Below are 55,999 nucleotides of genomic sequence, written 5' to 3'. Positions count from 1 at the left end.
TGGGCAGCGCGTCCTCGACGATCGTGGCGTCCGGGGCAGGGGCATCGGCCAAGGGCTGGTCCATCGAAATAGGTCAGTACTGTTGACGTATCTACCGCCCATTGTTACACCCGCGCAAGCGCTCGCAAACAGCGATCGCCTGTCGAATGGCCTTTCGAATGCCCCGGATCGGGGCCGGCGCGAGGCCTGCCGCAATTTCATCCCATGAGCGCCGCACCCTTCCGGGGACCGACGGTCATGCCACCGCGCCCGGGCGGTCGGGAGGGTCGACGCATCGCCGGGTCGATGCACGAACGAGACAGGAAAGGGCGCCTTCGGCGCGATCCCCAAGATGAGCAGCGTTCCCTTCGACCAACTCGACGGCCAGATCTGGTACAACGGCGAATTCGTGCCCTGGAAGGATGCCAAGGTCCACGTGCTGACGCACGGCCTGCACTATGCCAGCGCCGTCTTCGAGGGCGAGCGCGCCTATGGCGGCGAGATCTTCAAGCTGCGCGAGCACACCGAACGCCTGATCGAGTCGGGACGCATCCTCGGCTTCGAAATCCCCTACAGCGCCCAGGCGATCGACGATGCCTGCAGCGAGCTCCTGCGCCGCCAGGGTTTCCGTGACGCCTATGTCCGGCCGATCGCTTGGCGCGGCTCGGAATCGATGGGCGTCTCGGCCCAGAAGAACACGATCAACCTCGCCATCGCGATCTGGCAGTGGCCGAGCTATTTCGACCCCGAGCAGCGGATGAAGGGCATCCGGCTCGATCTCGCCGAGTACCGCCGGCCCGATCCGAAGACCGCCCCGTCGCGCGCCAAGGCCGCCGGCCTCTACATGATCTGCACGATCTCCAAGCACGCGGCCGAGGCCAAGGGCTATGCCGACGCGCTGATGCTCGACTGGCGCGGACGCGTCGCGGAGGCGACCGGCGCCAACGTCTTCTTCGTCCAGGACGGCGTGATCCATACGCCCGATCCGGACTGCTTCCTCGACGGCATCACGCGCCGCACGGTGATCGATCTCGCCAAGCGTCGCGGTTACGAGGTGCAGGTTCGCGCCATCATGCCGGAGGAACTGGAAGGCTTCACCGAGTGCTTCCTGTGCGGCACGGCTGCCGAGGTGACGCCGGTGGCCGAGATCGGCCCGTATCGCTTCACGCCGGGCGACGTCACCCGTCGTCTGGTGGAAGACTACGCCGCCGAGGTTCAGCCGAAGCGTCTGGCGGCCGAATAGCCGGTCCGATCCTTTGACCACCGCAAGGGCTCGCCGCAGGGCGGGCCCTTTTCTTTTCGAGGTCGCGGCTCATCATCCCCCGACCCGCCGCCACAGGATTCGCCTCATGAGCCTTGCCGCCGAGATCGTTCCCGTCACCCCGTTCCAGCAGAACTGTTGCATCCTCTACGACGCCGGGGAGAAGGCGGCTGTGGTGGTGGACCCCGGCGGCGACGTCGAGCGGATCGAGACGGCGGTGAAACGGCTCGGCGTGACCGTGGAGGCCATCTGGATCACCCATGGCCATATCGACCACGCCGGCGGCGCCATGGACTTGAAGGGCGCGCTCGGCGTCGAGATCGTCGGGCCGCATCGCGCGGACGAGATGCTGCTCGGGCGGCTGGAGGATCAGGCGCGGATGTTCGGCCTGCCGGGGACGTTCCGCAACTGCACGCCGGACCGCTGGCTGGAGGACGGCGATGTGCTGACGCTCGGGCCCCACCGTTTCGAGGTCATCCATGCGCCGGGCCACGCGCCCGGCCATGTCGTCTTCTTCCAGCGCGAGGCCCGGTTCCTCCACGCGGGCGACGTTCTCTTCGCCGGCTCGATCGGTCGGACCGACCTTCCGGGCGGCGACCACGCGCAGCTCCTCGCCACCATCCGCGACAAGATCCTGCCGCTCGGCGACGAGGTCGGCTTCATCTGCGGCCACGGGCCCGGCAGCCGGATCGGCGTCGAGCGCCGCACCAATCCCTTCCTGCGCTGACCGCTCAGGGCTCGCCGGTGCAGAAGCGCCGCTGGCCCGCCTCGTTGGTATAGGTTCCGAGCGAGGAATCGAAGTTCGGATGGCGCGCCACGCAGTCGCGCAGCCATTCGGCCGTCCAGGGCTCGAACGTCGCGCCCGCCGCCGGTGCGTCTTCCGGCTCGGACGTCGTCGCGGCCGTGCGGGCGTCGGCGCGGCGCGTGGCCGGCGGATCGACGGGTCGCTCGACGACGTCGGGATCGGGGAACACGGTGACGGCGCGCTCCTCCGGCGAGAGCTCCGCGAAGGGCGTCGGCGTGGTGTCGTCGCGCTCCGCCGCCATGTTCCGCTCGCGTCCCGCGCGAAAATCCGGCCCGATGCGGATGATCTTGGCGGTTCCGACATGCGACACCGCAAGGCCGTCCTTGCCGTAGGGTTGCCGGTCCAGCCGGTCCTCTTCGACGTTGAGGATCTTCGGGCCGCCGCTAAGGCCGCCGTAGTAGAAGGACGGCGGGCACCAATCGTCGGAGGGCAGGCCGACGGTGATGAACGAGGACCCGACCGGCCCCGAGGTGCCGTAGAAGCTACCGGGATCGACCGCACCGCCATAGGCTCGCACATCGACGAAGGAGCCGTTCGAGCGGTAGCGGCGGCCCTCATTCCAGCGGGGTTCGATCCGTCGCGCGGCAGTGTCGTCAGCGTGATGGAACGAGCCGGCCTTCCTATATCGCCCGTCATGGTGGTCGCCGCGATAGGAGCGCTGGTAGTAACCATCGTTGTGGTCACTGCGATAGGAGCGCCCGTCGTGGCCGCCGTACCGGCCGCTGCGATAGGCGCCTTCGTAGCGGCCGTGATCCCGACCGGCGGCCGAGACCGACGTGTCGGCGCCGCCGCGTGCCACCGTCGGGTAGCGATCGAGCGTCAGTCCGCCGTCGAATGCCGATGCCGCCTGCGGGGTCCCGACGGCAAGGGCGGCGGCAAGCACCTGGAGAATCCGCTTCATCTGTCGTCCTGCCTCGTTAATCCTTGATTAAGGATTGTGTGCAGGGGACACCAAGTCAAACCGGCGGGCGGGAAGAGTTAAAACGGGGTTAATACGCAAAACGGCCCGCCGGGGGCTCGGCGGGCCGTTTCAGGATGGGGGAGGGCAGCCGGACGGACCCGGCGGCGGAAGGGCAGACTTAGTCGGCCGCCTCGAGGTTCACGGCCTTGGGGCCCTTGCCGCGCTTGTCCGGCTCGGTCTCGTAGGAGACCTTCTGGTTCTCGACCAGACCCGGCAGGCCGGAAGCCTGAACCGCGGAGATGTGGACGAAGATGTCGGCGCCACCATTGTCGGGCTTGATGAAACCAAAGCCCTTCTCGGTGTTGAAGAACTTGACCGTGCCGGTCTGAGACATGTCGTATACCCTTTTCCTTGGGCTATGTATGGTCCCCTTACGGGGTTTGCAGGCAAGTCTTGATGCGAGGAAAAGGAACAGATACATCGCGGCCCGCTTTCACGGCCCACTCGAGGGATGCGCCCCCGATACGCAATTCGTCCATCACCCGAGTTCGCGAAATTGCCCGAACAAGAAAAGTGTGCAAGCACTCGCTTGACTTTGCAAGCGAAAGTTTCGTCCGTACCGTTCCTGTCGCCCGCGCGTGTCCATTTGGTCTGCTTTAAGACGGCCAAGTGGAGATAGATCGTTAGACTGACCAAATGGTCAGCGCCTCGATTTCGCCTCGCCGCGAACGCCGCGCCGCCCCGTTTTCGGCCGGGGCCGACCCTTGGCCGGGTCACGAAAACCATCGGAACGATCGTGGCCGGCGGCGCTTCTTCTCCCGAACCCCCTGACGGGGACCAACGATAGGGAGAACACTCATGAAGCGGATCCTGACCGCCACGGCCGCCCTGGCCTTCCTCGCCGCCCCGGCGCTCGCCCAGTCCACCGACGGCGCCTCGACGTCGGGCGGAACGACGATGATGCCGCCCGCGGGCGCGACCGGCACCACGACGACGGGCGGCGCGGACGCGATGGGCGACGCGGCGCGCACCGGTAACACGGCGGCCCCGACGGGCGGCGCGGCGATGGGCACGGACGATACGTCCACCAGCTCGACGACGCCGGAAGCGCCGACCGCCAACGGCACGCCGACGCAGGGCATGGACCCGGCCGCGGGCGCGGCGGCCAGCAGCTCGACCCCGTCGGGCGGCATCGTACCGGGGCAGACGCCGGACTGATCCCGGCAGACCACGCTTGAGGTTTGCTGACGCTGCCCCGCCTTGCCGCGGGGCGGCGTTTTTCGTGGGAACGAAGGCCCCAATCGTGGCATTGTTGCAGCAGACTCATTCGAAGGACCTGTCCCATGTTCCGGCCGATCGCTTCCGCCCTCCTTCTTGCCGCCGGCCTGGCCGCGCCCGCCGCGGCGCAGTCGTCGATGGCGACGGACGACTTCCGCCAGACCCGCTCGGTGTCGCAGCCGGCGGAAGGGCTGCCGGGCGTCGGCATGGACATTGGCTCGGCGGGCGGCGACCGCGGCCCGCGCGGCGCGGGCGGCCTGCAGAACGGCGTCGGCGCCTATGGCAACATGACGCCGGACGCGTCGGGCTCGGCGGGCAACGCTTTGACGCGCGTGCCGGGGGCGATCCCAGAAGGCGGTCGCAGCGGCATCGGCATCCCGCTCGGCGGCACCTCGGCGAGTGGCGGCTGACCGCCCGACGAGACCGCACGGCGATGTGATCGAGGCCCGCTCCGGCGGGCCTTTTTCTTGCGCTTTTCCGAGGGAACTCAAGGCTTTGGCCGACCGTTGCCACCCCAACGACACAATCGGCGCCGCGCGGTTCCTAGCGAGCCCGGCGCCTTAGCCAGGGTGGACGACGATGAAGGAATGCCTCTACGCCAGCGCCGGATTGGCGCTCCTGATCGCCGCGTTTCCGGCGCTCGCCAACGATCCGCGCGAGACGGGCACGATCCTGTCGCCGCGCGAGCGCGAACAGGTGGTGCGCGAGGTCGTGCTGCCGGACGGGCGCGTGGTGCTGCAGACGGACAATTACGGCTATCCGGCCGCGTTCGGTCTGGGGGATGCGACGGGCAAGGCCTCGTCGGTGCCGCTGGTGAACGGGCGGACGCCCTCGGTCGAGGCATCGACGCCGTCGGGCGGGCTCGTGCCGGGGCAGGAGCCGGAATAAGCATCCAAACACCGGACGCGCGAAAGCGGCCCGCGCCACCTCGGTGGCCGGGCTTTTTCGTGTGGGCTTCCTGTCGGTCGCCGTTCGGGGAACAGGCGACGGGCCGCCGGAGGCGAACCTCCGTGGGTAGAAAACAAAAGTGGTCCGCCTCCGGCGACCCGCGCGGTGTTTGCGGTTCGGCAGGGTGTGCGAGACCCCGCCATGGAGCTTCTCCGGTTGCCGCGCGCCTCGGCCCTTGCTGCCGACTGCCTCTGACGCAGCGGCCTTCGGGGCTGTCTCGGGTTTGCGGCTTTCCGAGCGCCTCTCGTATTGGAGGCTGAACCGGACTTGCCAGAACCGTCCGGGCCACGGTCCCCACCGGCAGGGGGCGTGTCGCGGACACCGCCCGCCAGCCCCTCCGAACGATCCCGGTGATCATTCGCGCCTGTTCGATGGGGCGGCGATGGGTGGAAGGTTAGGGCCGGACGGCGGGGCTGAGGAGAAAACGGGGAGAGGCGCCTCGCCATGCCCCCGCGCGGACGCTATAGGCGGGGCCTTCCGGCGCGGCCGGCGATCGTCCGGCGAGCCGCGTCTCGGCGGGCGGCGCCAAGGGTCCGCCGGTCCACCCCGCACCCCGCCGCCCGCCCCGGCCGGCCGCAGCGGCTGCGACATGAAAAGGCCCCTTGCCCTTGTCCCGTATCCTCATGCTCCTCACCGCGCTCGCCCTTCTCGCCGGCTGCGCGGAGATCAACAAGCCGATCACGCCGAACGACAGCTGGCGCGAGAAGGCGACGCGCGACAACGGCATGCCGCGCTGACGGCCGACGATCTGAAGGCAGGATGACGATCAGGTTCAGGAACCGTTCAGGTGGCTGGAGGCTTACTGGGCCATCCATTCAACGGACGGAGTTGATCCGATGAAGAAGACCGTGATCCTCGCCCTTTCGGGCATTCTCGTCGCTACCTCGATGCCGGCGATGGCGCAGACCTACCGGTCGGACGTGCGCCAGTATCGCCAGCACGACCGCATCGAGCGCGGGCTGCACACAGGCCGCATCACGCCGCGCGAGGCGCGCCGCCTCGCCCGCCAGCAGCACCGCATCGAGCGCGTCGAGCGCCGGGCGCGCTACTACAACAACGGTTATGTGGACCCGCGCTCGGCCCGCAAGATCGAGCGCATGCAGGACCGCGCCAACCGCAACATCCACCGCGCCGCGCGGAATGGTCACCGCTGGTAAGCGGCGGGCCGCGGCCGCGGCCTGACGGAACCGAGCGAGGGGCGCGGGAGCGGAACGGCTTCCGCGCCCCTTTGTTGTTGCCGGACGCCGCGGCGCTCGACGGCCGATGTGTTCGGGAGAGCGTTCGCAGGGCGCGAGCGAAGGGGCAGGATACGTGCGCGTCACCCATGGGCCACGCGGCGTTTGCCTCCAGCATCCCCCGCGCCGGGCAGGATCCCGAGTGATCCCCGGCGACTGCGCCGCCGCCCGCGACCCCGATCCGACGCCTTCAGGAACCGTTCAGGCGTCGGAGCGTCCTCTTCCCCGAGACGACGACACCCCAAAGGAAACACCAGCGATGAAGACGACCCTTATTCTCTCCGCCTTGGCGCTGACGCTGACCGCCCTGCCGGTCGCCGCGCAGGACCTCGTGCTGCCGTCCGGCCCGCCGCGCAACGCGGCCGAGCAGCGGCTGCAGGACCGCGTGGACGCGCAGATCCAGATCAACCGCGAGCGCGGCTTCTACAGCCCCGGCGAGATCCGCCGCCAGGAGCGCTACGAGCGCCGCCAGCGCGCGGAGCGGCGCTGGGAGCGGGAGGAGAGGCGGCGGTGGGAGAGGGAAGAGCGGCGCCGGGATCGATGGTAGATCAGAAAACGGAAACTGCAACTTGTACCGTGAGACCACGTGCGCTGCAGTAGGCGCGCTAGAAGCGGTTATAATTGACAGTCGTTGTCCATAACCCTATCCTGATTGGGCTCTTTACGCGTCTAAGGTGTCCTGGAATCAGGAGCCCTGTCGGGCGATCAGCCAGACAGAATGGTATTGTGGAGGTTTATCGGTATGAAGAAGACCGGGAGTTTATCTCTCGTCACCTTCGTTCCTCGTCGCCTTGCGAGCGATAAACTCCCGGTCTTCTTCATACCTTTTCTGAGGTGAAGGGCTTGCTTGCTGAGTTATTGGCGCTCTACGCAAGTATCGATAAAGGAAGGTTGCGGTACGTACATCCGCAACCTTTCATCTTTTTTTGTGGCGGTGCTTTCAGAAGTTTGTCGCATTCGCCCGCGCCTAGTCTCAGGGATTATCTTGTCAGAGACAGGAAACTGGAGAGGAGATTAGGAGTAACTCTAGTTTTAGCCGAGAGGGCTAACCAATTATATCGCGACACGACTTATCCAGATCTCATTTCGTTTGAAGAAGATATTGCTTACATCTCTTCAATAGTACTTCTTATTGCAGAAAGTGCGGGCTCGCTTGCGGAGCTCGGCGCGTTCGCCTCAACGGACGGGATCAGAGAGGCTCTCCGGGTCATCATGACAACGGAGCACGCAGACGCTAATTCCTTCATTCGCTATGGTCCAGTCGAGCGGTTGATGCGCCAGAACGCAAGTCATATGGCCGCCTATCCTTGGAAGATTAATAGTAAAGGCGTCTTAGTAAAGGCGTCCATTATTCCGCACTATAGCCCAATAGTGGGGATGATTAAGAGTTGGCTGGCCGCGCGGCCGTCTTCGATCTTGGCGAAAAATTCAGGGAGATCGGAGCCATTCTTTATAATCCTCTGGATAATATATCTCAGCCTCACAATTAAAACTTCTGATCTGAAAAGAATTGTACCAGAACTAATGGCTGGGATGTCTCATTCTGACATCGATAACAAGTTGTATTGTATGGAGCTCGCTGGATGGATAGAGTTTCACACTTACGGCCCCGACCGTTACGTTTTCGCGAAAACTGACGTAGATCCGTTTTCCTATGCATTTACCGCCGCGAGTGGGAGTCGTGATAGTGTAAGGGCGAAGGCGGAAGTCACAAGTGCCTTAATCTCCCATCTTCGGGCACCAAAGCACGTTCGGTCAGAAGCGCTTAAAGCGCGTCAGGAGGCCTGAATGTCACTGCGAGATGAGATCTGTATTGCAACAGGCATCGGCTTGAGCGAGTTTGCTCGTATCGAAAACTCCGCACCTGTGCGTTACAAGTCTTTCTCAATCGCCAAAAAATCCGGTGACTATCGAATAATTGCGCAACCCTCGCGAGAGTTGAAAATTATTCAGCGCTGGATTTGTGAAAATTACTTGGCATCCTTTCCTGTCCACAATGCTGCATACGCCTACAGACTGGGTCGTGGAATATCGCATAATGCAAGAGTGCACGCTGGAAGCCGTTACATACTAAAAATTGATTTTAAAGACTTTTTCCACTCTATAACACCGAATGACTTGTTTGTAAGAATTAAACTAGCCAACAAAGATCTCTCAAAAGCCGATAAGAGAACGCTCAGTCAATGCTTATTCTGGGGAAAGGGGGTGAACATGCCGCTATGCCTATCTATCGGTGCGCCGTCATCGCCTATGCTTTCGAATATCGTAATGTTTGATTTTGATGAGCGTATCGCGCGGATTTGCAAAGATAAAGGCGTCAAATATACAAGATATGCCGACGATATCACGGTTTCGTCGGAGGGCATTGACGAGTTACTGTTTGTTGAGCGCGGCATAAGAGAGACAGTGAAGAATTCGAAAAACCCAAAAATTGAAATAAATGAAGATAAATCTCGGCGGTTCGGACCAGGTCAACGAAAGCTAGTTACCGGATTAAATTTGACCAGCGAGGGAGGGGTCTCGATTGGAAGGGGCAGAAAGCGCAAAATACATTCTATGATGAATTCGGCAAAGTACGGCATACTTCCGGATCATGACATCGGAATGCTAAAGGGGCTTATCGCGTTCTCAATCTCGTGCGACGACGATCTCGTGACGTTGTTGCGTAAGAAATATGGTTCCGACGTAGTTGACCGAATACTGTCTTTCAAGGTTCCAAGTCGTCGACGCTAATGAAGGCAACGCCTTTTGCGGCTACCGTCCCGGCCGCCCAGTCTTAGCCTTCCTTCTCCCGCGCTTCTTCTCGTCAGCCGGGTCCTCGTAGCTCCCGAGCCCGATCTTCTCGCGGCGGATGGGCTTGAGGTCGTCGCCAGGCTTCGGGGGGAGGGGGCCTGAGGCGCGGGGCTTTTCCGTGCGGCCGACGGTCATCTCGTCCAGCGTGTTCTTGCGGAAGAGCGTGCGGTTGGGCGTCGCCGTGTCGGTGCCGGGGCCCATATCGTCGAGCGAGGGCTTGGCGAAGTAGGAGGCGCCGTCACCCCGGTCGGAGCGCAGGCCCTGGACCTCGCCGATGGCGGCGTGGCCGCGCGCGGCGGGCGGCTTGATGCGGGCGGCGAGGGGCTCGCCGTTGGGGCCGAAGCGCGGGTTCTGGTGGTTCGCGCCCTTCTTGCGGCCGCCGCGCGACTTGGCGCTGCCGCCGCCCTCGGAGAACATGTCGACGTCGAGGTCGCGCGCCATCGGGTCGTCGGCGACGGCAAGCTCCGTCGCCTGGAGGCGCTTGATCTCGTCGCGCAGGCGCGCGGCGGTCTCGAAGTCGAGATCGGCGGCGGCGTGCCGCATCTCCTTTTCCAGATGCTCCAGATGGCTCTTGAGGTTGTTGCCGACGAGCGCGCCCTCGGCCGCGTGGGCGCCGGTCGGTACGCGCACGTGGTCCTTCTCGTAGTAGCTGTCGAGAATGTCGGCGATCTTGGCCTTCACCGATTCCGGCGTGATGCCGTGTTCGCGGTTGTAGGCCTCCTGCTTGTCGCGGCGGCGGTTGGTCTCGGCGATGGCGCGCTCCATCGAGCCCGTCACCTGATCGGCGTAGAGGATGACCTTGCCGTCGACATTGCGCGCGGCGCGGCCGATCGTCTGGATCAGCGAGGTCTCGGAGCGGAGAAAACCCTCCTTGTCGGCGTCGAGGATGGCGACGAGGCCGCACTCGGGGATGTCGAGGCCCTCGCGCAGGAGGTTGATGCCGACGAGCACGTCGAAGGCGCCGAGTCGCAGGTCCCGGATGATCTCGATGCGCTCGAGCGTGTCGATGTCCGAGTGCATGTAGCGCACGCGGATGCCCTGCTCGTGGAGATATTCGGTGAGGTCCTCGGCCATGCGCTTGGTGAGCACGGTGACGAGGACGCGGTAGCCGCGCTGGGTGGTCTCGCGGATCTCGCCGAGGAGATCGTCGACCTGGGATTTGGCGGGCCGGATGTCGATCGGGGGATCGGTGAGGCCGGTCGGGCGGATGACCTGCTCGGCGAAGACGCCGCCGGCCTCCTCCAGCTCCCACTTGCCGGGCGTCGCCGAGACCGCGACGGTGGGCGGGCGCATGGCGTTCCACTCCTCGAAGCGGAGCGGGCGGTTGTCCATGCAGGAGGGCAGGCGGAAGCCGTATTCGGCCAGCGTCGCCTTGCGGCGGAAGTCGCCCCGGTACATCGCGCCGATCTGCGGGATGGTGACGTGGCTCTCGTCGATGAAGACGAGGGCGTTGTCGGGCAGGTATTCGAAGAGCGTCGGCGGCGGGTGGCCGGGCTGGCGGCCGGTGAGGTAGCGCGAGTAGTTCTCGATGCCGTTGCACGAGCCCGTCGCCTCGATCATCTCGATGTCGAAGGTGACGCGCTGCTCGAGCCGCTGCGCCTCGAGGAGGCGGCCGGCCTTGTTCAGCTCGACGAGGCGGCCGGCGAGCTCCGCCTTGATGGATTTCACCGCCTGCTGCAGCGTCGGGCGCGGCGTGACGTAGTGCGAGTTGGCGTAGATCTTCACCGACTTGAGGTCGTCGGTCTTGGAGCCGGTCAGCGGGTCGAACTCGTGGATCGCCTCGATCTCGTCGCCGAAGAGCGAGATGCGCCAGGCGCGGTCCTCCAGGTGGGCGGGGAAGATCTCGATCGTGTCGCCGCGTACGCGGAAACTGCCGCGCACGAAATCCATGTCGCGGCGCTTGTATTGCTGGGCGACGAGGTCGGCGAGGAGCTGACGCTGGTCGAGCCGGTCGCCGACCGACATCTGGAAGGTCATCGCGGTGTAGGTCTCGACCGAGCCGATACCGTAGATGCAGGAGACCGAGGCCACGATGATGACGTCGTCGCGCTCGAGCAGCGCGCGCGTCGCGGCGTGGCGCATGCGGTCGATCTGCTCGTTGATCGAGGATTCCTTCTCGATGAACGTGTCGGAGCGTGGGACGTAGGCTTCCGGCTGATAGTAGTCGTAGTAGGAGACGAAGTACTCGACGGCGTTGTCGGGGAAGAAGTTCTTGAACTCGCCGTAGAGCTGGGCCGCGAGCGTCTTGTTGGGCGCGAGGATCAACGCCGGGCGCTGGGTGCGCTCGATGACGTTGGCAACCGTGAAGGTCTTGCCCGAGCCGGTGACGCCGAGAAGCACCTGCGTCTGGTCGTTCTGCTCGGTGATGCCGGACACGAGATCACGAATAGCGGTCGGCTGGTCGCCCTTCGGCTCGTATTCCGAGGCGATGCGGAACGCATGGCCGCCCTCGGACTTCGAGGGGCGCTCGGGCCGGTGCGGGATCCAGAGCTCGCCGTTCTTGAACAGCGGGTTACCGGAGGTGATGAGGTCCTGCAGCGCCTGGACGGTCGCGGTGACGCCGCTCTCGGGGAGCGCGGCCGCGTCCTCGAGGCTGACATTCATGCCGGACACGGGATTGAGGCCGGCGCGGGCGCGCTCGGCGGGCGAGTTGGCGACGCCCATCGACGTGCCCCTGGCGGTCTTGCCGGGCTTCGACTTCGGCGCGTCCGCCGGGGCGGCGGGCTTCCTGGCCTTCTTCGCGGGCGCGGCGGCCTTGCGCTCGGCCTCCTCCTCGAGGTTTTGCGCGATCTGGTCCGCCCAGCCGGACAGCGGGCCGGTCAGCGGCGTGCCGTCGAGATCGGGCTGCGGCGCCTCACCGAAACCCGGATGCAGGCGCTCGGAGGCGTCGGAATAATCGAGAAGCGGCGAGCGCTTGGAAGACTTCTTGGGATCGGCCATGAGGCCGAATATGGGCCGGGAGCGGGGCGGAATAAAGGGGGAACGGAGGTGAAGGCAACCCGCTCGGCCGGTGGGGCCTCGCTAGGCGGAACGGGAGCGGTGAGCTATGCAGGGTGTGGGCGAACCTTCCGCAGCGTCATGAGTATCGAGGTTATGGACTACAGGCTGCTGTTTCTCGACTTCCACGGACGCATCGCGCGCAAATGGTACTGGTATGCGACGCTGATCGCCGCCCTTGTCAGCTTCGTGCTCAACTTTCTGACCGGTCTCTTCCAGCAATGGGAGACGACCACCGTGACCGTCGTGCGCGATGGCAGGGAGGTTTCGGAGGCCGTCATGGCGACGCCGCTCTCCAACCCGGTCAACCTGTCGCTCTTCGTCGTCCAACTCCTGTTCGGTCTGGCATTTCTTTACGCGACATTCGCGATCCAGACGAAACGTCTGCACGACCGGGGAAAGTCGGGCTGGTGGAACCTGATCGGGTTTGTGCCCGTCGTCGGCGCGATCTACCTTCTCATCGTCTGCGGTTTCCTGCGAGGCGATGCCGGGCCCAATCGATACGGGTCGGACCCTTTGGTCGATCCGGTCGCGGCGCTGGACGGAAATCCCGTGGTCGAGCTCTAAGAGCCCGTCCGAAAAGTCCGCCGGGTCGGCTCGGCGGTGCCTTCCCCCCCCCCATTTCGTTACCGATCCTCGCCGATGCCGCCCGCATCGACTGCGTTCGGCGCATCATGCGTGACAAAAATGCTCAGCCGATTCTCCGCCGCAGACGCGCCGGACGGTCTTTAAGGCGAATGCCGGCCCGCCCGTTCATCATTCGTTGACCAAGCCGACCCTATCCTCCGTCTTGTCCGCTCGAGTTTCGCGGAACTGAGGGCCAGCCGGATGGTATCGAGTCGAACCGGATGGCGTATCGTCACGCTCGCCGTCGCCGTGTCCGCGGCGGCGAGCGCCGATCGCCCGCTGCGGGCCATGGATTTCAAGCCGGTTCCCCCCGCCGACATTCCGGGCGAACTGCCCGTCGCGCGCGATCCGCAGACCGGCGCGCGCCTCGTCTGGGGCGGGCCGGTGCCGCCGGCGCCGGTGCCGAGCGCCGATCTTCCCGCCTATGCGCCGAGCCCGGCCGCCGTCGATCCCATGCCCGAGCCCGTCTATGCCGCACCGGAGCCGAGTGCCGAGCGCGGGCCGGGCGACTACGGGCGCACCTATCCCGTTCAGGAAGCTGCGCCACCCAAGATGCAGGAGGCCGCGCTGGAGCCGCTCGCCGCGCCGCGCGTGATCGACGACGGCGGGGCGCTGCCGGACGCGGAACTGCCCGACAGCGGCTTCGATCCGTGGGAAGGGCTGACGGACCCCGAGGTCGAACCGCCGCCCGAGCCGAAGCCCCGGCGGCCGGCCGCGCGTCAAAGCACGGTCCCGAGCTGGGCCTCGCTCGGCGGCGACCGCCCGCTGTCGCCGATCGCCCGCCCGCCGCGCGGCGCGCTGGAGAGCGAGACGCCGAGCGGATATCGCCCGGTGGCGCGCTCCGAGGCGATGTGCCGGCGCGAGCTCCAGAAGCTCGGCGTCCGCTTCACCGACATCTCGCCCGTGTCCTCGGGACGGGCCTGCGGGATCGAGGATCCCGTGCGCGTGAGCGTGGCGGTGAAGGGCATCGCGATGTCGCCGCCGGCGACGCTCAACTGCCAGACTGCCCTCAATGTCGCCCGCTGGCTGCGCGACGACGTGAAGCCCGCCGCGCGCTGGAAGCTCTGGAAGCAGCCGACGGCGCTGATCAACCTCTCGTCCTATCGCTGCTCGCGCATCGCCGGCTCGCGCACGATCTCGGAGCATGCCGGCGGCAACGCGCTCGACGTCGGCGGCTTCCGCTTCGCGGACGGATCGGTGGTGAAGGTCGAGCCGAAGGGCGTGTTCGCCTGGCGCGAGAAGCCGTTCCAGACCCAGATCCGCCAGGCGAGCTGCCGTCACTTCGGGACGGTGCTCGGGCCGGGCTACAACCGCGCCCATGCTGATCACCTGCATCTCGATTCCAAGACGCGGCTGCGCCCGATCTGCAAGTAGGCGCCTTTCCTTGCCGCTCCGCGTGACGGCCGGAAACGGTCCGGACCGGCCTTCAGCAGACCGGTGGAAAATAGTTTCCGCAGCGGCATGTCGCGTCGCAGGCAACGAAACGCGACGGCTCACGTTTCAGCCGGCGTGCGGTATGCCGCCGCACGCCCTGGCATAGGACACGTTGATGCTGAAGCCCTTGACCCTTGTGGCCGTCCTCATGGCCACCACGGCGCCGCTGGCGCACGCACAGGAGATGGACGACTACGGCGACCGCCTCGAGCGCGTCGATCGTGGCGACGACCGTGGCGACCTGCCGATGCGCGACGTGCGGCGCGGCGATCGCTGGGCGATGGATCGCGAAGATCGCGCGGACGACCGCGGTCCAGGCGATCGCGATCGTGACGAAGATCGCGACCGCGATCGCAAGAAGGACGATGACAAGGACAAGGGCCGGGACCGCGACCGCGCCGAGATGCGCGACCGTGAGGATCGGGGTCCGCGCGACCGCGACGACCGTGGCTCCCGCATGCGCGGCCCGGATGGTCCGGAAGGCCGCCGTGGCCCGCCGCCCCCGCCGCCGCCGCGCGCCGGGTTCGAGATCAGCCTCGGCGGCGGTCAGACGATCCGCGTCGACTGCGGCGACGAGCCCTTCGCAAGCTGCATTGAGGCGGCGAAGCCGATCATCGATTCCGCGCGCGACATGGCCCGCGGCGGCCCCGCCGCCGGTGGCCCGGAGGCTCCGGTGACGCAGGTTCCTCCGCCGCCGGCCGATCTCGTGACGCCGCCGGCCGGCGAGACCCCGCCGCCGCCCGCGCAGGCCCCCGTAAACTGACCTCGACAGCCTTTCGACAGGACGCCCTCCTTTCGCGGAGGGCGTTTTCGTTCCTGGATCTGCGCGTTGGGCGGGTCAGTCGAGTTCCGGCGGGACCGGGGTCGGCTGCCCCGCCGCGTCGAGTGCCACCATCACGAAGCTGCCTTCGGTGACGAGCTCGCGCCGCTGTGAGAGATAGCGCCGGGCCCAGGCCTCGACATGCAGCGTCACCGACGTGCGGCCGACCTTCTCGATCCGCGCGTAGACGCAGAGCGTGTCGCCGATCTTCACCGGCTTGCGGAAGGCGAGCGACTGGACCGCTGCCGTCACCACGCGACCGCCGACCCGCTCGGCGCCGCGGACGCCGGCCGCAAGATCCATCTGCGACATGACCCAGCCGCCGAAGATATCGCCGGCCGCATTGCTGTCGGCGGGCATGGCCTGAACCCGGATGATCAGGTCGCCGGTCGGCTTGTCGGGCGAATCGGACATCGTGCGGTCGCTCCTCTCGTTTGAACCGACACTACAAAGATCGAGCGGGCTTGCCGACCGCCTTGTCATCGGGCGTGCGGACTGCGCACCCTGCGGCGGGTTCGTCGGGAGGACGCGGATGAGATCGAGACTAAGCTTGCTTGCCTGCGCCGCACTTGGGACCAGCCTCGTGCCGGCCGCCGCCGAGACCGGCGGCACGTTTCGCGACTGGACTGTGACGTGCACGCCGGGGCTCAGCTGCACGGCGACGACCTTCGCGGCCGGTGGCGCCTCGATCTACGGGCTGGGCCTGGAGCGCGCGGCGGCGGCCGATGCGCCGCTCGGTCTCGTCCTGTCGATCCCGTCCGATGCGGCGCTTCGCGGTCCTGTCACGCTCGCCATCGATGGCGGCCGGTCCGTCTCGCTTCCTCAAACCTCGTTCAAGGCCGACGCGGCGGGCCGCATCCGCAGTTCCGATCCAGCCGTCGCCGGCGACCTCCTCGCCGGAATGCGGCATGCCGGATCGGTGCGAGCCTCGGTGGAGACCTCGGCGGGCCGATTGGAGCAGGTGTTCTCGCTGTCGGGCCTCGTAGCCTCGCTCCGCCGGATCGACGAGGACCAGGGACGGATCGGAACGGCAACGGCCCTCACCGATCGCGGCGACAAGCCGTTGCCCGACCGTACCGGCCTGCCCGCCGACATCGCATCGCCGGACGAGCTTCCGGCCCCGGTCCGTACGCTTTGGGAGGCCGCGGGCGACTGCGCCGATCGGGGCGACTTCGCCGACCTCGCCGAACTCGGCTTCTCCATGCCGGCCGGTCCGGGATCGCGGCTCTACGTGATCGCCTGCGGCATGCCGGGTGCCTACAATTTCCCGTCCAGGCTCTATCAGTATTCGGACGACGACAAGCGTGCGGACGCGGTGCCGCTGGTCTGGATGACCACGCAGGGGCCGACCGCCGACCTCTCGATCTGGAACGTCGATTTCGACGGCGGTGTCCTGTCGTCCTTCTTCAAGGGCCGCGGGATCGGCGACTGCGGGCGCTATTCCACGTGGCGCGTGGAGCCCGACACGGGACAGGTCGTGCTCGTCGAAGCCCGCGAGAAGGAGGACTGCGACGGCGAGGCGGGCGACGGGCCCGACACGTGGCCGCTCCTCTGGCCGCGGAGATGACAGGTTCGCGATCGGGTCCCGCGGTGTGGGAACCGATCGCGACGAGCCGCCTTTAGCTGACACGCGCCGGGCCCATGCGGGCTTTGGTCGCAGATATCAGCAAAGAGGTTTGTTCATGAAGTCCTTCGTCCTCGCCGCCGGCCTTGCCACCCTGATGACCGGCGCCGCGCTCGCGCAGACCTCCACCACCACGACGACGGGCGGCACGATGGCCCCGGCCGCGACCACCACGACGACGCCCGCGACGGGCACGGCCGGTGGTCCGTTCTACACGGTGCAGGCGCCGGCCAGCGGCCAGATGGCGATGAGCCACCTCGCCAGCGACCTCGACGACAAGGACGTCTACGGCGCGAACAACGAGAAGATCGGCGAGATCGAGGATTTCGTCATCAACTCGGACGGCACCGTTGCGGCGGCCGTGATCGAGGTCGGTGGCTTCCTCGGCATCGGCGAGAAGGACGTGCTCGTCAACTTCTCCGAACTGCAGATGGCGATGGACGGCAACAACATGCGCATCAGCGCTCCGACGCTGACGCGCGAGGCGCTGACCAACGCGCCGGACACCGACCTCGACACCGTGTTCCCCGACCACGACTGATCCACGATCCTTCGGATCGAGCGGGCCCGCATCGGAGACGATGCGGGCCTTTTTCGTGCGCGCAAGACCCCGCCGCGCGGAAGACGGTGGGGTTCGGCCTGCACCGCATCCTTTCATCTTGCGCCGCACACGGTGCGCGACTAGGGTCCGCCCGCCTCGGTCGGCAGCGGGTCCGGCCGGGCTCGCGATCCCTTTCCGACCCGCTTCGCCAGTTCAGAACGGAGCCGTTCCATGGCCTTCCTCGCCGCTTCCCTCGACCGCGTGAAGCCTTCCGCCACGATCGCCGTGTCGCAGAAGGCGCGGGAGCTGAAAGCGAAAGGCATGGACGTCATCGGCCTTGGCGCCGGCGAGCCGGACTTCGACACGCCCGACAACATCAAGCAGGCGGCCGTCGAGGCGATCGCGCGCGGCGAGACCAAGTACACCCCGATTTCCGGCATCCCGCAGCTGCGCGAGGCGATCTCCCAGAAGTTCAAGCGCGAGAACGGCCTCGACTACAAGCCGGAGCAAACGATCGTCTCGACCGGCGGCAAGCATGTCCTGTTCAACGCCTTCATGGCGACGCTGAACCCGGGCGACGAGGTGATCATCCCCGCGCCCTACTGGGTGAGCTATCCCGAGATGGTGTCGCTGTGCGGCGGCACGCCGGTGGTGGTCGAGACGCGCCAGGAGGACGGCTTCAAGCTGACGGCCGAGGCGCTGGAGCGTGCGATCACGCCGAAGACCAAGTGGTTCCTGTTCAACTCGCCGTCGAACCCGACGGGCGCGGCCTACACCCACGGCGAGCTGAAGCGCCTGACGGACGTGCTGCTCCGCCACGAGCATGTCTGGGTGATGACCGACGACATGTACGAGCACCTCGTCTACGGCGACTTCACCTTCGCCACCCCGGCGCAGGTGGAGCCGGCGCTCTACGATCGCACCATCACGATCAACGGCGTCTCGAAGGCCTATGCGATGACCGGCTGGCGCATCGGCTATGCCGGCGGGCCGCTGAAGCTGATCAAGGCGATGGACATGATCCAGGGCCAGCAGACCTCGGGCGCCTGCTCGATCGCGCAGTGGGCGGCGGTCGAGGCGCTGAACGGCACGCAGGACTTCATCCCGAAGAACCGCGTCATGTTCGAGCGCCGCCGCGACCTCGTCGTGTCGATGCTGAACCAGGCGAGCGGCATCGAGTGCCCGTCGCCGGAGGGGGCGTTCTACGTCTATCCGTCGGTCAAGGGCACGATCGGCATGAAGACCAAGGCCGGCAAGGTGATCGAGACCGACGAGGATTTCGTCACCGCGCTTCTGGAGCAGGAGGGCGTCGCGGTCGTCCACGGCACGGCGTTCGGCCTTGGCCCGAACTTCCGCCTGTCTTACGCGACTTCGGACGAGCTGCTCGAGGAAGCCTGCTCGCGCATCCAGCGCTTCTGCGGCAGCCTGCAGCGCTGAGCGCATTGACCACTTAATTTCGGAAGGGGCGGCGGAGCAATCCGCCGCCCTTTTTCATGCGATGAACTGGGCAACCAGCACGGCGCCCGCACTTGCCGCGACGACGAGAAGCGGCGGCAGCCGGGCGACATGAAGCGCGGCGAAGGCGAGCGCGACGATCAGCCCGTCCGCGAGGGATGCGATCGTGCCACCGAAGACCAGTCCGACGAGGGCGTCCGCGAGCAGGCCAACCACGGCGGCATTGGCGCCGGCGAGCGCGGCACGGGCGGCCGGTGAGGCGCGAAGCCGGGTCCAGGCGGGCAGGGCGGCGAGAAGCAGCAGGAAGCCCGGCAGGAAGATCGCCGCGAGCGCGACGGCCGCCCCGACGGCGGGCGAGGAGGCCGGCGCCGACAGCGCGCCGAGGAAGGCCGCGACGGTGAAGAGCGGACCCGGCATCACCTGCGCCGCGCCGTAACCGGCAAGGAAGGTGGACATGTCGAGCCAGCCGGACGCCACAAGCTCGGCTTCCAGAAGCGGCAGGACGACATGGCCACCACCGAACACCAGCGAGCCGCTGCGGAAGAAGGCGTCGAAGAGGTCCAACAACGGATGCCCGCCGTTCGCGGCAAGGAGCGGCGGCACGATCGCGAGCGCGGCAAAGAGCGCGAGGGCCACGAAGGCGGCGCGAGGGTGGATGCCGACGTCGCGGGTCGGCGTCGCGGGCGGAAGGGCGGCGGGGTGGCCGAGCAGGCGGTAGGCAAGCGCGCCGAAGGCGATCGCCAGAACCTGTGCGAAGGCGCTTGCGACGAGAAGCACGATCGCCGCGGCGAGGAGCGCGATCACGCGGCGGGGCGGATCGGGTGTCAGCGTCCGCGCCATGCCGAGCACCGCGTCGGCGACCACTGCGACCGCCGCGAGCTTCAACCCGTGGAGGAGCGCCGCGCCGAACGGACCCTCGATGCTGGCTGCGCCGAGCGCGGCGGCGAACATCAGAAGCGCCGACGGGAGCGTGAAGCCGGAGAAGGCGGCGAGCGCGCCGAGCGGGCCGGCGCGGGCAAGGCCAATGGCAAAGCCCACCTGGCTCGACGTCGGCCCCGGCAGGAACTGGCAGAGCGCGACGAGATCGGCATAGGACGCATCGTCCAGCCAGCGTCGCTTCTCGACGAAGGCGCGACGGAAATAGCCGAGATGGGCGATCGGGCCGCCGAACGAGGTGAGGCCGAGAACGAGGAACGCGCCGAAGACGGCGCCGACGCTGTTCGGCCGGTCGAGCGTTTGCGTGGTCATGGCGCGGTCTTACGACGGTTCGACGAAAGGCCGGTGACGGTCGCGCGACGCTTGGATGCGGGCAAGAAAAAAGCCGGGCTCACGAAGAACCCGGCCGAAAAATAAGGGGCTTTCGAAAAAGCAAACCCTTGGGAGGAAACAGTCGGGAGCGAAGCAGCTTGGGAGGAGGTAAGCCCTCCGCGACCCGACTGACGAGAGTTATAGAGGAGCGATGACGCAGGACCATCGTTCATTCGACATGTCAGGCATGCGGTGAGCGCATGCAACACTTCGAAGCCTTGTGCCTTCACGCGAGCGGACGGCCGGGGCCTGTCAGCCGTCAGTAGGACCAAGTGCGCGCCTTGCCGATCAGGAAGTCGCGGAAAACCTTCAGCTTGGCGGCGTCGCGCAGCTGCTCGGGATAGCACAGGTAGGTGTCGAAGGACGCGAGATCGAGGTCCGGCAGGACCTGAACCAGCTTGGTGTCCTTGTCGATCATGTAGTCCGGCAGGAGCGCGAGGCCGATGCCGCGCTCGATCGCCGACTTCATCGCCATCAGGTTGTTGATCTGGAGGATCGGCGCGCGGCTCTGGCCCTCGGGAAGCCCCGCGGTCTCCAGCGCGTTGAGGTTGCGCAGGTAGTTCGGCGCCGGTTCGCCGAAGGTGATGACCCGGTGCCGGTCGAGATCGTCCGTCGTCTCCGGCGTGCCGTAGCGGGCGAGGTAGCTCGGCGCAGCGTAGACGTGAAGATGCACCGTGAAGAGGCGGCGCTGGATGAGATCGGGCTGCTGCGGCTGGCGCAGGCGGATCGCCGCGTCCGCTTTGCGCATCGTGAGGTCGATCTCCTCGTTGTCGAAGACGAGCTGGAGCTCGAGTTCGGGGTAGAGCTCCAAAAACTCCTGCGCGCGCTGCGTCAGCCAGCCGGAGCCAAGGCCGACCGTCGTGGTGACGCGCAGCTTGCCCTGCGGCTTCTCGCGCGTTTCCGTCAGCTGCATGCGCACCGTTTCCAGGCGCTTCAGGACGTCGGTCGCGGTCTGGTAGAGCAGCTCACCCGGCTCGGAGAGGACGAGGCCGCGCGCGTGCCGGTGGAAGAGCGGCGCGCCGATCTCCTGCTCCAGTGCCGCCACCTGACGCGAGATCGCGGACTGCGACAGGTTCAGGACGTTCGCGGCATGGGTGAACGACCCGGCTTCGGCGGCTGCGTGAAAGATCCGCAGCTTGTCCCAGTCGAGCGCCATCGATCCCCAGCCTCCCCCGAAGCCTCAAGAGTACGTCGTTATTCGGCGGCTTGCCGTGTTTCGGTCACGGCCTGTGCGGTCAGCCAGCGCTCGGCCTCGAGCGCCGCCATGCAGCCGAGCCCGGCCGCGGTGACCGCCTGCCGGAACACGTCGTCCGCGACGTCGCCGGCCGCGAACACGCCCTCGATCGAGGTGCGGGTCGTGCCCGGCTCGACCCAGAGATAGCCGCCGTCCTTCTGGCGGAGCTGGTTGCCGAAGACCTCGGTCGCCGGCGCATGGCCGATGGCGACGAAGACGCCGTCGGTCGCGATGTCGTGCGTTTCCCCCAAAACGCGGTCGCGCAGGCGCACGCCCGTCACCGACTTCATCGGCTTGAGGTTGCCGAGCACCTCGGCGACCTCCGCGTTCCAGACGACCTTGACGTTGTCCTTGGCGAACAGGCGGTTCTGCAGGATGCGCTCGGCACGGAACCCGTCGCGACGGTGCACGACGGTGACGGACCTGGCGATGTTCGAAAGATATAGCGCTTCCTCGACGGCCGTGTTGCCGCCGCCGACCACAACCACGTCCTTGCCGCGATAGAAGAAGCCGTCGCACGTGGCGCAGGCCGAGACGCCGAAGCCCTGGAAGGCGGCTTCCGACTCGAGGCCGAGCCAGCGGGCCTGCGCGCCGGTCGCGATGATGACGGCATCCGCCGTATAGGTCGTGCCGCTGTCGCCCCGGAACGAGAACGGGCGGCGCGAGAGATCGGCCTCGACGATCAGGTCGGACGCCATTTCGGCGCCGACGTTGAGCGCCTGCTGCTTCATCTCCTCCATCAGGAACGGGCCGGCGATCGGGTCGCGATAGCCGGGATAGTTCTCGACGTCGGAGGTGATGGTGAGCTGTCCGCCCTCCTGCAGGCCGGCGACGAGAAGCGGCTTCATCATGGCGCGCGCGGCATAGATTGCGGCCGTGTATCCGGCCGGGCCGGAGCCGATGACGAGAATTTCCGCGTGGCGCTGGGTCATGACGAGACTCTGGCTTCCGTTACCGCGCCGGACATGGGCGCAACCCCTGTCGTCTTCAATAGATCACCGGCGGCAAGCCCACAACACGATCCGTTGCGCCGGCGCAACACATCCCCATCGAACGCCGCGCGGGCTGGACGCGATTCGGCCCCGTCGCTATGGTCCCCGCTCTTTCCGCGACGAACCCGAAGGGAGGGCGCATGAACATCCATCCGTCGATCCTTCGCCCTGCCGGACTGCGACCGCTCCCGCCTCAGGCCTGAGCGCTCCTCCGCCACCCGTCGCGCCGGCTCCGCCGGCCACTTTCTTCCGATCGAACGCCCCGAGGTGCCCTTGATGCGCCGCGTGGGGCAGGGACGGCATCCGTTGCCGTAGTCGAGCCATGTCCGTGACCACCAAGGCCGATCGCGCGGGCGCGATTCGCAGAACGCTATCCTTCACCGTCTCCAACTGGCGGGACGAGCGCCCGCTGGCCTTCTCGGTCGCCGGCTGCATCACGCTGGCGACGCTCGCCGACATCCTCATTCCGTTCTACGCCGGGCGTCTCGTCGATGCGCTGTCGGCGACCGGGGAGACGCGCGAGCTCGGCTCGGCGCTGCACGCCTTGGGCGCGATGGCCGCGCTCGGCATCGTCTTCGTCGTCGCCCGCCACTGCGCCTGGGCGAGCGTCGTGCCGATGACGCTGCGCATCATGCGGCGCGTCGGGGAGGGGACGTTCGGCCGAGTGCAGCACTTCTCAGCCAGCTGGCACGCCAACAGCTTTTCCGGCTCGGTGGTGCGGCAGATCACGCGCGGCATGTGGGCGCTCGACCTCCTGCACGACATCCTGCTCCTCGCGCTCCTGCCCTCGATGGTGGTGGTGGTGGGGACCGTCGCGCTTCTCAGCGCGCAGTGGCCGGTGATGGGGCTCGCGATGGGAACGGGTGCCGTCCTCTACGTCGCGATGACCGTTCTCCTCTCGACGCGCTGGGTCGCGCCGATCTCGCGCATCTCCAACCGGCTCGACACGCGGGTCGGCGGCGTCATCGCCGACGCGCTTGCCTGCAACGGCGTCGTCAAGGCGTTCGGCGCGGAGGCGCGCGAGGAGGCGCGGCTCGGCGATGCGCTCGGCGCCTGGGCGGTCGGCACGCGTCGCACCTGGATGCGCGGCACCTGGCTCGGCACGCTGCAGACGGTCGTGCTCTGGGGCATCCGCATCGGCATCGCGGGTGTCGCCGTCCTCCTGTGGTGGCGCGGCGAGGCCTCGCCCGGCGACGTCACCTACATCCTGACGACCTACTTCGTGCTGCACGGCTACCTCCGGGACATCGGCATGCACGTCAACAACCTCCAGCGCTCGGTCAACGAACTGGAGGAGCTGGTCGATCTCCACGACGAACGGCCGGAGGTGCGCGATGCCCCGAACGCGCCCGCCATCGTGCCGGGGCCGGGCGCGATCCGCTTCGAGGACGTGCGCTTCCACTACGGCGCCCACGCGACGCCGCTCTACGACGGGCTGTCGGTCGCGATCCCCGCCGGACAGCGCGTCGGGCTGGTCGGGCCGTCGGGCTCCGGCAAGACGACCTTCGTCAAGCTCATCCAGCGGCTGCACGACGTGGCGGGCGGCCAGGTGCTCGTCGATGGGCAGGACGTGGCCGCGGTCGCTCAGGTCTCGCTGCGGCGGCGGATCGCGGTGGTGCCGCAGGAATCGATCCTGTTTCACCGGACGCTCGCCGAGAACATCGCCTATGCCCGGCCGGAGGCGACGCGCGGCGAGATCGAGGCGGCGGCGCGGCTCGCCCATGCCGACGCCTTCATCGCCCGGATGCCCGATGGCTACGACACGCTGGTGGGAGAACGGGGCGTGAAGCTCTCGGGCGGCGAGCGCCAGCGGATCGCGCTCGCCCGCGCCTTCCTGGCGGATGCGCCGATCCTCGTCCTCGACGAGGCGACCTCGGCGCTGGATTCGCAGTCCGAGCACCTCATCCAGGCGGCGACCGAGCGGCTGATGACCGGGCGAACGGCTTTGGTCATCGCGCATCGGCTGTCGACCGTGCGCTCGCTCGACCGCATCCTGGTCTTCGACCGGGGGCGGATCGTCGAGGACGGCGCGCCGGCCGAGCTGATGCTGCGCTCCGGCGGCCTCTACCGCGCGCTGGTCGAGCAGCAGTCGGCCGGCATGATCGGGGGATGATCGCGGCGGCGCGGGGGGACGGCTTGTCTCCCCCGCGCCCCGACCTCTAGAAGCAGGGAAGGTTCGGCCGGCGGGGCGGCGCGGCCGCTCGTCGGGGAAGCAGGGCCATCGTCAGGACCATCAGCCATGTGGCCGCGATCTTCGGGCTGATCCTGTCGGGGGCGATGCTGCTGCCGGCGCTGGTCGACCTGTCCGACGGCAACCCCGACTGGGTCGTCTTCGTCGGCACGGGCGGGGTCGTCGGCGCCGTATGCACGCTGGTTGCCGTTGCGACGCGGGGCGCGAGCGTGCGCCAGACGCCGCGTTTCGGGTTCCTGTTGGTGACGACGATCTGGCTGGTCTCGACCGTCACGGCGTCGCTGCCGCTCTACTTCGCCGAGACGGAACTGTCGTTTGCGGCTGCCGTGTTCGAGGCCATGTCGGGGCTGACCACGACCGGCGCGACGGCGCTGTCCGGCCTCGACGCCCTGCCGCGCGGGCTGCTCCTCTGGCGCTCGCTCCTCAATTTCCTCGGCGGCATCGGGATCATCGGCATGGCGCTCTTGATCCTGCCGTCGCTTCGCGTCGGCGGCATGGCGCTCTTCCAGCTGGAAAGCTCCGATCGCTCCGGCAAGCTCCTGCCGCGCGTCAGCCAGCTCGCGTCGGGCATCGTCGCCGTCTACGGCGTGATGACGCTGGTCTGCGCGATGCTCTATTTCGCGCTCGGCATGAGCCTCTTCGACGCGTTCAACCATGCGATGTCGACGCTGGCGACGGGCGGCTTCTCCACCCATGACGAGAGCCTCGGCTTCTTCCAGAGCGACGCGATCCTAATGGTCGCGACGGTGTTCATGATCGCCGGCTCGCTGCCCTTCGTCCTCTACATCCGCGTCTTCCTGCCCCGGCGCTTCCAGCGCTGGCGCGATCCGCAGGTGGCGTTGTTCCTCGTGCTCTGCGTCGTTCTTTCGCTAGCGCTGGCGGTGACGCGCGTCGTGATCAACGAGGTGCCGCTCCGTGAGGCGCTTCTGTCGTCCACCTTCAACCTCGTGTCGGTCATCACCACCACCGGCTTCGTGTCGGAGGACTTCACACTCTGGTCGAACGCGGCGATCGGCATCTTCTTCCTCGCCATGTTCATCGGCGGCTGCGCCGGGTCGACGGCCGGCGGCATCAAGGTCAACCGGATCATCATCCTCTACGCGCTGATGCGGGCGAACTTCGCGCGCGTCATCCGGCCCCATTCCGTCCAGCGGCTGAAATACGGCCACGACGACATCTCGATCGAGACGCTGCAGAGCGTCACGATCTTCATCTTCCTGTTCTTCCTGTCGCTGCTTCTCGGCACCACGGCGCTGTCGATCTGCGGGCTGGAGCTCCTGACCGCCTTCTCCGCGTCGCTGACGGCGGTCGGCAACGTGGGCCCGGGCTTCGGACAGGTCGTCGGGCCGGCGGGCAACTTCTCCTCGCTGTCGGCGCCCGCGCTGTGGATCCTGTCGTTCCTGATGCTGATCGGGCGGCTCGAGATCGTCACCGTGCTCGTGATCCTGTCGCCGGGTTTTTGGAGGGACTGATGCGGGCGGTGTTCATCAATCTCGACCGGGCGGTGGAGCGCCGCGCCTTCATGGAGCGCCAGGGGGCGCGGCTCGGCCTCCCGCTGGAGCGAGTGCGGGCGGTGGAGATGGGGGATATCTCCGCCGTCGTGGACGCGCGACTGAACGGGCGCTGGGAGCGGCCCCTGAGCGGGCCGGAGCTCGGCTGTTTCCTGTCGCACCACGCGATCTGGGGGGAGGTCGCGGCGGGCGCGGAGCCGGTGCTGGTGCTGGAGGACGACGCGGTCCTCTCGCGGCGGATCGGCGTGGCGCTTCCGGCGCTGGCGGCTTTCGAGGGCGCGGATTTCCTCAACCTCGAAAGCTTCGACCGCAAGCGCTTTGCGGCGCGGCGGGCGGCGGACCTCGGCGGCGGCGTCTTCGTGCGGCGCATGTATCGCGACAAGTCGGGATCGGCCGGCTACCTCCTCTGGCCGTCAGGGGCGAGCAAGCTGCTGGAGCGCACCGAGCGGCGTGGGGCGGCGCCGGTCGACGCCTTCCTGCACGGGTTTGCCGGGCTCGTCTCCTGGCAGGCGGAGCCGGCGCTCGTCGTGCAGGCGCATATCCTGGAGGCGCGGGGGCTGAAGGCCGGCGTCGATCCGGCGACCTCGATCCAGGCCGGCCGCAAGCGCTCCAGCCTCCGCCGCGAGAACTGGCCGTTTCTCCTGCGCAGGATCGGCACGCAGGTCGGGCTCGCGCGCTATCACCTGATGCGGCTGGGCATGGCGCGGTACGAGCGGACGCCGATCATCGACGAAGACTTCGCTTAGGCGGAAGCCCACAAGCGCTCGTAGACGGCGATGATCTCGTCGGCTTCGCGGGCGAGGGCGAACTCGGCGCGGGCCTTGGCGAGGGCGGCGTCGGCCGCCTGCGCGCGGCTCGGCTCGTCGTCGAGGAAGGGTTCGATGGCGGCCGCCAGCGCCGGCAGGTCATCCGGCGGAACGATCGTGCCGCAGCCGTCCGTCACGACGTCGGAGAAGACGCCGACATCGGCGGCCACCACCGGCACGCCGCAGGACATGGCCTCCATCGGCGTCAGGCCGAAGCCCTCCCAGCGCTGGGGCGCGACGAAGAGGTCGAGCGCGCGGTACCAGCGCTCGATGTCGCGATGCTCGCCGACGAAGAGGATGCGGTCCGACAGGCCGGCGGCTGCGACCCTGCGCTTCAGTTCGGTCTCGAACGCGACATGTTCCGCGGTCGCTCGGCCGGCGACGACGGCCTGCCAGCCGGAATGGTGGGGCAGGAGGGCGATCATCGCCTCGACGAAGAGATCGGTGCCTTTCTGATGCCGAACGCGGCCGAAGCAGCCGACGGTGCGCCGGGCGGAATCGAGGCCGACCTCGGTGCGCGCGGCCGGCGCGCCGCCGGGATGTGGGCGGAAGCGGGCGAGGTCGATGCCATGGTGGATTACCGTGTGGGGCACGGTGAGATATGCACCCGAGCGCGCGGAGGTCGCGATCACCGCGTCCATCCGGCCGATGAGCCAGCGCGTGTAGCCGGTGTGGCGACGCTGCGAGGCGGAGGTGAAGACGAGGCGGAGCGGCATGCGCAGCGCGTCGCGCAGGAGAATGCCGGGCAGCATCTCGACGTTGCGGCGTGCGTGCCAGATGCGGAAGGGCCGGGATTTCGGGCGTCGCCAGAACTGGAGGAGGCCCGACCAGCGCATCTTCGGCAGATGGGCGGGCAGGCCGGGGCCGAGCGCCGCGACGGGGAGGCGCCTGGCCTGCTCGGGCACGAGCTGGATGATGGTTGACGTCACGCCCGACAGGCGGCGCTTGAAATTGGGTGCGACGACGAGGATGTCGCGAGGATCGGCGTGGTTCGAGGTCTTGCGGTTCAGCTCAGCCGCTCCGAAATCCAGCGCTCGATCAGTGCTTGGCGCGTTACCCCGAGGCGTTGCGCCTGCAGGTCCAGTTCTTCCAAGAGCCGGACAGGCAACTCGACATTCACGCGTCGGGTGTCCCGGTTCGGGCGGGTGGCCGCGCTCCAGTCGACATGCTCGCTCATGTCTTCGCCGTCGTCGAAGCGTCGATCGAATTCAGCGGCTTTCATAGTTCATTCTCTCCTCCCGCTGGGCCCGTCTGACGGAAATGATGCGAATGACGTTCCGGCGAAGGGTATAGACCGCTGCCCAGTGTAGAACGCCTATTAGTCCGATCGCCAAGTAGCGGTGCTCGTCGTCGGACCGGGCTGGAACGACGAGGAAATCCTCGTCGCTCCATAAGCGCTGGGCTTCTACGAAGTCGATGCCATGCTTCTGCCGGTTCGCATCGCTCTTATTCTCGTCGAATTCGAACCGCATGCGAAACCGTATTCATATCGTCCGAACGCCGGAGGCCCGAGGTGGCAGACCATGGGCTGGTCGAGATCGATCAGACCCAGCGCAGCTCGAGGATCTCGTAGGAGCGCGCGCCGCCGGGGGCGGCGACCTCCACGGTGTCGCCTTCGCCCTTGCCGATCAGGGCGCGGGCGATGGGGGAGGAGATCGAGATGCGGCCCTGCTTCACGTCGGCTTCCTGGTCGCCGACGATCTGGTAGACCTTCTCCTCCTCGGTGTCCTCGTCGACGAGCTTGACCGTCGCGCCGAACTTCACCCGGTCGCCCGAAAGCTTGGAGACGTCGATCACCTCGGCGCGGGCCGTCAGGTCCTCGAGTTCGGAAATCCGGCCCTCGTTCAGGCTCTGCGCTTCCTTGGCGGAATGGTACTCGGCGTTCTCCGACAGGTCGCCATGGGCGCGCGCCTCGGAGATGGCCTCGACGATGCGCGGACGCTCCTCCTGCTGACGGCGGCGGAGTTCCTCCTTCAGGGACTCGAAGCCGGCACTCGTCATCGGGACCTTTTCCATGCCCTCAACCCTTACCTGTCGCGGCATCCGGCCTGGAGCCGGACGCTCTCTCGTGAAGACCGACCCGGACGCACGTGCACCGGGCAGGACATAAGAACGGCCGGACCCCAGCGGGGACCAGCCGGAACACATGCATGAGGCCTGAGCCGGAAGGCTGCGGGCCTCCCTGAAATCAGGCTGCCGAGAAGTAGGATTGCAGGGACCGAACTTCAAGGCTGCCGGCCTTCAGGGCCGCGATCGCCTCGGCGGCAGCCTCCATGCCGGCCAGCGTCGTATAGTACGGCACCTTGTGCATGAGGGCGGCGCGACGCAGCGACCGGGAGTCCGACAGAGCCTTGGCGCCCTCCGTCGTGTTGAGCACCACCTGCACCTGCCGGTTGCGGATAGCATCCTCGATATGCGGGCGGCCTTCAAGCACCTTGTTGACCTTCTCGGCCTCGATCCCGTGGCCGGCAAGGAACCTGTGCGTGCCCTCGGTCGCCGAGATGCGGAAGCCGAGTTCGGCCATCCGGCGCACGGTCGGCAGCATCTTCTCCTTGTCGCCATTGCGCACGGAGACGAACAGCGTGCCGTCGCGCGGCAGGTCGACCGACGCGCCGAGCTGGGACTTGGCAAACGCCAGCGCGTAGCCGCGATCGAGGCCCATGACCTCGCCCGTCGAGCGCATCTCGGGGCCGAGCAGCGTGTCGACGCCGGGGAAGCGCGCGAAGGGAAAGACGGCTTCCTTGACCGCGATGTGTTGCAAGTTCTTTACGTCCGGCTTGCCGCCGTAGGCCGCGAAGGCCGCATCCAGCGTCTCGCCCGCCATGATGCGCGCGGCGATCTTGGCGATCGGCGAACCGACCGTCTTGGCGACGAAGGGCACGGTGCGCGAGGCGCGCGGGTTCACCTCGAGGACGTAGATGTCACCGTCCTTGATAGCGAACTGCACGTTCATCAGGCCGCCGACCTTGAGGGCGAGGGCCATCTCGCGGGTCTGGCGCTCCAACTCGTCGGTGATCTCCCGGCTGAGCGAGTGGACGGGGAGCGAGCAGGCCGAGTCGCCCGAGTGAATGCCGGCCTCCTCGATATGCTCCATGATGCCGGCGACGAACGTGTCGGTGCCGTCGGAAAGGCAGTCGACGTCCACCTCGGTCGCGTCCGACAGGTAGCTGTCGATCAGCACCGGCGACTTGCCGGAGACGACGACGGCCTCCTTCATGTAGCGCTCGAACTGCGTGTCGCCGCGCACGATCTCCATCGCGCGCCCGCCGAGCACGTAGGACGGGCGGATGACGACGGGATAGCCGATGCGCTCGACGATCTTGCGCGCCTCCTCGACGGAGCGGGCGATGCCGTTGTTGGGCTGGCGCAGGTTCAGGTCGTGCAAGAGCTTCTGGAAGCGGTCGCGGTCCTCTGCAAGGTCGATCGCGTCCGGCGAGGTGCCGAGGATCCGGATGCCGGCCTCTTCGAGCGCTTCCGCGAGCTTCAGCGGCGTCTGGCCGCCGAACTGCACGATGACGCCGTGCAGCGTGCCGCGCGACTTCTCGACGCGCAGGATCTCCAGGACATCCTCGGCCGTCAGCGGCTCGAAGTAGAGGCGGTCCGACGTGTCGTAGTCGGTCGAGACCGTCTCGGGATTGCAGTTGACCATAATGGCTTCGAGGCCGGCGTCGCGCAGCGCGAACGCGGCGTGGCAGCAGCAGTAGTCGAACTCGATGCCCTGGCCAATGCGGTTCGGGCCGCCGCCGAGGATGACGACCTTCTTGCGGTCCGACACCCCGGCTTCGGAGCGCACCTCGCCCGCGAAGGGCCGCTCGTAGGTCGAGTACATGTAGGGGGTGGGCGAGGCGAACTCGGCCGCGCAGGTGTCGATGCGCTTGAAGACGGGATGCACGCCCTGCCGCTCGCGCAGCGCCTTCACCTCGGCCTCGGACTGGCCCGACAGCTTGGCAAGGCGCGCGTCGGAGAAGCCCGCCGACTTCAGGAAGCGCAGGTTGTCGACGTCCTGGGGCAGGCCGTGCTCACGGACGCGGGTTTCGAGGTCGATGATCGCCTGGAAGCGGTCGATGAACCACGGATCGATCTTGGAGGAGCGATGGACCTGTTCCTTGGTCGCGCCTTCGCGCAACGCCTGGGCGACCATGCGCAGCCGGTCCGGCGTCGGGACGCCGAGCGCGGCGCGGATCGCGTTCTTGTCGTCGCCCTCGCCGAGGCCCGGAATCTCAATCTCGTCTAGGCCGTCGAGGCCGGTCTCGAGACCGCGCAGCGCCTTCTGCAGAGATTCCTCGAAGGTCCGGCCGATCGCCATCACTTCGCCGACCGACTTCATCGCGGTGGTCAGGACCGGCGAGGCGCCCGGGAACTTCTCGAAGGCGAAGCGCGGGATCTTGGTGACGACGTAGTCGATCGTCGGCTCGAACGAGGCCGGGGTCGCGCCGCCGGTGATGTCGTTCTTCAGTTCGTCCAGCGTGTAGCCGACCGCGAGCTTGGCGGCGATCTTGGCGATCGGGAAGCCGGTCGCCTTGGAGGCCAGCGCCGACGAGCGCGAAACGCGCGGGTTCATCTCGATGACGACGAGGCGGCCGTTCTCCGGATTCACCGCGAACTGGACGTTGGAGCCGCCGGTCTCGACGCCGATCTCGCGCAGGACCGCGATCGAGGCGTTGCGCATGATCTGGTATTCTTTGTCGGTCAGCGTGAGCGCCGGCGCGACGGTGATCGAGTCGCCCGTGTGGACGCCCATCGGATCGACGTTCTCGATGGAGCAGACGATGATGCAGTTGTCCACGCGGTCGCGGACGACTTCCATCTCGTATTCCTTCCAGCCGAGCACCGATTCCTCGATCAGCACCTCGGTCGTCGGCGAAGCGTCGAGGCCGCCCTCGATGATCTCGAAGAACTCCGAGCGGTTGTAGGCGATGCCGCCGCCCGTGCCGCCCATCGTGAAGGACGGGCGGATGATGGCGGGCAGGCCGACATGCTCCAGCGCCTCGGCCGCGGCGCCCATGGCGCGCGCCATGTAGCGCTGCTTGCGGTCGGTCTCGCCGAGGTTCCACTCGGTCTCGAGCTGGCTGAGCGCCTCGTCGCGCGCAGGGCCGGCTTCGGTCGAGCGGATCGTCTCGGCGCGCTTCTCCTCGTGCGCGAGGCGGTCGGCCTGCTTGGCCTCCGTCGCGTTGGCGAGATAGCTTTTGGGCGTCTCCAGCCCGATCTTGGCCATCGCCTCGCGGAACAGCGCCCGGTCCTCGGCCTTGTCGATCGCCGTGGCATCGGCGCCGATCATCTCGACATTGTACTTGTCGAGGACACCCATGCGCTTCAGCGACAGCGCGGTGTTGAGCGCGGTCTGGCCGCCCATCGTCGGCAGAATCGCGTCCGGACGCTCCTTGGCGATGATCTTGGCGACGACGTCGGGCGTGATCGGCTCGATATAGGTGGCGTCGGCGAGATCGGGATCGGTCATGATCGTCGCCGGGTTCGAATTGACCAGGACGATCCGGTAGCCCTCGTCGCGCAGCGCCTTGCAGGCCTGCGTGCCGGAATAATCGAACTCGCACGCCTGACCGATGATGATCGGACCCGCGCCGATGATGAGGATCGTCTTGAGGTCGTCGCGTTTTGGCATGGCGGTCCGTCTTTGTTTCGTGCGCGCGGATGGCCCCGGCCGCGGGGAGCGGACGAGGGTCTGGGGCGAGGCATTCTTCAGGCTAAGGCCGGCTTATAGGCAAACCCGCCGCGCTGCGAAAGGGTGAACCGTCAGTCGATCGACGCGATTGTGGATGGATCGGCGGCAGGGCGTGCGCGGCCGGTGAGATCGGCAGCGCTCCGGGGCAGGGGGCGGCCGTCGTAGTGGCGCACGCCCATCGACAGCGCGAGGCAGGCGAGTTCGACGGTCAGCGGGATCTCCACGCGCTTTCCGTCGCGGTCGCCCTTCTCGTAGTACTGGATGACCCGCTTCTTCAGGCCGAGACGGTCCGCGGCGTCCTTCTGCTTCCAGCCCATGGACCGGCGCCAGTCGCGGAAGCTTTCGGAATCCATCATCGAATCCGTTCGATTTCGGCCGTTCAGCCCGGCTTAAACTTCGAGGCGCATGATTCGTCATGCCCGGTCCGACCCGTAACAGAACGGTCAGCCGGCACAAGAAAAATGCACATCGTGCGCCTTTCGCATATTCCAAAAGCGCACAGAGTGCATATTTTATCACCGTGAAGGCCCGTTCGACCTTCGATCAGCAAGGACTGACAACCCGAAAGGAATAGACCCGATGCTTGTCGACCTCATCGTCAGCCGCTCCGCCCTCGGCGCCGACCGCGGCCGCGACGATCTCCACCGCCACGCCACGTTCAGCTGCGGCATCCATGCGATGGTCCGCCGCGTACTCCACTTGTTCAAGGCTGCATGACGTTCAGCACGAGACCATCGTCCAAGGGGGGCGAAAACGAATAAGGGCGCCGGATCCACTCCGGCGCCCTTATTCGTTTCTGGCTCTTTGCCTGCGGTCAGGCCGCGGTCTTCGTCCGGTGCCCGTCGATCATCTCGAAGAAGCGGGCGAAGAGATAGTGCGAGTCCTGCGGGCCCGGCGAGGCTTCCGGGTGGTGCTGCACCGAGAACACCGGGGCGTCCTTCATGCGCAGGCCGCAATTGGTACCGTCGAAGAGCGAGACGTGAGTTTCCTCGACGCTGTCGGGCAGCGTGTCCGCCGCGACCGCGAAGCCGTGGTTCATCGACACGATCTCGACCTTGCCGGTCGTGAAGTCCTTCACCGGATGGTTCGCGCCGTGATGGCCCTGGTGCATCTTCTCAGTGCGCCCGCCGAGCGCCAGCGCGAGAAGCTGGTGGCCGAGGCAGATGCCGAACATCGGAATGCCGGACTTGGCGAGTTCCCGGATCACCGGCACGGCGTATTCGCCGGTCGCCGCCGGGTCGCCCGGGCCGTTCGACAGGAAGATGCCGTCCGGCTCGTGCTTCAGGACGTCGGCGGCCGAGGCCGTCGGCGGCACGATCACGACGCGCGCACCGTGGCCCGACATCAGGCGCAGGATGTTGCGCTTGGCACCGTAGTCGATCGCGACGATCGTGTAGGCCGGCTCGCGGCCCGCATCGTAGCCGTGATTCCATGACCAGGGACCCTCGATCCAGGCGTCCTCCTGCTTCGATCCGGCGTCCTGCGCGAGGTCGAGGCCGACGAGCCCGCTCCAGGCGGCGGCCTTGGCGCGCAGCGCCTCGATGTCGAAGACGCCGTCCGGATTGTGCGCGATCACGGCGTTGGGCATGCCCTTGTCGCGGATGAGCGCAGTGAGCGCGCGCGTGTCGACGCCCGACAGCGCGACGACGCCGCGCTTCTTCAGCCAGGCGTCGAGGCCGCCGGCCGAGCGATAGTTCGACGGCGCCGACACCTCGGCCCGGAAGATCGCACCGACCGCGCCGATCGTGTTGTCGGGCACGAGGTCTTCGATGTCCTCGTCGTTGGCGCCGACATTGCCGATGTGGGGGAAGGTGAAGGTGACGATCTGCTTGGCGTAGGAGGGATCGGTGAGGATCTCCTGGTAGCCGGTGAGCGACGTGTTGAAGCAGACCTCGCCGAGCGCCTCGCCCACCGCGCCGATGCCGTCGCCCTCGACCACCGTGCCGTCGGCCAGCACGAGCAGGGCCGTGGGCTTCCTCTGCGTCCAGGCGTCGCTCATCGTCTCTACTCCTTGAGATCCTTCGGGGGCCATCGGCGCGTGGAGCGCGGGCGCACCCTTCCGGAGCGTCCATATCGCGCCATCGGCCTTCCGGCGCAACCCTTTGCGTGGCCGGGAGCCCGGATCATGCATGACTGTGGAGCATGGCAGGCGTGCGCTTGCCAAAGCCCGCAGGTGTCATTAATCCTTCATCAACCTTGATCGCGGCGGCGGCCGGCAGAGCCCTGCGGCGATCGGTGAACGGCTCGAGTTATCCACGGGATTCGACAGGCGCCAAGGCTGCGGACCGCTTCCGGTCATCCGAAACCACACCATTTTCCCACAAGCTGACACGATCATTCTCGTCCGTCTCGGACGGGAGGGGATCGAGCCGCGTGAAGAGCGCCGCAAAGGCGCCCGAGCGGACGAACAGGACGAGTTGGAATGCGCGACCAGATCGCAGACGCATTGCAGGCGGCCATGGCCAGCGGCGACAAACGCCGGATCGCGACGCTTCGGCTGGTCGCGGCCGGTCTCAAGGACAAGGAGGCCGCGTTCCGCGAGGCCGGCAAGGGCCGCCCCGAGGACGCCGACATCGTGGGCTTCCTCCACTGCATGATCCGCCACCGCGAGAGCGCCGAGACGACGCATCGCGACGCCGGGCGGATCGAGGAGGCCGCCGCCGAGCACGCCACCGCCGAGATGATCCGCAGCCTTCTGCCAGCGCCCGTGCCGAGCGGCGAGATCGAGGCGGCCTGCCGGCAGATCGTGTCCGACACCGGCTCGAAGGGTCTGCGCGACGTCGGCCGCTGCATGAATGCGCTGAAGGAGCGCTATCACGACAAGCTGAACCTCATCGAGGCCGGCAGCGTGATGCGCGGGCTCCTCAGCTAGTCGCGCGCCGCGAGCACCTTTTCCCAGTCCGCCTTCGCGAGCCGATGGCACTGCCAGTCGGTCGGCTGGCCCGACAGGTCGAGGCGCGCGTCGTAGGCATGCACCGCTCCGAGCTTGGCGGTCGCCTTCTGCGAGCGGATGTTGCTCGGCGCGATGTGGAACCAGACCTCGCCGAAGTGCCGGAAGGCGTGGGTCAGCATCAGCGTCTTCAGTTCGAAGTTCGCCGGGCCGCCCCAATGGCTGCGGTCGAGGAAGGTGAAGCCGATCGCGATCGAGCCGGGCTGGTCGGGCGGCACGTAGAACCGCGATCCTCCGACGATCCGGCCCGCCTCGCGGTCTTCCACTGCGACCGCGCCGCCGAGCGCGATGAGCGTCGCGAAGAACGGCTCGAACACCTCGCGCTTCCAGCGGTCCTTTGCGGGATGTCCCGCCCAGATCTCGGGATCGGACGCCGCCGCGTGGAGGCCGTCGAGGTCGCCCGGCACGAGCTTTCGCACGGTCAGGTGCGGTCCGGTGAGCGTCGCGCCGGGGTCGAAGGTCACGGCGCTCATCCCGCGGACTTCTCGGCGAGTTCGCGCGCCGCAGCCTCGTGGTAGCGGATGACCTCGCGCACCACGAAGGCGAGGTACTTCTCGGCGAAATCCGGGTCGAGCTGCGCGGAAGCCGCCAGGTCGCGCAGGCGCGCCACCTGTCGCTTCTCGCGCGCCGGGTCGGCCGGCGGCAGATCGTTTTCCGCCTTCAGGACGCCGACGCGCTGGGTGCAGCGAAAGCGCTCGGCCAGCATATGGACGATCGCCGCGTCGATGTTGTCGATCGAGTTCCGCAGCGACTGCAGCTCGGGCAGGATGGCGGGGGTCTGGTCCATGGGCTCTGGTGTCCGGCGTTTCTCTCCGGCCTCTGGATTAAGCGCCCGGCCACGATCCGTCAAAGCCGGACGGCGCCTGTGGAACGAGGTGGACAAGCGGCGGACCCAGCGAAACCTATGGCATTCGGCGCCGCGTGAGCCGATATGAACTCCATGCGCTTTCCGCCCCAGTTCCTCGACGAAATCCGTGCCCGCATTCCGATCTCGGATGTGATCGGGCGGCGCGTCGTCTGGGATCGTCGCAAGACCCAGTCGTCGAAGGGCGACTGGTGGGCGTGCTGTCCCTTCCACGGCGAAAAGTCGCCCTCGTTCCATTGCGAGGACGCCAAGGGGCGCTACCACTGCTTCGGCTGCGGCGTCTCGGGCGACCATTTTCGTTTTCTCACCGAACTCGAGGGCATGAGCTTCCCCGAGGCCGTCGAGCGGCTGGCCGGCGAGGCGGGCCTGCCGATGCCCGCGCGCGACCGCGAGGAGGAAAAGCGCCAGGACGCCCAGGCGACGCTTCTCGACGCGCTGCGCCTGTCGGCCGAGTTCTTCCGGCAGACGCTTCAGGAGGCGGACGGCGCGAAGGCGCGCGCCTACCTGCGCGACCGGGGTCTCAATCCGGTCGTCCAGAAGACGTTCGGCATCGGTTACGCGCCCGACAGCCGCAACCGGCTGAAGGAGTTCCTCGCGGGCCGGGGCGTCGGCAAGGCCGAGATCGAGGGCGCCGGCATGGTGGTGCACGGCGAGGGGATCGCGGTCTCCTACGACCGGTTCCGCGACCGCGTGATGTTTCCGATCCTCGACGTCCGCGAGCGGCCGATCGCCTTCGGTGGGCGGGCACTGGCCGCCGGCGTTCCCGCCAAATACCTCAACTCGCCGGAGACCGACGTCTTCCACAAGGGGCAGGTGCTCTACAACCTCGCCTCCGCCCGGCGGGCGTCCAAGAGTTCGAACACGCTGATCGTGGCCGAAGGCTACATGGATGTGATCGCGCTGCACCAGGGCGGCTTCGAGAACGCGGTCGCCCCGCTCGGCACGGCGCTGACCGAGCGCCAGCTCGACCTTCTCTGGCGCACGGTGCCCGAGCCGATCCTCTGCTTCGACGGCGACGCGGCGGGCTTGAAGGCGGCCAACCGGGCGGCGGAACTGGCGCTGCCGCTCCTGCGCCCCGGCCGCTCCCTGCGGTTCGCGCTCCTGCCGGAGGGCAAGGATCCCGACGATCTCCTGCGCGCGTCGGGTCCGGAAGCGATGCGCGAGGTGCTCGACCGCGCCCGACCGCTCGCCGACCTCGTCTGGATGCGCGAGACCGGGGGCGGCAGCTTCGACACGCCGGAGCGCCGCGCCGAGCTGGAAGGCCGCCTGAAGGCGATGATGCGCCAAATCGGCGACGAGAGCGTGCGTCGCCATTACCTGCAGGACGTCGAGGAGCGTCTGGCCGGTTTCTTCGGCCCCGCGCCATCGCGCGGCGGCGGCGGGCGAGGGGACTGGAACAACCGGCGGCGCGAGGACGGACGCGGCGGCGGGGGTGGGGGCGCGCGCCGGAGCGCGGCGCCCGGGGCCGGTCGCCGGTCGCCGGTGTCGGACCGTCTGGCGCGCAGCGCGCTGCTCGGTGGCGGCGCGCGGGCGAGCGCCGCGCCGATGCGCGAGATGTCGATCCTCGTCGGCTTCGTGAACCACCCGCTACTCCTGCGCGAGGCGTTCGACTATTTCGCCGACCTCGAACTCACGAGCCCGGAGCTCGAGCGGCTTCGCTCGGCGGTGATCGACGTCTATGCCGACGGCCAGCCGCATTCGCGCGACGAGATCCTCGCCGAACTCGACCGGCGCATGCTGCTGGAGCCGTTCCAGGCCTGCGAGGCGAAGCTCCAGGCGGTGCGGCTGTGGAGTTTCCTGCCTCAGGCGGCGCTGGAAGATGCGCGCGAGGCGGTGCGCCAGGCGCTGCACTTGCAGCACCGATACCTGTCACTACATAGGGAGCTCCGGGCGGCCGAGGCCGCGCTGGCGACCGACGGGGACGAGCTCGCGCATGCGCAGCTTGTCGAGATCCATCGGGAAATCAACAATTTGGCGGGAACCGAGGCGCTGATAGACGGGTTTGGACTGCTGTCTGGCCGGCCGGCCAAGGGTATCTGAAGTCCCGTCGGTGACCCCCGCGAGGTTGGGGCGCCGGCTCCACGAATTCATCCGCGATGCTTCAAACCCTTGACTTCGCGGCGGGAAAGACGAAACACGCATCGGCCGGACGCCGGCGCCCGTCGGATGCGGGCCCGGCCCATCCGCCGGTTGGACATGGTTTGGACCGATCGATCGGCCGCGCCCTTTCAGGGGGCATGGTTAATCGATCATTCACGGCCGGCGGTTAAGGCTGGCGGGAATGGGCGCGGGAGGCGCCGCTTTCCGCAAGCGACCGCGCCAGATGGAGACGAATGCACATGGCGACGAAAGTCAAGGAAGGCGAGGCCGCCGTCGAGGAGCGTCAGGAGACGCCTGACAGTCCTCTGCTGGACCTGTCGGACGACGCCGTCAAGAAGATGATCAAGGCCGCGAAGAAGCGCGGCTTCGTGTCGATGGACAAGCTGAACTCGGTTCTGTCCGCCGAGGACGTGACCTCCGAGCAGATCGAAGACCTCATGTCGATGCTGTCCGACATGGGCATCAACGTCGTCGAGGACGAGGAAGGCGAGAACGAGGAGGAGAAGGAGTCCGAGGAGTCCGGCTCGACCGAGGTCGCCGAGGCTACGACGGGCGCCGTCGCCACCACGACCAAGAAGGAAAGCTCGGACCGGACCGACGATCCGGTGCGCATGTACCTGCGCGAGATGGGCTCGGTCGAGCTTCTGTCCCGCGAGGGCGAGATCGCCATCGCCAAGCGCATCGAGGCCGGCCGCGAGACGATGATCGCGGGCCTCTGCGAGAGCCCGCTGACCTTCCAGGCCATCATCATCTGGCGCGAGGAACTCAACGAAGGCAACATCATGCTCCGCGAGGTCGTCGACCTCGAGGCGACCTATGCCGGACCGGAGGCCAAGATGCCGTCCGCGCCGGTCGAGGGCGCCGAGGCGGGCGGCGTGCCGGCGCCGAACGGCGAGCTGCGTCCGGGCGAAGAGGAAGAGGACGACGAGGACGACCTCGAGAACTCGCTCTCGCTCGCCGCGATGGAGGCCGAGATCCGTCCGCAGGTCATGGAGACCTTCGACGCGATCGCCGAGAACTACAAGCGCCTGCGCAAGCTGCAGGACCAGCAGGTCGAGAACCGTCTCGCCGCGCAGGGCACGCTGTCGTCCTCGCAGGAGCGCTCCTATCGCAAGCTGAAAGAAGACCTCGTCGCCGCGGTGAAGGGCCTATCCCTCAACCAGAACCGCATCGACGCGCTGGTCGCCCAGCTCTACGACATCAACAAGCGGCTCGTCGGAAACGAGGGCAAGCTCCTGCGCCTCGCCGAAAGCCACGGCGTGAAGCGCGACGAGTTCCTGCAGACCTACCAGGGGTCAGAGCTCGACCCGAACTGGACGCAGTCGATCGCCAACCTCTCGGGCAAGGGCTGGCTGAAGTTCGTCCAGAACGAGAAGGACGGCATCCGTAACCTCCGCCAGGAGATCCAGAACCTCGCCACCGAGACGGGCCTCGAGATCACCGAGTTCCGCCGCATCGTCCACATGGTGCAGAAGGGCGAGCGCGAGGCCCGGCAGGCCAAGAAGGAGATGGTCGAGGCGAACCTGCGCCTCGTGATCTCGATCGCCAAGAAGTACACCAACCGCGGCCTGCAGTTCCTGGACCTGATCCAGGAGGGCAACATCGGCCTGATGAAGGCCGTCGACAAGTTCGAGTACCGCCGCGGCTACAAGTTCTCGACCTATGCGACGTGGTGGATCCGGCAGGCGATCACCCGCTCGATCGCCGATCAGGCGCGCACGATCCGCATTCCGGTGCACATGATCGAGACGATCAACAAGATCGTGCGCACCTCGCGCCAGATGCTGCACGAGATCGGCCGCGAGCCGACCCCGGAAGAACTGGCCGAGAAGCTGGCGATGCCGCTGGAGAAGGTCCGCAAGGTTCTGAAGATCGCCAAGGAGCCGATCTCGCTCGAAACGCCGGTGGGCGACGAGGAGGATTCGCATCTCGGCGACTTCATCGAGGACAAGAACGCGATCCTGCCGATCGACGCGGCGATCCAGGCGAACCTGCGCGAGACGACGACGCGCGTGCTCGCCTCGCTGACGCCCCGCGAGGAGCGAGTGCTGCGCATGCGCTTCGGCATCGGCATGAACACCGACCACACGCTGGAAGAAGTCGGCCAGCAGTTCTCGGTGACGCGTGAGCGCATCCGCCAGATCGAGGCCAAGGCCCTGCGCAAGCTCAAGCACCCGAGCCGCTCGCGCAAGCTGCGCTCGTTCCTCGACAGCTGAGCCGATCCGTATCGCGGGTTAGAGATCAGGGGCGCCCTCGGGCGCCCTTTTTCGTGTCCGGCGTCAGGCGGGGAGGGCGCCGTGGGCGGTGGCAACCCGGCCGGCGCGCATGCGCCGCGACAGGAGCGCCGCCACCATCATCGCGCCGATCACCGTGACATGCTCGGCCGCGGTGTGGAAATGATCCACCGCCTCCGGTCCGGTCATGTTCCAGAAATCGTGAACGAGGAGGATCGTCAGGCCCGTGAACGTCGCGAGCATGCCGGCGCCGAGCCAGGCCGCGCGATCGAGGATGACGAGGGCGGAGCCGAGAAGCTGGACGACGATGACGAGGACCGCGACCAGCGCCGGCGGCGAAAAGCCGAAATAGGCCATCTCGGCGGTCGCCGCCTCGAAGTCGGCGAGCTTCGCGAGGCCGCTGCCCCAGAAGCAGAAGGTCAGGATCAGTCGTGCGATCGGCGGGAACCAGCGTGTGTCGAGAAGCCTTGCGATAGCGGAGGGCATGGGGTCGCATCCCGGTCGGGCCGGCGCAACGGGGCCGGATCGCCGTAGATCATAACAACCCCAGGTTTCAGGCGCACTGCCTGATTTCGTGGTCGAAGGAGCGCAGGAGATCCGCCTTCGGCATGGGTTTCGCGAGGTGGTAGCCCTGGAAGAGGGTGCAGCCGGCGGCTCGCGCCAGCAGCATCTGCCGCTCGGTCTCGATGCCTTCGGCCACGACCGACAGTCGCATCGAGTTCGCAAGGCTGGCCAGCGCCGAGACGAAGACGTTGTCGGTCTCGCTGCCGCCGAGGCGCGCGATGTAGCTGCGGTCGATCTTGATGCAGTCGACCGGCAGGTGGCGGAGGTAGTCGAAGCCGCTGAAGCCCGTGCCAAAATCGTCGAGCGCAATGCGGATGCCCATGTCGCGCAGGGCCTGCAGGCGGCGACAGATGTCCGGAGTCGTCTGGATTGCCGCCGATTCGGTGAGTTCGAGCGTCAGGCGGCTCGGCGCGTGGCCGGTCTCGGCGAGCACCCGCGCCACCATATCGACGACGTCGTCGCGCTTCAGCTGGTTGGCCGAGACGTTGACGGAGATGCGCAGGTCGGGAAGCTCGCGCGCATCCGACAGCGCCCGGCGAAGGACCCACTCGCCGAGCTGGTCGATCAATGCCGTGCTTTCCGCGATCGGGATGAAACGGGCGGGTGAGATGTTGCCGCGAGACGGGCTCTGCCAGCGAAGAAGGGCTTCCACCGCGACGAGCTTGCCGTCGGGGCCGCTGATCGGCTGGTAGTGGACGTCGAGTTCGTTGAGGAGGATCGCCGCCCGCAACTCGCGCTCGATCAGGCGGCGATGCTTTAGTTCGGCCAGCATGTCGGCGTCGAAGACGGCGGTCTTGTTGCGCCCGGCGCTCTTGGCAGCGTAGAGCGCGACGTCGGCGAACTGCATGGCCTCAGACAGGTAGACCGTGCGCTCGGGCACCATCACGACGCCGAGGCTCGCCGACAGCGACAGGCGCCGCCCGCCTGCCATCACAGGCGTGTTGAGGGTCTGGCCGAACCGCTCGCCGAAGGCCAGCGCCTCGGCCTCGTCGGCGCAGGGCAGCACGAAGGCGAACTCGTCGCCGCCGAGCCGCCCGGCGGTCACGCGCGGCGCGAGGCGCTTCAGCGTCGTCGCGATGTGGGACAGTGCGAAGTCGCCGGCGCGGTGGCCGAAGCTGTCGTTCAGGACCTTGAGGTTGTCCATGTCGAGCGCGAAGAAGGCGAGCGACGTGCCGCCGTCGCGGGCTTTTAACGCCTCGCCTGCCGCTTCCAGGAACGCCCGGCGCGTGAGGAGGCCGGTGATCTCGTCGATCACGTGGCGTTCGACCAAGGCTTCCTGCTCGCTGCGCACGCGTTCGAGTTCGAGATGCGTTCGATGGAGGTCGCGCCGCACGCGCCCGAGCACCAGGAAGGTCGCGATGCAGGCGACCACCGAGATCGGGGCGACCCAAGGCGAGGTGAGGAGCAGGATCGCGCTGACGGCGAGCCAAACGGCAGCAAAGGCCGCGTGGGTGCGTTCGAGCTCGCGGACGACGGTGACCTGCTCGACCCAGAACGACTTGCTCATCTGCATACCGACTGCACCTGTAACCCTGACGTACGGTATGGGATGTCCGTGAACGTATTGCGTCCGGCAATGGTGCGTTGCGGCGAAAAGCGCTCGTTCTCGCCGTATGCTGAATGCCGGATGAACGCGCCGGACGGCGGCAATTCAGGAAGGCCGACTTATCTTGTCGGACATGACGCGCCACGGAGCGCGCCCTATCCGACAGGAGACCTTTCCATGCTGTCCAGCTTCATCCGTTCCACCCTCGTCGCTGCGACGGTTCTCGGTTCGCTCGGCGCGGCCAGCGCTGCAAGCGCCGCGCCGCGCGATGCGGCCGGCGTGACGCTCGTCGACTATCGCGGCGAGCGGCACGACCGTTGGGAGCATCGCGGCCCGCGCCATGGCGAGCGCTGGGGCGACCGAGGCCCGCATCGGGGAGAGCGCTGGGGTGATCGCGGACCGCGCCGCGGCGAGTGCTCGCCGCGTCTTGCCCTGCGCAAGGCGCGCGACATGGGCGTGCGCGGCGCCGACGTGGTGCGGGTCAACAACCGCGCGGTGGTCGTCGCCGGCTACAAGCGCGGCTACCCGACCTCGCTGCGCTTCGCGCAGGACCGCGGCTGCCCGGTGATCGGTTACCGCTGACACCCGAAGGCTTCAAATGAAGAAGGGGCGGCTCTCGCGAGCCGCCCCTTTCTTATGTCCGGGGATGATCAGGGCTGGAGTTCGTAGACGATCCGGACCTGCGCCGAGATCGTGTTCTCGCCCGCCTCGACAGGAACCTTGGCGGCGCTGCTCGCCATCATCCGCATCTCGCCCATCGGCATGGGCGGGGGAAGGGGCACGAAGCCGGCCGCCGTGTCCTCGATCGAGACCACGCGACCGAGCTTGAGCCCTGCGGCCTCCGCGAGCGCGGTGGCGCTAGAGCGCGCGCGGGCGACGGCGTCGCGCCGCGCTGCGTCGCGCAGCGACGCGTCATCCTCGATCTGGAAGGAGATCGAGCCACCCTCATTGACGCCGAGCTGAACGGCACGGTCGAGGAGTTCGCCGAGCTTGGCGATATCGCGCACCTTGACCGACAACGTGTTGCGCACCTCGTATCCGGTGAGGACGGGAGGCGCCTGCGTGCCGTCGGAACGGTTGTCGTAACGATACTGCGGCGAGATCTGGAAGCCCGAGGTCTGCAGGTCGCGGGCCTCGACGCCGAACGAGGGCATTGCGGCGCGCACGGCGTCCATCGCCGTGTTGACCTGCCCCAGCGCATCCGCGGCCGTCGCGGCCGAGCGCATGACGGTCAACTGCGTGACGGCGAGGTCGGGCGCGCCCCTGGCCAGTCCTTCGCCGGAAACGCTGACGCGCGCGGGCGGCGGGGCCGGGGGCGGCGGCGCATCCTGTGCCAGGACAGGCGAGGCGAACGCGAGGGCGGCGCCCAGCGCGAGAGGGGCGAACAGGCGGACTGCGGACAAGGCCGATTCTCCGTTGGATGTCTGACGCTCGTCTTGTGGGGCGCGAATGCGGCGAAAGGCCAGCCGTTCAAGCTTCGACCGGCCACTGCCGCAGTTCGGTCCGGCCGTCGTTGGCCGCGAAGGCGTTGAGGAGCGCGGTGTGGCGATAGAGCGGATTGCCGGTGACCTCGCGTCCCACCCAATCGGGGATGGAGAAGACCTCGTCGGGATCGCCGAGCTCGACTTCGGCCCAGACGAGGCCGGCCAGCGGACCGCGGAAGACGTCGACCTCCCAGAGGTGCCCCTCGTGGGGAACCTCGAAACGGTCCTTCTCGATGATCTGGCCGGTGCAGACCCCGCCCAGCATCTCTTCGGCATCGGCGACCGGAATCTCGTACTCGAACTCGCTGCGGCAGATCCCCGAGCGCGCACCCTTCACCGTCAGCCATGCCGTCTCGCCGTCGCGGCGCACCCGAACCTTGCCGTTGGCGCCCTGGCTGACCAGTCCGTCCCGAAGGGTCCTGACGCGCACCGCGCGGCCGCGCCAGGCATTGCCGATCACAAGAAACTTGCGCTCGATTTCGACGGCCATGAAGCCTCTTCACGCGATGCGGGACGCCCGTCGGCGGCCCGCAGATTCCGACCGGCGGCTCCCATGTCACCAAACGGGGCGGAAAGCAATTGTCCGCGTTATCGACCGGGGCAGCCCGACCCGAAGGTTCACGCGCCCCAGCCGACGAACCCCTTGATCTCCAGGAACTCGTCCAGCCCGAACTCGGCATATTCGCGTCCGTTCCCGGACTGCTTGTATCCGCCGAACGGCGCGCCCGCGTCCCAGGCGGGATAGTTGAGATAGACGTTGCCGGTGCGCATGCGCCGCGCGAAGGCGCGCGCCCGCTCCGGGTCGGCCGACTGGACGTAGGACGCGAGCCCGTAGACCGTGTCGTTGGCGAGCTCGGCCGCTTCGTCCTCGGTCTCGTAAGAGAGGATCGACAGGACCGGGCCGAAGATCTCCTCGCGGGCGATGGTCATGTCGGGCGTGACGTCCGCGAAGACGGTCGGGCGCACGAAGTAGCCGCGATTGAGGCCGTCGGGCCGGCCGGGACCGCCGGCCACGAGCCGCGCACCCTCCCGGATACCCGTCTCGATGAGCCCTTGAATCTTGTCGTACTGGACCTGGCTGACGACCGGGCCGAGCTGGGTCGAAGCGGCGTCGGCCGGGCCCACCTTGAACGCGTCGGCCGCCCGCGCAGCGATCGCGGCCGCCTCATCGTGACGATCGGCGGGTACGAACATGCGCGTCGGCGCGTTGCAGCTCTGGCCGGAATTGCCGAAGCAGCCCTGCACGCCCTTGGTGACGGCGGTCTCGAGGTCGGCGTCGGGCAGGAGGACGTTGGCCGACTTGCCGCCGAGCTCCTGATGGACCCGCTTGATCGTGTCGGCGGCGCCTTTGGCGACCAAGATGCCGGCCCGCGTCGAGCCGGTGAAGGACATCATGTCGATGCCGGGATGGCGCGACATGGCTTCGCCGACCCCCGGCCCGTCGCCGTTGACGAGGTTGAAGACGCCCCGCGGCAGGCCGGCCTCATCGCAGATCTCGGCGAAGAGGAGGCCGCTCATCGGCGCGATCTCTGACGGCTTCAGCACCATCGTGCAGCCGGCGGCGAGCGCCGGCGCGACCTTGCACATGATCTGGTTCATCGGCCAGTTCCACGGCGTGATCATGCCGACGACGCCGATCGGCTCGCGCGCGATCAGCGTCGTGCCGCGCATCTCCTCGAAGTAGTAGGTCTCCAGCGTCTCGATCATCTTGGCGAGATGGGCGGTGCCGATCCCGGCCTGACTGTTGAGCGCGAAGGGCAGGGGCGCGCCCATCTCGCGGCTGATCGCCTCGGCCATCTCCGGAAGGCGCGCCTTGTAGACCTCGAGAAGGCGGCGCATCAGGGCGAGGCGTTCCTCGCGGGTGGTCTGCGAATAGGACCGGAACGCGCGGCGGGCGGCCGCCACCGCACGGTCGACGTCCGCAGCACCGCCCAAAGCGATCTCGGCGAAGGCTTCCTCGGTGGACGGGTCGATCACCGGGAGGCGGGCGTCGGTCGCGGGCGCCACCCAGGCACCGTCGATGTAGAACTGCAGGGCGTGGTTCATCTCGGTCCCTCCCGAACGCGCGTCGGTAAAGGTGTAGAACCCCGCACGCTCCATGGTCCAGCCGGCTGCGGCGGCGGAACGCGGAAATCCCCGCCCGGGCTTCGGCCCGGACGGGGAGAGGGGACGCCGAGAGAATAGGGTTCAGCGGCGATGGCGGCGGGCGAGATCCACGAGGATCGCGATGAGCACCACGAGGCCGACGATCACGCGCTGCCAGAAGCCGGACACGTTGAGAAGGACGGTGCCGTTGGCAAGCATCGCCAGAAGCAGGGCACCGAGTGCCGTGCCGACGATCGTGCCCTGGCCGCCGCGAAGGCTCGTGCCGCCGATGATCGCGGCCGTGATCGCCTGCAGCATCCAGCCTTCACCGACGGACGGCTGGCCGGCATCCATGCGGCTCGCATAGAGCATGCCGGCCATGGCGGCGAACATGCCGGCGAGGCCGTAGACGAGGAGCTCGACACGGCGGATGCGGATGCCGACCAGCACCGCGGCGTCGCGATTGCCGCCGATCGCGAAGATGTTGCGGCCGAACTTGGTGTTGCGCAGCACCCAGATCAGGATCGCCGCCGAGACGAGGAAGAACCAGACCGGCACCGGCAGGCCGAGAAGCTCGCCCTGACCGAAGACGCGGAAGCCGGCCCCGAGCGGGCGGATCGGGTAGCCCTCGGTGATGACGAGCGTCATGCCCGCGAAGATCTCGCCCGACGCCAGCGTCACGATGAACGGGTTGAGCTTGAGATAGGCGATGAAGAAGCCGTTCACGAGACCGAGGCAGAGGCCGAACAGGCAGGCGAGCGGGATCACCAGCCAGGGATGGACGCCAAGCGAGGTCAGCATCAGCGAGCCGACGATCGCCGAGAGACCGGCGGCCGCGCCGACCGACAGGTCGATGCCGCCAAGAAGGAGCACCAGCGTCTGGCCGAGCGCCACGAGGCCGACGAAGGCGGCGGCGCGCGCCACGACCGTCAGGTTGTAGGCCGACAGGAAGTTCGGCGCGGCGATCGACAGGATGATGGCAAACAGCCCCAGCGCGATCAGGATGCCGCTCGCCTCCCAGCCCTTGAAGCGGGACCAGAGGGAGGGGGCGGCGGCGGAGCGGGCCCGCGCGGGAGACCCAAGAGCGGTGTTGGTCATGGCTCGGGTTGCCTTTCGGTCGGGAGACGGGCGGTCGATAAGCGGCGCTGGCGTCGCGCCTTCAGCTCATGGCGAGACGCAGCAGCGATTCCTGCGTCATGTCCTCGGTGCGCGGGGTGCCCTTCACGCGGCCCTCGTGCATGACGAGGATGCGGTCGGAGACGTTCAGCACCTCCTCCAGCTCGGAGGAGATGTAGACGATCGACAGGCCCGCCGCCGTCAGGCTGTCGAGGACGCCCTGGATCTCGGATTTCGCGGCGACGTCGATGCCGCGCGTCGGCTCGTCGAGGATCAGGATCTTCGCGTTCTTGGCGAGCCAGCGGCCGAGAATGACCTTCTGCTGGTTGCCGCCCGACAGGGAAGTGATCGGGTCCGACGCCGATCCGATCTTGATGCGCAGGCGGTCGACGTAATCGTCGACCGTGCGCGCCATGCCGCGGAAGTCCATCCAGGCCGGACCACGGAAGCGGTCGAGCGTCGCGATCGTCAGGTTCTCGGCGATCGAGAGGAGCGGGAAGATACCCTCCTGCTTGCGCTCCTCCGGCAGATAGACGAGGCCGCGCTGGATGGCGTCGGCGGGGTCCGTCACCGGGCGCGCGTCGCCGAAAATCTCGACCGATCCGGCCTTTGCCCGCGTCAGACCGAAGATGCACTTGGCCACCTCGGTGCGCCCGGCTCCGACGAGGCCGGAGACGCCCAGCACCTCGCCCTCGTGAAGCTCGAACGACACGTCCTCGAACTCGCCGGGGCGGGACAGGCCGGACACTTTCAGGACCACCGGACGGTCCTCCAAGCGACGCGGCGCATGCGTGGACAAAGCGACCTCGCGGCCCGCCATCAGCGCGACCATCTCGTGCTTGGACGTGCGCTTCGGGTCGAGCTCGCCGACATAGGTCCCGTCGCGCAGGACCGAGATGCGGTCGGACAGGTCGAGGATCTCGTCGAGGCGGTGCGAGATGTAGAAGGCCGAGCCGCCGGTCTCGCGGAAGCGGCGGATGAAGGCGTAGAGCTTTTCGGTCTCGCGCGTCGTCAGCGCAGCGGTCGGCTCGTCGAAGATCAGGATGCGCGCCTTGGTGGCGACGGCGCGGGCGATCTGTACCAGCTGCTGCTGCGCCTTGGACAATTCGCCCGCGCGGGCGTCGCCTGCGATCGTGTCGTCGACAGCATGGAGGTGCGTGAGGGCTTCCTCGCGCGTCGCTCGCCAGTCGATCGCCGGCCCGCGCGTGATCTCGGCGCCGAGCATGATGTTCTCGGTGACGGTAAGGGCCGGAACGAGATTGATCTCCTGCGGCGCGATGGCGATGCCCGCGCCTTGCGCCTCGCCGGGCGAATGGAACTGCACCGCGGCGCCGCCGACGAGAAGCTCGCCGGCAGTCGGGCGGAGCCGGCCGCAGATGATGTTCATCAGCGTCGACTTGCCGGCGCCGTTCTCGCCGATGATCGCGTGGACCTCGCCGGGGCGGATCGAGACGGAAACGCCCCTCAGGGCATGCACGACGCCGAAGCTCTTCGATACGTTTCTCGCCTCGAAGGCGGTGGCCATCGCGTCCATGTCAGCCTCTCCCTCGACCGGAACGAAAGGGGAGCCGGCGGACCGGCTCCCCGACCTCGCCTTTAGAGCTGGTCCTTGGTGATGAAGCGCGAGCCCGTGTTGTGGTCCATCGGGATCGTGTGGTTCTGGTTCATGGCGACCATGTACTTCACGGCCCAGTAGCCGATGTCCCACTGGCGCTGCGCCTTCAGCGCCGTGATGACGCCTTCCTTCACGAAGTCGACGGCCTCCGGCAGGTCGTCCATGCCGACCACCGCCACCGTGCCCGCCTTGCCGGCGTTCTGGACGGCGCGGGCGATGCCGATCGGGTTCGAGGCGTTGCAGCCGAAGAAGCCCTTGATGTTGGGATGGGCCTGGAGCGCGTTCTCGGTGAGCGAGACGGCTTCCTCCAGCACGTCGTTGTCGGGCTGCTCGAAGACGATCTTGACGTTCGGATAGGCTTCCAGCGCTTTCTTGAAGCCCTTGATGCGCTCGACGTGGTCGGTCGCGGTCAGGGAGCCGGAAAGGATGCCCACCTCGCCCTCGCCGCCGATGTGGTCGGCGAGATACTTGCCGAGGTCGAAGCCGTCGCCGTAGCTGTCCTTCTGGCCGACGAAGGCGAAGTCGGGCGAGCAGAAGGAGTTGAAGGTGATCGTGTTGACGCCGGCTTCCTTGGCTTCGGTCAGGAGCTGGACGTTGGTCGCCTGATCGAGGCAGGCGACGGCCAAACCATCGGGCGCGCGGCCGATATTGGCCTCGATGCGCTGGTTCTGGTCGGCGACGTCAGCCTGTGGGGGCTGGTCCCAGATCATGTTGATCTTGATGCCCTGCTTGGCAAACTCGTCCACCGCGTACTGGCCACCCTGGCGCACCACGTCGTACCACGGGTGGATCACCTTCGGGATGAAGACGAAGGTCAGTTCCTTGTCGATCGGCTTGATGAGGTCTTCCTGCCCCTCGGCCGAGGCCGGCAGGACCGCGCCCATCAGCGCGGAGCCGAGAACGAGGGTGGACCAGAATCCCTTGCGCATGTCGTCTTCCTCCCGAAAGGGGCGCCTCCCGCCCCGGACCCGAGCGACTAAGAGCCGCCGGACGCGCCGTCTTCCCCAGCGCGCCTGTCCCCTTCGATCTCGCGCACTTTCCGCCAACCGTCAATACATTTGATCTTCACGAAATCATTTTGTGCAACGCGTCGTCGAAACCGGGGAGGCTAGTTGATCTGAAGCAGCCCACCGTGACGGCGGAGGCCTCACTTATCAGCGCCACGTCCGCGCCAATCACTCTGAGCCATAAACATTTGCACTTTACAAAAAACAAAGTTGCGCGATACACCTCACCAGAGGCGCAAGGGATGCGCCGCTTCCCAAGCTCGGATGGATCGTGATGAAAGCTGCCCTCCTGCGCGCTCCCAACGACGTCCTGTTCGGTGATGTCGCGGATCCGACCCCCGAGCGCGGTGATCTCGTTCTCAAGGTTCGCGCCGCCACGATCTGCGGCACCGACATCCGCATCGTCTCGGGCCGCAAGACCATGGGCGTGCGCTACCCCTCGGTGCTCGGGCACGAGTTCTCCGGGGAGATCGTCGACGCCGGCGGCTCGTCGCGCTTCCGGGCGGGGGACGCCGTCTGCGTCGATCCGGCGATCGCCTGCGGACACTGCGCCTACTGCAAGCGCGGGCTCGAGAACGTCTGCGAGAACCTGACCGCGATCGGCTACGAGGTCGACGGCGCCTTCGCCGAATACATCCGCATCCCCGGCCGGGCGCTGGAGACGGGCAATGTCTTCGCGATGCCCGACGGCGTCTCGTTCGAGGAGGCGGCGCTCGCCGAGCCGCTCGCCTGCGTCATCAACGGTCAGGAGAAGGTCGGCGTCGAGCGCGGCGACGTGGTGGCCATCCTTGGCTCCGGCCCGATCGGTCTCCTCCACGTCAAGGTCGCGCGGCTGTCCGGCGCGCGGCGCATCATCGTGTCCGAGCCGAACCCGGCCCGCCGCGAGGCGGCACTGCGGGCGGGCGCCGACGTCGTGGTCGATCCGGTCAACGAGGACCTGAAGGCGATCGTTCGGGACGAATCGGGGGGCATCGGCGCCGACGTCGTGATCGTCGCGATCGGCGTGCCCTCGCTCGCCAACGACGCCCTTGGCCTCGCCCGCCTGCGCGGGCGCGTCTCGCTGTTCGCCGGCTTCAACAAGGGCGAGATGGCGCCGCTCGACGTCAACGCCATCCACTATAACGAGCTGATCGTCACCGGCTCCTTTGGCCTGACGCGCCTCCAGTTCGAGAAGTCGCTGAACCTCATCGCGTCGGGGCAGCTTGATACCAAGCCGTTCCTGACGCATCGTTTCGCCCTACCGGCGATCGGCGAGGCGCTGGAGACCGCCGCCCGAGGCGATGCCATCAAGGTCGCCATCGTATCCTGATCATGAGCACTGCTACTTCCCCCGCACGCCATTTCCCGGTCGTCATCATCGGCGCGGGGATCAACGGCATCGGCACGTTCCGCGACCTCAGCCTGCAGGGGGTCGACTGCCTGCTGATCGATCGCGGCGACTTCTGCTCGGGTGCGAGCGAATCGTCCTCGCGCCTGATGCACGGGGGCCTGAAGTATCTGGAGACGGGCGAGTTCCGGCTGGTGCGACAGTCGGCGGAGGAGCGCAACATCCTCCTGCGCAACGCGCCGCACTTCGTGACGCCGCTGGAGACCGCGCTTCCCGTGCGCTCCTGGTTCGGCGGCATCGTGCCCTCGATCAAACGCTTCCTTGGCCTCAAGGCCAAGCTCAACGATCGCGGCGCCATCATCACCAAGCTCGGCCTGACGATGTACGACGCGTTCGGCCGGCGCTTCCGCACCATGCCGGTGCATCGCTTCATCGGCGGACGCCGCGCCCGCGCCGAACTGAAGGGCCTCGATCCCGCGATTACCGCGGTCGGTCTCTACTACGAGGCCCGGCTCGACCATGCCGAACGGCTTGGCCTCGAACTCGTTCTCGATGCCCTGAAGGACAATCCGGGCAGCGAGGCGCGCAGCTACACGAAGGTGCGCTCGGCGGCCGGCGGCGCGATCGAGATCGAGGACGTCCTGACCGGCGCGCGCGAATGGGTGCGCGGCGACGTGGTGGTGAATGCGGGCGGCGCCTGGATCGACGGCGTCAACGCCGCGCTGGGCCTCAACACGCGCCACATGGGCGGCACCAAGGGCAGCCACGTCGTGGTGGATCATCCCGAGCTTCTGGCGGCGCTCGGCGGCCGCATGGTCTATTTCGGTTCGGCCGACGGCCGGGTGAACCTCCTCTATCCCTTCAAGGGCCGCGTCCTCATCGGCTCGACCGACATTCCCGTCGCCCATCCGGACGAGGCGAGGGTGAGCGAGGCGGAGATCGCCTACATGATCGGCGTCGTCTCCGAGGTCTTCCCCAGGATCGTCATCCGGCGCGACGATGTCGTCTACGCCTTCTGCGGTGTGCGCCCGCTTCCCAATGCCGATGTCGACGATCCCGGCGCGATCAGCCGCGACCATTCGATCGCCGAGGAGCGGCTGCCGGGCACCGACGTGCCGGTTCTCTCGCTGATCGGCGGCAAGTGGACGACCTATCGCGGGTTTTCCGAGGAGGTCACGGACCGCATCCTGCCGCGCCTCGGGCGAGAGCGCCGGGCCTCGACGGCGGAGCTTCCGATCGGCGGCGGCACGGCGTTCCCGAAGGACGCGGCCGGACGCCAGCGGCTCGTGCGCGAACTCGCCGAGACGGCGGGCGGGCCGGAGGCGGTCGGGGAGCGTCTCCTTCGCCGCTACGGCACGCGGGCCCGCCCGATCGCCGAGGCGATCCGCGCATCGGACGGACGCACGCTCAACGCCGCGCCCGACCACCACGTCGCCGAGATCGCCTGGATCGCGGCGAACGAGCAGGTCCGCACCGCGGACGACATCCTGCGCCGGCGCACCGACCTCGCCCTGTCGGGCCGGGTGACGCCGGTCCTCAGCGACGAGGTCGAGGCGATCCGCCTCGCCGCGGCCTGACATTCACACGCCCCGCCGGATCGGGAAGGGGTCCGTCATCTTCTGGGAGGAACGCGCGATGCGCTACGACTACGCTTCGATCGGCTTCTACACGTTCGACTGCCTCGGCCGCCCCGTGGGTGCCATCCCGCCGGGCGGCGGCACGCAGTTCATCGAGGAGATCGATCTGGCCGTTTCCGGCGCGGCGGGCGCGGCGGTGATCGCGGCGGCCAAGCACGGGCTGAACTGCCTTGCGGTCGGCGCGGTCGGCGACGACCTGATGGCCGGTTGGGTAATGGACCGGCTCGCGAGCTTCGGCGTCGACATCTCGACGATGCAGCGGCTCAAGGGCGTGGGCACCTCGACCTCGATCGTCCTGACGCGCGCCGACGGATCGCGTCCGGCGCTTCACATGAAGGGCGCGACCGGTGCCTTCGTGATCACGCCCGACATGTGGGACAAGGTGCTCGACGCCACGGTCGTCCATCTCGGCGGCGTCGGGCTGATGGACCACATGGACGGGGCCCCGAGCGCCGAACTCTTTGCCGAGGCGAAGCGCCGCGGCGCAATCACGACGGTCGACGTCTTCGCGGCGGCCGAGAAGGATCTCGACAACGTCGTCGGCCTCCTGCCTCACACGGACTATTTCCTGCCCTCGATCGAGGAGGCGCGCGTCCTGTCGGGGCTGGAGGACGTCGAGGACGTCGCGCGCTTCTTCCTCGACAAGGGCGTGACCTGCTGCATCCTGACGCTCGGCGAGAACGGCGCCTACTATCGCCATTCCAACGGCGACCGCTTCCTGATGCCGGCCTTCGATATCGAGATGATCTGCTCCTGCGGCTGCGGCGACGCGTTCAACGCGGGCATCGCGACCGGCCTCGTGCGGGGCATGGACCCCGAATCCATGGTACGGTTCGCGCAGGCGACCTCGGCGCAGAACGCGCTCGGGCTCGGCAGCCAGGCGGGCGTCACCTCCTTCGACCAGACGCTGGCCTTCACGAGGCGCGCGACGCGCACCCCGACGATCGCGGTGCATGGCGCCGCCCGGACGGCGGCGTGAGCCGCCCGGTCGCCCGCGTCTCCGACCTCGAGCGCTGAGCAATGGCCTGGCGCGCGCGCGGTGGCCCGGCGGGGCTGTCCGGACCCGCCGGCGAAGGGCTAAACCCGAGGGAGACGATTTCCTCGGGCGAAAGGCTGGCCGTGTCCTCCACCGACAGCGACGACATCAAGGCGCGGGCCGCCTGGCTCTACTACATGGAAGGGCTGACGCAGGATCAGGTCGCCAAGATCCTCGGGCTGACCCGCACGCGCGTCCTGCGCATGCTGGCGGCCGCGCGCGAGGACGGCACGGTCCAGATCCGCGTGACCTCGCCGATCGCCCGATGCGCGCGGCTCGAGCGCGAGGTGCGCGCCCGCTTCGACATGGAGCGTGTCGTGGTCGTGCCGGACCCGCAGGACGAGGCGCAGCTGCCCTCGATGATCGGCGCGGCGCTCGGCCAGCTCCTGCCTGATCTTCTGGCCGACGGCATGACGATCGGCCTCGGCTGGGGGCGCACGCTCTCCTCGTCGCTCCCCTTCGTCGAGCCGCTGGTCTACGCCCGGTCCACCACGATCTCGATGCTTGGCGGGCTGACCCATGTCAGCCTGTCCAATCCGTCGGAATTCGCCTGGCGCTTCGCCGACCGGATCGGCGGCGATTGCTACATGCTGGCTTGCCCGGTCTTCGCGCCGGACGGGGCGACGCGAGATGCGCTCCTCAACCATCGCGGGATCGCCGAGGTGTTCCGGCGGACGGACCGTCTCGACCTTGCGATCCTGTCGGTCGGCGACTTCACGCGTGACTCGATCTTCGTCCGCTACGGCCTTCTGGAGCGTGCCGACCTCGACAGTCTGGAGCGGGCCGGGGCTGTCGGCGACGTCCTGTGCCGCTTCATCGACGCCGAGGGGCGGGTGCTCGACCATTCCGTCAACGACCGGGTGCTCGCCGTCGACCCGCGCCGCCTCGCGGATGCCAGGCGCACGGTCCTGGCGAGCGGCGGCTGGTCGAAGTTTCCCGCGATCCGCGCGGCCATGACGCTTCTGTCGCCCGAAATCCTCGTGACCGACGAGCGCACGGCCGAGCGGCTGCTCGACGGCTGAAAAATGCGCTCCGGGCCATCTATGAACTCTTGTCTTCATGAGAAGACAAATGTACCTATGTTTCCCAAGGGAGGAACAGCGATGACGATTCTTCAGGTTGGCCTCGCGGCCGAACTCCAGGCCTACGCCGACAAGAACGGTCCGGTGACCGTCGGCCTCGCCGGTTCGGGTCAGATGGGCACCGACATGGTGGTGCAGCTGACCCTGATGCCGGGCGTTCGGCTGGGGGCCCTGTCGGAGCTGAACATCACGGGCGCGGAAGCCGCACTGCGCATGGCGGGCACCGACTTCGTCCACGCAGCCGGCACCAGCGACATCGACCGCGCGATCGAGGGCGGCAAGGTCGCGCTGACCGAGGACTACAAGGCGCTCTGCTCGTCCGGCCATATCGACGTCATCATCGACGCCACCGGCAATCCGAACGTCGGCACGCTGATCGCGCTGGAGGCCTTCCGCAACGGCAAGCATGTCGTCATGCTGAACGTCGAGGCCGACATCACGATCGGCCGCTTCCTGCGCGAGGAGGCCGCCAAGGCCGGCGTCGTCTACACCGGCGCGGCAGGCGACGAGCCGGCCGCCACGGTCGAGATCATCGGCTTCGCCCAGTCGCTTGGCTTCGACATCGTCTGCGCCGGCAAGGGCAAGAACAATCCCTTGAAGTTCGACGCGACGCCGGACGCCTACGAGGAGGAGGCCCGGCAGCGCAACATGAACGCGCGCATGCTGGTCGAGTTCGTGGACGGCTCCAAGACCATGATCGAGATGGTCGCCGTCGCCAACGCCACGGGGCTCGTGCCGGACGTTCCGGGCATGCACGGGCCCGCAGCCACGCGCGACGAACTGGCCTCGGTGCTCTGCACCAAGGAGGACGGCGGCGTCCTGTCGGGCACCGGCAAGGTCGACTACTCCATCGGCAAGGGTGTCGCGCCCGGCGTCTTCTGCATCGTGAAGCCGCGCCACGACCGCGTGCTGGAGCGCATGAGCGATCTGA

The 55,999-nt window shown here is 67.6% G+C and carries 54 protein-coding genes (2 of these 54 only partly in view); 29 read left to right on the top strand and 25 right to left on the bottom strand.

Going from position 1 to position 55,999, the window contains the following annotated elements:
• Positions 1-64 carry the beginning of a MarR family winged helix-turn-helix transcriptional regulator gene (locus tag BM175_RS06720; RefSeq protein WP_090961011.1) on the bottom strand. The gene continues 473 nt to the left of window position 1, outside the view, so only the first 64 of its 537 coding nucleotides appear in the window; its start codon is at positions 62-64; its stop codon lies off the left edge, out of view.
• A 267-nt stretch (positions 65-331) separates the two neighbouring features.
• Between BM175_RS06720 and BM175_RS06715 the strand changes: the two genes are divergently transcribed.
• Both BM175_RS06715 and BM175_RS06710 read left to right on the top strand, forming a co-directional pair.
• Positions 332-1,222 (top strand): branched-chain amino acid aminotransferase, encoded by an 891-nt coding sequence (locus BM175_RS06715; RefSeq protein ID WP_090961008.1) that lies wholly within the window; start codon positions 332-334, stop codon positions 1,220-1,222.
• A gap of 106 nt (positions 1,223-1,328) precedes the next feature.
• Positions 1,329-1,967, top strand: coding sequence for an MBL fold metallo-hydrolase (locus BM175_RS06710; protein WP_090961006.1), 639 nt, complete (start codon positions 1,329-1,331; stop codon positions 1,965-1,967).
• 4 nt (positions 1,968-1,971) lie between these two features.
• Here BM175_RS06710 and BM175_RS06705 read toward each other — a convergent pair whose 3' ends face one another.
• On the bottom strand, positions 1,972-2,946 hold the full coding sequence (locus BM175_RS06705) for a hypothetical protein (RefSeq protein WP_090961003.1): 975 nt from the start codon (positions 2,944-2,946) through the stop codon (positions 1,972-1,974).
• Between the two features lie 178 nt (positions 2,947-3,124).
• The gene (locus BM175_RS06700; protein WP_055890128.1) at positions 3,125-3,340 is read right to left on the bottom strand and encodes a cold-shock protein; all 216 of its coding nucleotides are present in this window, start codon (positions 3,338-3,340) and stop codon (positions 3,125-3,127) included.
• A 464-nt stretch (positions 3,341-3,804) separates the two neighbouring features.
• Here BM175_RS06700 and BM175_RS06695 point away from each other — a divergent pair, with 464 nt between their 5' ends.
• From BM175_RS06695 to BM175_RS06670, 8 genes are all read left to right on the top strand, one after another.
• A complete protein-coding gene (locus BM175_RS06695) occupies positions 3,805-4,164 on the top strand; it encodes a hypothetical protein (protein WP_090961000.1) in 360 nt (119 codons plus the stop codon).
• A 125-nt stretch (positions 4,165-4,289) separates the two neighbouring features.
• On the top strand, positions 4,290-4,634 hold the full coding sequence (locus tag BM175_RS22650; protein WP_090960998.1) for a hypothetical protein: 345 nt from the start codon (positions 4,290-4,292) through the stop codon (positions 4,632-4,634).
• A 169-nt stretch (positions 4,635-4,803) separates the two neighbouring features.
• Positions 4,804-5,112, top strand: coding sequence for a hypothetical protein (locus tag BM175_RS06685; protein WP_090960995.1), 309 nt, complete (start codon positions 4,804-4,806; stop codon positions 5,110-5,112).
• A 668-nt stretch (positions 5,113-5,780) separates the two neighbouring features.
• The gene (locus BM175_RS23215) at positions 5,781-5,909 is read left to right on the top strand and encodes a hypothetical protein (RefSeq protein ID WP_280141084.1); all 129 of its coding nucleotides are present in this window, start codon (positions 5,781-5,783) and stop codon (positions 5,907-5,909) included.
• Positions 5,910-6,008: 99 nt separating this feature from the next.
• Entirely contained in the window at positions 6,009-6,329 is a 321-nt protein-coding gene (locus BM175_RS06680) for a hypothetical protein (protein WP_090960993.1), read from the top strand.
• Between the two features lie 337 nt (positions 6,330-6,666).
• A complete protein-coding gene (locus tag BM175_RS06675; RefSeq protein ID WP_090960990.1) occupies positions 6,667-6,954 on the top strand; it encodes a hypothetical protein in 288 nt (95 codons plus the stop codon).
• Between the two features lie 296 nt (positions 6,955-7,250).
• Positions 7,251-8,195, top strand: coding sequence for a retron St85 family effector protein (locus BM175_RS22335; protein WP_139224576.1), 945 nt, complete (start codon positions 7,251-7,253; stop codon positions 8,193-8,195).
• Positions 8,196-9,140 (top strand): retron St85 family RNA-directed DNA polymerase, encoded by a 945-nt coding sequence (locus tag BM175_RS06670; protein ID WP_090960987.1) that lies wholly within the window; start codon positions 8,196-8,198, stop codon positions 9,138-9,140.
• 21 nt (positions 9,141-9,161) lie between these two features.
• Here BM175_RS06670 and uvrB read toward each other — a convergent pair whose 3' ends face one another.
• Entirely contained in the window at positions 9,162-12,140 is a 2,979-nt protein-coding gene (gene uvrB / locus BM175_RS06665) for an excinuclease ABC subunit UvrB (protein WP_090960985.1), read from the bottom strand.
• Between the two features lie 138 nt (positions 12,141-12,278).
• On the opposite strand from uvrB, the gene BM175_RS06660 reads away from it, so the two are divergent.
• The 3 genes from BM175_RS06660 (at position 12,279) to BM175_RS06650 (ending at position 15,021) form a co-directional block, all read left to right on the top strand.
• A complete protein-coding gene (locus BM175_RS06660) occupies positions 12,279-12,764 on the top strand; it encodes a DUF805 domain-containing protein (protein ID WP_090960982.1) in 486 nt (161 codons plus the stop codon).
• A 261-nt stretch (positions 12,765-13,025) separates the two neighbouring features.
• A complete protein-coding gene (locus BM175_RS06655) occupies positions 13,026-14,198 on the top strand; it encodes an extensin-like domain-containing protein (RefSeq protein ID WP_244545903.1) in 1,173 nt (390 codons plus the stop codon).
• 175 nt (positions 14,199-14,373) lie between these two features.
• Positions 14,374-15,021 carry a hypothetical protein gene (locus BM175_RS06650; RefSeq protein WP_090960980.1) on the top strand — a complete coding sequence of 216 codons (648 nt, stop codon included), beginning with the start codon at positions 14,374-14,376 and terminating at the stop codon, positions 15,019-15,021.
• A 75-nt stretch (positions 15,022-15,096) separates the two neighbouring features.
• Here the strand turns inward: BM175_RS06650 and BM175_RS06645 are convergent, their stop codons facing one another.
• Positions 15,097-15,492, bottom strand: coding sequence for an acyl-CoA thioesterase (locus BM175_RS06645; protein WP_090960978.1), 396 nt, complete (start codon positions 15,490-15,492; stop codon positions 15,097-15,099).
• Between the two features lie 136 nt (positions 15,493-15,628).
• On the opposite strand from BM175_RS06645, the gene BM175_RS06640 reads away from it, so the two are divergent.
• The 3 genes from BM175_RS06640 (at position 15,629) to BM175_RS06630 (ending at position 18,680) form a co-directional block, all read left to right on the top strand.
• The gene (locus BM175_RS06640; RefSeq protein WP_175526780.1) at positions 15,629-16,645 is read left to right on the top strand and encodes a DUF1176 domain-containing protein; all 1,017 of its coding nucleotides are present in this window, start codon (positions 15,629-15,631) and stop codon (positions 16,643-16,645) included.
• Positions 16,646-16,760: 115 nt separating this feature from the next.
• Positions 16,761-17,243, top strand: a complete 483-nt coding sequence (locus tag BM175_RS06635; RefSeq protein ID WP_090960972.1) for a PRC-barrel domain-containing protein — start codon at positions 16,761-16,763, stop codon at positions 17,241-17,243.
• 231 nt (positions 17,244-17,474) lie between these two features.
• Entirely contained in the window at positions 17,475-18,680 is a 1,206-nt protein-coding gene (locus BM175_RS06630; protein WP_090960969.1) for a pyridoxal phosphate-dependent aminotransferase, read from the top strand.
• A gap of 54 nt (positions 18,681-18,734) precedes the next feature.
• Here the strand turns inward: BM175_RS06630 and chrA are convergent, their stop codons facing one another.
• From chrA to trxB, 3 genes are all read right to left on the bottom strand, one after another.
• Positions 18,735-19,946, bottom strand: a complete 1,212-nt coding sequence (chrA, locus tag BM175_RS06625) for a chromate efflux transporter (RefSeq protein WP_090960966.1) — start codon at positions 19,944-19,946, stop codon at positions 18,735-18,737.
• 319 nt (positions 19,947-20,265) lie between these two features.
• The gene (locus BM175_RS06620; protein WP_090960964.1) at positions 20,266-21,162 is read right to left on the bottom strand and encodes a LysR family transcriptional regulator; all 897 of its coding nucleotides are present in this window, start codon (positions 21,160-21,162) and stop codon (positions 20,266-20,268) included.
• A 38-nt stretch (positions 21,163-21,200) separates the two neighbouring features.
• Positions 21,201-22,172 (bottom strand): thioredoxin-disulfide reductase, encoded by a 972-nt coding sequence (gene trxB / locus BM175_RS06615; RefSeq protein WP_090960962.1) that lies wholly within the window; start codon positions 22,170-22,172, stop codon positions 21,201-21,203.
• A 382-nt stretch (positions 22,173-22,554) separates the two neighbouring features.
• On the opposite strand from trxB, the gene BM175_RS06610 reads away from it, so the two are divergent.
• The 3 genes from BM175_RS06610 to BM175_RS06600 all read left to right on the top strand — a co-directional run bounded on the left by BM175_RS06610 (position 22,555) and on the right by BM175_RS06600 (position 26,680).
• Positions 22,555-24,345, top strand: coding sequence for an ABC transporter ATP-binding protein (locus BM175_RS06610; RefSeq protein WP_090960959.1), 1,791 nt, complete (start codon positions 22,555-22,557; stop codon positions 24,343-24,345).
• Between the two features lie 152 nt (positions 24,346-24,497).
• A complete protein-coding gene (locus tag BM175_RS06605) occupies positions 24,498-25,895 on the top strand; it encodes a TrkH family potassium uptake protein (RefSeq protein WP_090961299.1) in 1,398 nt (465 codons plus the stop codon).
• A complete protein-coding gene (locus BM175_RS06600) occupies positions 25,895-26,680 on the top strand; it encodes a glycosyltransferase family 25 protein (protein WP_090960956.1) in 786 nt (261 codons plus the stop codon). The genes BM175_RS06605 and BM175_RS06600 overlap by 1 nt, the downstream gene beginning before the upstream one ends.
• Here BM175_RS06600 and BM175_RS06595 read toward each other — a convergent pair.
• The 6 genes from BM175_RS06595 to BM175_RS06570 form a co-directional block, all read right to left on the bottom strand.
• Positions 26,677-27,669: a glycosyltransferase family 4 protein gene (locus tag BM175_RS06595; RefSeq protein WP_244545902.1), complete on the bottom strand. Its 993-nt coding sequence runs from the start codon at positions 27,667-27,669 to the stop codon at positions 26,677-26,679. The two genes, BM175_RS06600 and BM175_RS06595, sit on opposite strands and share 4 nt — an antisense overlap.
• 77 nt (positions 27,670-27,746) lie before the next feature.
• The gene (brnA, locus tag BM175_RS06590; protein ID WP_090960950.1) at positions 27,747-27,962 is read right to left on the bottom strand and encodes a type II toxin-antitoxin system BrnA family antitoxin; all 216 of its coding nucleotides are present in this window, start codon (positions 27,960-27,962) and stop codon (positions 27,747-27,749) included.
• Entirely contained in the window at positions 27,949-28,212 is a 264-nt protein-coding gene (locus BM175_RS06585) for a BrnT family toxin (protein ID WP_090960947.1), read from the bottom strand. Before BM175_RS06585 ends, brnA begins: the two co-directional genes overlap by 14 nt.
• A 70-nt stretch (positions 28,213-28,282) precedes the next feature.
• Entirely contained in the window at positions 28,283-28,756 is a 474-nt protein-coding gene (gene greA / locus BM175_RS06580) for a transcription elongation factor GreA (protein WP_090960944.1), read from the bottom strand.
• Between the two features lie 172 nt (positions 28,757-28,928).
• A complete protein-coding gene (carB, locus tag BM175_RS06575; protein ID WP_090960941.1) occupies positions 28,929-32,360 on the bottom strand; it encodes a carbamoyl-phosphate synthase large subunit in 3,432 nt (1,143 codons plus the stop codon).
• 131 nt (positions 32,361-32,491) lie between these two features.
• Positions 32,492-32,773: a helix-turn-helix domain-containing protein gene (locus BM175_RS06570; RefSeq protein ID WP_090961296.1), complete on the bottom strand. Its 282-nt coding sequence runs from the start codon at positions 32,771-32,773 to the stop codon at positions 32,492-32,494.
• Positions 32,774-32,999: 226 nt separating this feature from the next.
• Here BM175_RS06570 and BM175_RS22645 point away from each other — a divergent pair, with 226 nt between their 5' ends.
• Positions 33,000-33,137 carry a hypothetical protein gene (locus tag BM175_RS22645; protein WP_175526779.1) on the top strand — a complete coding sequence of 46 codons (138 nt, stop codon included), beginning with the start codon at positions 33,000-33,002 and terminating at the stop codon, positions 33,135-33,137.
• 97 nt (positions 33,138-33,234) lie between these two features.
• On the opposite strand, the gene carA is transcribed toward BM175_RS22645, so the two are convergent.
• A complete protein-coding gene (gene carA / locus BM175_RS06565; protein WP_090960939.1) occupies positions 33,235-34,419 on the bottom strand; it encodes a glutamine-hydrolyzing carbamoyl-phosphate synthase small subunit in 1,185 nt (394 codons plus the stop codon).
• 423 nt (positions 34,420-34,842) lie between these two features.
• On the opposite strand from carA, the gene BM175_RS06560 reads away from it, so the two are divergent.
• The gene (locus BM175_RS06560; RefSeq protein ID WP_090960936.1) at positions 34,843-35,292 is read left to right on the top strand and encodes a GatB/YqeY domain-containing protein; all 450 of its coding nucleotides are present in this window, start codon (positions 34,843-34,845) and stop codon (positions 35,290-35,292) included.
• On the opposite strand, the gene BM175_RS06555 is transcribed toward BM175_RS06560, so the two are convergent.
• Positions 35,289-35,843 (bottom strand): GNAT family N-acetyltransferase, encoded by a 555-nt coding sequence (locus tag BM175_RS06555; RefSeq protein ID WP_090960933.1) that lies wholly within the window; start codon positions 35,841-35,843, stop codon positions 35,289-35,291. The two genes, BM175_RS06560 and BM175_RS06555, sit on opposite strands and share 4 nt — an antisense overlap.
• Complete coding sequence (locus BM175_RS06550) at positions 35,840-36,157, bottom strand: chorismate mutase (RefSeq protein ID WP_055890081.1); 318 nt, start codon at positions 36,155-36,157, stop codon at positions 35,840-35,842. Before BM175_RS06550 ends, BM175_RS06555 begins: the two co-directional genes overlap by 4 nt.
• A gap of 153 nt (positions 36,158-36,310) precedes the next feature.
• On the opposite strand from BM175_RS06550, the gene dnaG reads away from it, so the two are divergent.
• Together dnaG and rpoD are read left to right on the top strand one after the other, a co-directional pair.
• Complete coding sequence (dnaG, locus tag BM175_RS06545) at positions 36,311-38,275, top strand: DNA primase (RefSeq protein WP_090961294.1); 1,965 nt, start codon at positions 36,311-36,313, stop codon at positions 38,273-38,275.
• Positions 38,276-38,574: 299 nt separating this feature from the next.
• A complete protein-coding gene (gene rpoD, locus BM175_RS06540) occupies positions 38,575-40,551 on the top strand; it encodes an RNA polymerase sigma factor RpoD (protein WP_090960930.1) in 1,977 nt (658 codons plus the stop codon).
• 63 nt (positions 40,552-40,614) lie between these two features.
• Here the strand turns inward: rpoD and BM175_RS06535 are convergent, their stop codons facing one another.
• Both BM175_RS06535 and BM175_RS06530 read right to left on the bottom strand, forming a co-directional pair.
• On the bottom strand, positions 40,615-41,055 hold the full coding sequence (locus tag BM175_RS06535; RefSeq protein WP_090960927.1) for a DoxX family protein: 441 nt from the start codon (positions 41,053-41,055) through the stop codon (positions 40,615-40,617).
• A gap of 67 nt (positions 41,056-41,122) precedes the next feature.
• The gene (locus BM175_RS06530) at positions 41,123-42,640 is read right to left on the bottom strand and encodes a putative bifunctional diguanylate cyclase/phosphodiesterase (protein ID WP_175526778.1); all 1,518 of its coding nucleotides are present in this window, start codon (positions 42,638-42,640) and stop codon (positions 41,123-41,125) included.
• 216 nt (positions 42,641-42,856) lie between these two features.
• Here BM175_RS06530 and BM175_RS06525 point away from each other — a divergent pair, with 216 nt between their 5' ends.
• Positions 42,857-43,261 (top strand): hypothetical protein, encoded by a 405-nt coding sequence (locus BM175_RS06525; protein ID WP_090960921.1) that lies wholly within the window; start codon positions 42,857-42,859, stop codon positions 43,259-43,261.
• A 68-nt stretch (positions 43,262-43,329) separates the two neighbouring features.
• On the opposite strand, the gene BM175_RS06520 is transcribed toward BM175_RS06525, so the two are convergent.
• The 6 genes from BM175_RS06520 to BM175_RS06495 all read right to left on the bottom strand — a co-directional run bounded on the left by BM175_RS06520 (position 43,330) and on the right by BM175_RS06495 (position 49,908).
• Positions 43,330-44,082 (bottom strand): SIMPL domain-containing protein, encoded by a 753-nt coding sequence (locus BM175_RS06520; protein ID WP_090960919.1) that lies wholly within the window; start codon positions 44,080-44,082, stop codon positions 43,330-43,332.
• Between the two features lie 67 nt (positions 44,083-44,149).
• Positions 44,150-44,653, bottom strand: coding sequence for a CYTH domain-containing protein (locus BM175_RS06515; protein WP_090960917.1), 504 nt, complete (start codon positions 44,651-44,653; stop codon positions 44,150-44,152).
• 128 nt (positions 44,654-44,781) lie between these two features.
• Entirely contained in the window at positions 44,782-46,209 is a 1,428-nt protein-coding gene (locus tag BM175_RS06510) for an aldehyde dehydrogenase family protein (protein ID WP_090960914.1), read from the bottom strand.
• Positions 46,210-46,350: 141 nt separating this feature from the next.
• The gene (locus BM175_RS06505; protein WP_090960911.1) at positions 46,351-47,346 is read right to left on the bottom strand and encodes an ABC transporter permease; all 996 of its coding nucleotides are present in this window, start codon (positions 47,344-47,346) and stop codon (positions 46,351-46,353) included.
• Between the two features lie 61 nt (positions 47,347-47,407).
• Complete coding sequence (locus tag BM175_RS06500; protein WP_244545901.1) at positions 47,408-48,898, bottom strand: sugar ABC transporter ATP-binding protein; 1,491 nt, start codon at positions 48,896-48,898, stop codon at positions 47,408-47,410.
• Between the two features lie 62 nt (positions 48,899-48,960).
• Complete coding sequence (locus BM175_RS06495; protein ID WP_090960908.1) at positions 48,961-49,908, bottom strand: substrate-binding domain-containing protein; 948 nt, start codon at positions 49,906-49,908, stop codon at positions 48,961-48,963.
• 352 nt (positions 49,909-50,260) lie between these two features.
• Between BM175_RS06495 and BM175_RS06490 the strand changes: the two genes are divergently transcribed.
• From BM175_RS06490 to BM175_RS06470, 5 genes are all read left to right on the top strand, one after another.
• Complete coding sequence (locus tag BM175_RS06490; protein WP_090960902.1) at positions 50,261-51,295, top strand: zinc-dependent dehydrogenase; 1,035 nt, start codon at positions 50,261-50,263, stop codon at positions 51,293-51,295.
• A gap of 2 nt (positions 51,296-51,297) precedes the next feature.
• On the top strand, positions 51,298-52,890 hold the full coding sequence (locus BM175_RS06485; RefSeq protein ID WP_090960899.1) for a glycerol-3-phosphate dehydrogenase/oxidase: 1,593 nt from the start codon (positions 51,298-51,300) through the stop codon (positions 52,888-52,890).
• Positions 52,891-52,948: 58 nt separating this feature from the next.
• Positions 52,949-53,929, top strand: coding sequence for a carbohydrate kinase family protein (locus tag BM175_RS06480; protein WP_090960896.1), 981 nt, complete (start codon positions 52,949-52,951; stop codon positions 53,927-53,929).
• Between the two features lie 140 nt (positions 53,930-54,069).
• The gene (locus BM175_RS06475; RefSeq protein WP_244545900.1) at positions 54,070-55,008 is read left to right on the top strand and encodes a sugar-binding transcriptional regulator; all 939 of its coding nucleotides are present in this window, start codon (positions 54,070-54,072) and stop codon (positions 55,006-55,008) included.
• Between the two features lie 81 nt (positions 55,009-55,089).
• Positions 55,090-55,999 carry the 5' portion of an NAD(P)H-dependent oxidoreductase gene (locus tag BM175_RS06470; protein WP_090960891.1) on the top strand. Its footprint extends 410 nt past the window's final position, so only the first 910 of its 1,320 coding nucleotides appear in the window; it begins with the start codon at positions 55,090-55,092; its stop codon lies off the right edge, out of view.

The organism is Aureimonas phyllosphaerae (assembly GCF_900113065.1).
GTDB classification, from domain to species: Bacteria; Pseudomonadota; Alphaproteobacteria; order Rhizobiales; family Rhizobiaceae; genus Aureimonas; species Aureimonas phyllosphaerae.
Note: the sequence above shows the minus strand (reverse complement) of the source record. Positions and strands in the feature narration are given on the sequence as shown.

What these genes read in the sequence shown, in the direction of transcription:
- BM175_RS06515 (WP_090960917.1), bottom strand. Translation starts at nt 44,653, where the DNA reads ATGGCCGTCGAAATCGAGCGCAAGTTTCTTGTGATCGGCAATGCCTGG.
- BM175_RS22650 (WP_090960998.1), top strand. Translation starts at nt 4,290, where the DNA reads ATGTTCCGGCCGATCGCTTCCGCCCTCCTTCTTGCCGCCGGCCTGGCC.
- BM175_RS06500 (WP_244545901.1), bottom strand. Translation starts at nt 48,898, where the DNA reads ATGGACGCGATGGCCACCGCCTTCGAGGCGAGAAACGTATCGAAGAGC.
- BM175_RS06645 (WP_090960978.1), bottom strand. Translation starts at nt 15,492, where the DNA reads ATGTCCGATTCGCCCGACAAGCCGACCGGCGACCTGATCATCCGGGTT.
- BM175_RS06550 (WP_055890081.1), bottom strand. Translation starts at nt 36,157, where the DNA reads ATGGACCAGACCCCCGCCATCCTGCCCGAGCTGCAGTCGCTGCGGAAC.
- greA (WP_090960944.1), bottom strand. Translation starts at nt 28,756, where the DNA reads ATGGAAAAGGTCCCGATGACGAGTGCCGGCTTCGAGTCCCTGAAGGAG.
- BM175_RS06695 (WP_090961000.1), top strand. Translation starts at nt 3,805, where the DNA reads ATGAAGCGGATCCTGACCGCCACGGCCGCCCTGGCCTTCCTCGCCGCC.
- chrA (WP_090960966.1), bottom strand. Translation starts at nt 19,946, where the DNA reads ATGACCACGCAAACGCTCGACCGGCCGAACAGCGTCGGCGCCGTCTTC.
- BM175_RS06525 (WP_090960921.1), top strand. Translation starts at nt 42,857, where the DNA reads ATGCTGTCCAGCTTCATCCGTTCCACCCTCGTCGCTGCGACGGTTCTC.
- BM175_RS06705 (WP_090961003.1), bottom strand. Translation starts at nt 2,946, where the DNA reads ATGAAGCGGATTCTCCAGGTGCTTGCCGCCGCCCTTGCCGTCGGGACC.
- BM175_RS06510 (WP_090960914.1), bottom strand. Translation starts at nt 46,209, where the DNA reads ATGAACCACGCCCTGCAGTTCTACATCGACGGTGCCTGGGTGGCGCCC.
- BM175_RS06560 (WP_090960936.1), top strand. Translation starts at nt 34,843, where the DNA reads ATGCGCGACCAGATCGCAGACGCATTGCAGGCGGCCATGGCCAGCGGC.
- BM175_RS06685 (WP_090960995.1), top strand. Translation starts at nt 4,804, where the DNA reads ATGAAGGAATGCCTCTACGCCAGCGCCGGATTGGCGCTCCTGATCGCC.
- BM175_RS06680 (WP_090960993.1), top strand. Translation starts at nt 6,009, where the DNA reads ATGAAGAAGACCGTGATCCTCGCCCTTTCGGGCATTCTCGTCGCTACC.
- uvrB (WP_090960985.1), bottom strand. Translation starts at nt 12,140, where the DNA reads ATGGCCGATCCCAAGAAGTCTTCCAAGCGCTCGCCGCTTCTCGATTAT.
- BM175_RS06535 (WP_090960927.1), bottom strand. Translation starts at nt 41,055, where the DNA reads ATGCCCTCCGCTATCGCAAGGCTTCTCGACACACGCTGGTTCCCGCCG.
- BM175_RS06530 (WP_175526778.1), bottom strand. Translation starts at nt 42,640, where the DNA reads ATGAGCAAGTCGTTCTGGGTCGAGCAGGTCACCGTCGTCCGCGAGCTC.
- rpoD (WP_090960930.1), top strand. Translation starts at nt 38,575, where the DNA reads ATGGCGACGAAAGTCAAGGAAGGCGAGGCCGCCGTCGAGGAGCGTCAG.
- BM175_RS06490 (WP_090960902.1), top strand. Translation starts at nt 50,261, where the DNA reads ATGAAAGCTGCCCTCCTGCGCGCTCCCAACGACGTCCTGTTCGGTGAT.
- BM175_RS06715 (WP_090961008.1), top strand. Translation starts at nt 332, where the DNA reads ATGAGCAGCGTTCCCTTCGACCAACTCGACGGCCAGATCTGGTACAAC.
- BM175_RS06635 (WP_090960972.1), top strand. Translation starts at nt 16,761, where the DNA reads ATGAAGTCCTTCGTCCTCGCCGCCGGCCTTGCCACCCTGATGACCGGC.
- BM175_RS06620 (WP_090960964.1), bottom strand. Translation starts at nt 21,162, where the DNA reads ATGGCGCTCGACTGGGACAAGCTGCGGATCTTTCACGCAGCCGCCGAA.
- BM175_RS06495 (WP_090960908.1), bottom strand. Translation starts at nt 49,908, where the DNA reads ATGCGCAAGGGATTCTGGTCCACCCTCGTTCTCGGCTCCGCGCTGATG.
- BM175_RS06485 (WP_090960899.1), top strand. Translation starts at nt 51,298, where the DNA reads ATGAGCACTGCTACTTCCCCCGCACGCCATTTCCCGGTCGTCATCATC.
- BM175_RS06710 (WP_090961006.1), top strand. Translation starts at nt 1,329, where the DNA reads ATGAGCCTTGCCGCCGAGATCGTTCCCGTCACCCCGTTCCAGCAGAAC.
- BM175_RS06660 (WP_090960982.1), top strand. Translation starts at nt 12,279, where the DNA reads ATGAGTATCGAGGTTATGGACTACAGGCTGCTGTTTCTCGACTTCCAC.
- BM175_RS06655 (WP_244545903.1), top strand. Translation starts at nt 13,026, where the DNA reads ATGGTATCGAGTCGAACCGGATGGCGTATCGTCACGCTCGCCGTCGCC.
- trxB (WP_090960962.1), bottom strand. Translation starts at nt 22,172, where the DNA reads ATGACCCAGCGCCACGCGGAAATTCTCGTCATCGGCTCCGGCCCGGCC.
- BM175_RS06630 (WP_090960969.1), top strand. Translation starts at nt 17,475, where the DNA reads ATGGCCTTCCTCGCCGCTTCCCTCGACCGCGTGAAGCCTTCCGCCACG.
- BM175_RS06585 (WP_090960947.1), bottom strand. Translation starts at nt 28,212, where the DNA reads ATGCGGTTCGAATTCGACGAGAATAAGAGCGATGCGAACCGGCAGAAG.
- BM175_RS06670 (WP_090960987.1), top strand. Translation starts at nt 8,196, where the DNA reads ATGTCACTGCGAGATGAGATCTGTATTGCAACAGGCATCGGCTTGAGC.
- BM175_RS06555 (WP_090960933.1), bottom strand. Translation starts at nt 35,843, where the DNA reads ATGAGCGCCGTGACCTTCGACCCCGGCGCGACGCTCACCGGACCGCAC.
- BM175_RS06505 (WP_090960911.1), bottom strand. Translation starts at nt 47,346, where the DNA reads ATGACCAACACCGCTCTTGGGTCTCCCGCGCGGGCCCGCTCCGCCGCC.
- brnA (WP_090960950.1), bottom strand. Translation starts at nt 27,962, where the DNA reads ATGAAAGCCGCTGAATTCGATCGACGCTTCGACGACGGCGAAGACATG.
- carA (WP_090960939.1), bottom strand. Translation starts at nt 34,419, where the DNA reads ATGAGCGACGCCTGGACGCAGAGGAAGCCCACGGCCCTGCTCGTGCTG.
- BM175_RS06600 (WP_090960956.1), top strand. Translation starts at nt 25,895, where the DNA reads ATGCGGGCGGTGTTCATCAATCTCGACCGGGCGGTGGAGCGCCGCGCC.
- BM175_RS06570 (WP_090961296.1), bottom strand. Translation starts at nt 32,773, where the DNA reads ATGGATTCCGAAAGCTTCCGCGACTGGCGCCGGTCCATGGGCTGGAAG.
- BM175_RS06650 (WP_090960980.1), top strand. Translation starts at nt 14,374, where the DNA reads ATGCTGAAGCCCTTGACCCTTGTGGCCGTCCTCATGGCCACCACGGCG.
- BM175_RS06700 (WP_055890128.1), bottom strand. Translation starts at nt 3,340, where the DNA reads ATGTCTCAGACCGGCACGGTCAAGTTCTTCAACACCGAGAAGGGCTTT.
- BM175_RS22645 (WP_175526779.1), top strand. Translation starts at nt 33,000, where the DNA reads ATGCTTGTCGACCTCATCGTCAGCCGCTCCGCCCTCGGCGCCGACCGC.
- carB (WP_090960941.1), bottom strand. Translation starts at nt 32,360, where the DNA reads ATGCCAAAACGCGACGACCTCAAGACGATCCTCATCATCGGCGCGGGT.
- BM175_RS06675 (WP_090960990.1), top strand. Translation starts at nt 6,667, where the DNA reads ATGAAGACGACCCTTATTCTCTCCGCCTTGGCGCTGACGCTGACCGCC.
- BM175_RS06480 (WP_090960896.1), top strand. Translation starts at nt 52,949, where the DNA reads ATGCGCTACGACTACGCTTCGATCGGCTTCTACACGTTCGACTGCCTC.
- dnaG (WP_090961294.1), top strand. Translation starts at nt 36,311, where the DNA reads ATGCGCTTTCCGCCCCAGTTCCTCGACGAAATCCGTGCCCGCATTCCG.
- BM175_RS06610 (WP_090960959.1), top strand. Translation starts at nt 22,555, where the DNA reads ATGTCCGTGACCACCAAGGCCGATCGCGCGGGCGCGATTCGCAGAACG.